The sequence below is a fragment of the Rhizobium sp. PK7-22 genome, from assembly GCF_056530405.1.
Map to the genome: position 1 here is coordinate 790,566 of NZ_CP096513.1, position 54,697 is coordinate 845,262.

General features: G+C 58.1%; 62 protein-coding genes, 6 pseudogenes and 1 other annotated feature (1 of these 69 running past the window's edge). Of the genes and pseudogenes, 29 read left to right on the forward strand and 39 right to left on the reverse strand.

Annotation, left to right across the window (positions count from 1 at the left end; translation table 11 throughout):
- The 7 genes and pseudogenes from M1E10_RS03940 to M1E10_RS03970 all read right to left on the reverse strand — a co-directional run.
- On the reverse strand, positions 1-437 hold the 5' portion of the coding sequence (locus M1E10_RS03940) for a Crp/Fnr family transcriptional regulator (protein WP_499172816.1). 289 nt of this gene lie to the left of the window's left edge; the window shows 437 of its 726 coding nt (coding positions 1-437); its start codon is at positions 435-437; its stop codon lies off the left edge, out of view.
- 129 nt (positions 438-566) lie between these two features.
- Positions 567-839 (reverse strand): DUF6894 family protein, encoded by a 273-nt coding sequence (locus M1E10_RS03945; RefSeq protein WP_499172817.1) that lies wholly within the window; start codon positions 837-839, stop codon positions 567-569.
- Between the two features lie 289 nt (positions 840-1,128).
- Positions 1,129-2,442, reverse strand: a pseudogene (locus tag M1E10_RS03950) (YbhB/YbcL family Raf kinase inhibitor-like protein).
- Between the two features lie 9 nt (positions 2,443-2,451).
- On the reverse strand, positions 2,452-2,898 hold the full coding sequence (locus M1E10_RS03955; protein WP_499172818.1) for a DUF421 domain-containing protein: 447 nt from the start codon (positions 2,896-2,898) through the stop codon (positions 2,452-2,454).
- A gap of 7 nt (positions 2,899-2,905) precedes the next feature.
- A complete protein-coding gene (locus M1E10_RS03960; protein WP_499172819.1) occupies positions 2,906-3,409 on the reverse strand; it encodes a hypothetical protein in 504 nt (167 codons plus the stop codon).
- Between the two features lie 260 nt (positions 3,410-3,669).
- Entirely contained in the window at positions 3,670-3,972 is a 303-nt protein-coding gene (locus M1E10_RS03965; RefSeq protein WP_499172820.1) for a saccharopine dehydrogenase family protein, read from the reverse strand.
- Between the two features lie 20 nt (positions 3,973-3,992).
- Positions 3,993-4,349 (reverse strand): YybH family protein, encoded by a 357-nt coding sequence (locus tag M1E10_RS03970; RefSeq protein WP_499172821.1) that lies wholly within the window; start codon positions 4,347-4,349, stop codon positions 3,993-3,995.
- A gap of 249 nt (positions 4,350-4,598) precedes the next feature.
- On the opposite strand from M1E10_RS03970, the gene M1E10_RS03975 reads away from it, so the two are divergent.
- Positions 4,599-4,922: a saccharopine dehydrogenase family protein gene (locus M1E10_RS03975; RefSeq protein ID WP_499172822.1), complete on the forward strand. Its 324-nt coding sequence runs from the start codon at positions 4,599-4,601 to the stop codon at positions 4,920-4,922.
- A 46-nt stretch (positions 4,923-4,968) separates the two neighbouring features.
- Here the strand turns inward: M1E10_RS03975 and M1E10_RS03980 are convergent, their stop codons facing one another.
- The 4 genes from M1E10_RS03980 to M1E10_RS03995 form a co-directional block, all read right to left on the reverse strand.
- The gene (locus tag M1E10_RS03980; RefSeq protein WP_499173471.1) at positions 4,969-5,355 is read right to left on the reverse strand and encodes a VOC family protein; all 387 of its coding nucleotides are present in this window, start codon (positions 5,353-5,355) and stop codon (positions 4,969-4,971) included.
- 26 nt (positions 5,356-5,381) lie between these two features.
- Positions 5,382-6,128, reverse strand: coding sequence for an SDR family NAD(P)-dependent oxidoreductase (locus M1E10_RS03985; RefSeq protein ID WP_499172823.1), 747 nt, complete (start codon positions 6,126-6,128; stop codon positions 5,382-5,384).
- Positions 6,129-6,215: 87 nt separating this feature from the next.
- Entirely contained in the window at positions 6,216-6,695 is a 480-nt protein-coding gene (locus M1E10_RS03990; RefSeq protein WP_499172825.1) for a nuclear transport factor 2 family protein, read from the reverse strand.
- Between the two features lie 66 nt (positions 6,696-6,761).
- Complete coding sequence (locus tag M1E10_RS03995; protein WP_499172826.1) at positions 6,762-7,502, reverse strand: SDR family NAD(P)-dependent oxidoreductase; 741 nt, start codon at positions 7,500-7,502, stop codon at positions 6,762-6,764.
- 141 nt (positions 7,503-7,643) lie between these two features.
- On the opposite strand from M1E10_RS03995, the gene M1E10_RS04000 reads away from it, so the two are divergent.
- Positions 7,644-8,264 carry a TetR/AcrR family transcriptional regulator gene (locus tag M1E10_RS04000; protein WP_499172827.1) on the forward strand — a complete coding sequence of 207 codons (621 nt, stop codon included), beginning with the start codon at positions 7,644-7,646 and terminating at the stop codon, positions 8,262-8,264.
- A gap of 166 nt (positions 8,265-8,430) precedes the next feature.
- Here M1E10_RS04000 and M1E10_RS04005 read toward each other — a convergent pair.
- A pseudogene (locus M1E10_RS04005) lies at positions 8,431-9,658 on the reverse strand (IS3 family transposase).
- Positions 9,261-9,377 (reverse strand) — a sequence feature (AL1L pseudoknot). It overlaps the preceding pseudogene by 117 nt.
- A gap of 43 nt (positions 9,659-9,701) precedes the next feature.
- On the opposite strand from M1E10_RS04005, the pseudogene M1E10_RS04010 reads away from it, so the two are divergent.
- Positions 9,702-9,992: pseudogene (locus M1E10_RS04010) on the forward strand (transposase); the annotation flags it as partial.
- A 346-nt stretch (positions 9,993-10,338) separates the two neighbouring features.
- On the opposite strand, the gene M1E10_RS04015 reads toward M1E10_RS04010, so the two are convergent.
- Complete coding sequence (locus M1E10_RS04015; RefSeq protein ID WP_499172828.1) at positions 10,339-11,445, reverse strand: Fic family protein; 1,107 nt, start codon at positions 11,443-11,445, stop codon at positions 10,339-10,341.
- Positions 11,446-11,653: 208 nt separating this feature from the next.
- Here M1E10_RS04015 and M1E10_RS04020 point away from each other — a divergent pair, with 208 nt between their 5' ends.
- Complete coding sequence (locus M1E10_RS04020) at positions 11,654-11,785, forward strand: hypothetical protein (protein WP_499172830.1); 132 nt, start codon at positions 11,654-11,656, stop codon at positions 11,783-11,785.
- Positions 11,786-11,988: 203 nt separating this feature from the next.
- Positions 11,989-13,026, forward strand: coding sequence for an IS110 family RNA-guided transposase (locus M1E10_RS04025; RefSeq protein ID WP_499172832.1), 1,038 nt, complete (start codon positions 11,989-11,991; stop codon positions 13,024-13,026).
- 265 nt (positions 13,027-13,291) lie between these two features.
- Here M1E10_RS04025 and M1E10_RS04030 read toward each other — a convergent pair.
- Positions 13,292-14,396 (reverse strand): annotated as a pseudogene (locus tag M1E10_RS04030) (IS256 family transposase); the annotation flags it as partial.
- A gap of 346 nt (positions 14,397-14,742) precedes the next feature.
- Between M1E10_RS04030 and M1E10_RS04035 the strand changes: the two are divergent.
- Positions 14,743-15,018 (forward strand): hypothetical protein, encoded by a 276-nt coding sequence (locus M1E10_RS04035; protein ID WP_499172833.1) that lies wholly within the window; start codon positions 14,743-14,745, stop codon positions 15,016-15,018.
- Between the two features lie 129 nt (positions 15,019-15,147).
- On the opposite strand, the gene M1E10_RS04040 is transcribed toward M1E10_RS04035, so the two are convergent.
- The 3 genes from M1E10_RS04040 to M1E10_RS04050 form a co-directional block, all read right to left on the reverse strand.
- A complete protein-coding gene (locus M1E10_RS04040) occupies positions 15,148-15,864 on the reverse strand; it encodes a Crp/Fnr family transcriptional regulator (protein WP_499172834.1) in 717 nt (238 codons plus the stop codon).
- Between the two features lie 173 nt (positions 15,865-16,037).
- On the reverse strand, positions 16,038-16,271 hold the full coding sequence (locus M1E10_RS04045; protein WP_499172835.1) for a DUF6894 family protein: 234 nt from the start codon (positions 16,269-16,271) through the stop codon (positions 16,038-16,040).
- A gap of 9 nt (positions 16,272-16,280) precedes the next feature.
- Positions 16,281-17,108, reverse strand: a complete 828-nt coding sequence (locus M1E10_RS04050) for a Crp/Fnr family transcriptional regulator (RefSeq protein ID WP_499172836.1) — start codon at positions 17,106-17,108, stop codon at positions 16,281-16,283.
- A 466-nt stretch (positions 17,109-17,574) separates the two neighbouring features.
- Between M1E10_RS04050 and M1E10_RS04055 the strand changes: the two genes are divergently transcribed.
- The 5 genes and pseudogenes from M1E10_RS04055 to M1E10_RS04075 all read left to right on the forward strand — a co-directional run.
- Complete coding sequence (locus tag M1E10_RS04055) at positions 17,575-17,967, forward strand: DUF1236 domain-containing protein (protein WP_499172837.1); 393 nt, start codon at positions 17,575-17,577, stop codon at positions 17,965-17,967.
- Positions 17,968-18,182: 215 nt separating this feature from the next.
- Positions 18,183-18,446: a DUF2188 domain-containing protein gene (locus tag M1E10_RS04060; RefSeq protein WP_499173472.1), complete on the forward strand. Its 264-nt coding sequence runs from the start codon at positions 18,183-18,185 to the stop codon at positions 18,444-18,446.
- A 618-nt stretch (positions 18,447-19,064) separates the two neighbouring features.
- Positions 19,065-19,262, forward strand: a complete 198-nt coding sequence (locus tag M1E10_RS04065) for a hypothetical protein (protein WP_499172838.1) — start codon at positions 19,065-19,067, stop codon at positions 19,260-19,262.
- Positions 19,263-19,652: 390 nt separating this feature from the next.
- Positions 19,653-19,775 (forward strand): annotated as a pseudogene (locus tag M1E10_RS04070) (BA14K family protein); the annotation flags it as partial.
- A gap of 201 nt (positions 19,776-19,976) precedes the next feature.
- Positions 19,977-20,081, forward strand: a pseudogene (locus M1E10_RS04075) (BA14K family protein); the annotation flags it as partial.
- A 570-nt stretch (positions 20,082-20,651) separates the two neighbouring features.
- Here the strand turns inward: M1E10_RS04075 and M1E10_RS04080 are convergent.
- A complete protein-coding gene (locus tag M1E10_RS04080; RefSeq protein WP_499172839.1) occupies positions 20,652-21,275 on the reverse strand; it encodes a hypothetical protein in 624 nt (207 codons plus the stop codon).
- Between the two features lie 136 nt (positions 21,276-21,411).
- Between M1E10_RS04080 and M1E10_RS04085 the strand changes: the two genes are divergently transcribed.
- Complete coding sequence (locus tag M1E10_RS04085; protein ID WP_499172840.1) at positions 21,412-21,690, forward strand: DUF6894 family protein; 279 nt, start codon at positions 21,412-21,414, stop codon at positions 21,688-21,690.
- A 494-nt stretch (positions 21,691-22,184) separates the two neighbouring features.
- Here M1E10_RS04085 and M1E10_RS04090 read toward each other — a convergent pair whose 3' ends face one another.
- Positions 22,185-22,538, reverse strand: coding sequence for a response regulator (locus M1E10_RS04090; RefSeq protein WP_499172841.1), 354 nt, complete (start codon positions 22,536-22,538; stop codon positions 22,185-22,187).
- Positions 22,539-22,583: 45 nt separating this feature from the next.
- The gene (locus M1E10_RS04095; RefSeq protein WP_499172842.1) at positions 22,584-24,026 is read right to left on the reverse strand and encodes an ATPase domain-containing protein; all 1,443 of its coding nucleotides are present in this window, start codon (positions 24,024-24,026) and stop codon (positions 22,584-22,586) included.
- A 35-nt stretch (positions 24,027-24,061) separates the two neighbouring features.
- Here M1E10_RS04095 and M1E10_RS04100 point away from each other — a divergent pair, with 35 nt between their 5' ends.
- Positions 24,062-24,925 (forward strand): PAS domain S-box protein, encoded by an 864-nt coding sequence (locus tag M1E10_RS04100; protein WP_499172843.1) that lies wholly within the window; start codon positions 24,062-24,064, stop codon positions 24,923-24,925.
- 460 nt (positions 24,926-25,385) lie between these two features.
- Here the strand turns inward: M1E10_RS04100 and M1E10_RS04105 are convergent, their stop codons facing one another.
- The 5 genes from M1E10_RS04105 to M1E10_RS04125 form a co-directional block, all read right to left on the reverse strand.
- Complete coding sequence (locus M1E10_RS04105) at positions 25,386-25,832, reverse strand: DUF421 domain-containing protein (RefSeq protein WP_499172844.1); 447 nt, start codon at positions 25,830-25,832, stop codon at positions 25,386-25,388.
- Positions 25,833-25,839: 7 nt separating this feature from the next.
- The gene (locus M1E10_RS04110) at positions 25,840-26,508 is read right to left on the reverse strand and encodes a hypothetical protein (protein WP_499172845.1); all 669 of its coding nucleotides are present in this window, start codon (positions 26,506-26,508) and stop codon (positions 25,840-25,842) included.
- A gap of 204 nt (positions 26,509-26,712) precedes the next feature.
- Positions 26,713-28,713 carry a hybrid sensor histidine kinase/response regulator gene (locus M1E10_RS04115; protein WP_499172847.1) on the reverse strand — a complete coding sequence of 667 codons (2,001 nt, stop codon included), beginning with the start codon at positions 28,711-28,713 and terminating at the stop codon, positions 26,713-26,715.
- 336 nt (positions 28,714-29,049) lie between these two features.
- On the reverse strand, positions 29,050-30,708 hold the full coding sequence (locus M1E10_RS04120; protein ID WP_499172848.1) for a sensor histidine kinase: 1,659 nt from the start codon (positions 30,706-30,708) through the stop codon (positions 29,050-29,052).
- 126 nt (positions 30,709-30,834) lie between these two features.
- The gene (locus tag M1E10_RS04125; RefSeq protein WP_499172849.1) at positions 30,835-31,239 is read right to left on the reverse strand and encodes an MgtC/SapB family protein; all 405 of its coding nucleotides are present in this window, start codon (positions 31,237-31,239) and stop codon (positions 30,835-30,837) included.
- A gap of 215 nt (positions 31,240-31,454) precedes the next feature.
- On the opposite strand from M1E10_RS04125, the gene M1E10_RS04130 reads away from it, so the two are divergent.
- From M1E10_RS04130 to M1E10_RS04165, 8 genes are all read left to right on the forward strand, one after another.
- Positions 31,455-32,423 carry a hypothetical protein gene (locus M1E10_RS04130; RefSeq protein WP_499172850.1) on the forward strand — a complete coding sequence of 323 codons (969 nt, stop codon included), beginning with the start codon at positions 31,455-31,457 and terminating at the stop codon, positions 32,421-32,423.
- 192 nt (positions 32,424-32,615) lie between these two features.
- On the forward strand, positions 32,616-32,927 hold the full coding sequence (locus M1E10_RS04135) for a hypothetical protein (protein ID WP_499172851.1): 312 nt from the start codon (positions 32,616-32,618) through the stop codon (positions 32,925-32,927).
- Between the two features lie 3 nt (positions 32,928-32,930).
- Complete coding sequence (locus M1E10_RS04140; protein WP_499172852.1) at positions 32,931-33,554, forward strand: exopolysaccharide biosynthesis protein; 624 nt, start codon at positions 32,931-32,933, stop codon at positions 33,552-33,554.
- 413 nt (positions 33,555-33,967) lie between these two features.
- Positions 33,968-34,210: a hypothetical protein gene (locus tag M1E10_RS04145; RefSeq protein ID WP_499172853.1), complete on the forward strand. Its 243-nt coding sequence runs from the start codon at positions 33,968-33,970 to the stop codon at positions 34,208-34,210.
- Positions 34,207-34,404, forward strand: coding sequence for a hypothetical protein (locus tag M1E10_RS04150; protein WP_499172855.1), 198 nt, complete (start codon positions 34,207-34,209; stop codon positions 34,402-34,404). Before M1E10_RS04145 ends, M1E10_RS04150 begins: the two co-directional genes overlap by 4 nt.
- Before the next feature lie 379 nt (positions 34,405-34,783).
- Positions 34,784-34,987 (forward strand): hypothetical protein, encoded by a 204-nt coding sequence (locus tag M1E10_RS04155; protein WP_499172856.1) that lies wholly within the window; start codon positions 34,784-34,786, stop codon positions 34,985-34,987.
- A gap of 344 nt (positions 34,988-35,331) precedes the next feature.
- Positions 35,332-35,568 carry a DUF982 domain-containing protein gene (locus M1E10_RS04160; RefSeq protein WP_499172857.1) on the forward strand — a complete coding sequence of 79 codons (237 nt, stop codon included), beginning with the start codon at positions 35,332-35,334 and terminating at the stop codon, positions 35,566-35,568.
- Between the two features lie 188 nt (positions 35,569-35,756).
- Positions 35,757-35,948 carry a CrpP-related protein gene (locus M1E10_RS04165; RefSeq protein WP_499172859.1) on the forward strand — a complete coding sequence of 64 codons (192 nt, stop codon included), beginning with the start codon at positions 35,757-35,759 and terminating at the stop codon, positions 35,946-35,948.
- A gap of 100 nt (positions 35,949-36,048) precedes the next feature.
- On the opposite strand, the gene M1E10_RS04170 is transcribed toward M1E10_RS04165, so the two are convergent.
- Positions 36,049-36,228 (reverse strand): hypothetical protein, encoded by a 180-nt coding sequence (locus M1E10_RS04170; RefSeq protein WP_499172860.1) that lies wholly within the window; start codon positions 36,226-36,228, stop codon positions 36,049-36,051.
- A gap of 341 nt (positions 36,229-36,569) precedes the next feature.
- Here M1E10_RS04170 and M1E10_RS04175 point away from each other — a divergent pair, with 341 nt between their 5' ends.
- The gene (locus M1E10_RS04175; protein WP_499172861.1) at positions 36,570-36,788 is read left to right on the forward strand and encodes a hypothetical protein; all 219 of its coding nucleotides are present in this window, start codon (positions 36,570-36,572) and stop codon (positions 36,786-36,788) included.
- A 510-nt stretch (positions 36,789-37,298) separates the two neighbouring features.
- Here M1E10_RS04175 and M1E10_RS04180 read toward each other — a convergent pair.
- The 11 genes from M1E10_RS04180 to M1E10_RS04230 form a co-directional block, all read right to left on the reverse strand.
- Positions 37,299-37,598, reverse strand: coding sequence for a DUF982 domain-containing protein (locus M1E10_RS04180; protein ID WP_499172862.1), 300 nt, complete (start codon positions 37,596-37,598; stop codon positions 37,299-37,301).
- Positions 37,599-37,653: 55 nt separating this feature from the next.
- Complete coding sequence (locus tag M1E10_RS04185) at positions 37,654-38,130, reverse strand: alpha-crystallin domain-containing protein (RefSeq protein WP_499172863.1); 477 nt, start codon at positions 38,128-38,130, stop codon at positions 37,654-37,656.
- A 724-nt stretch (positions 38,131-38,854) separates the two neighbouring features.
- Positions 38,855-39,178, reverse strand: coding sequence for a chaperone modulator CbpM (locus M1E10_RS04190; protein WP_499172864.1), 324 nt, complete (start codon positions 39,176-39,178; stop codon positions 38,855-38,857).
- Between the two features lie 2 nt (positions 39,179-39,180).
- The gene (locus tag M1E10_RS04195; protein WP_499172865.1) at positions 39,181-40,101 is read right to left on the reverse strand and encodes a J domain-containing protein; all 921 of its coding nucleotides are present in this window, start codon (positions 40,099-40,101) and stop codon (positions 39,181-39,183) included.
- Positions 40,102-40,515: 414 nt separating this feature from the next.
- Positions 40,516-42,330 (reverse strand): ATP-dependent metallopeptidase FtsH/Yme1/Tma family protein, encoded by a 1,815-nt coding sequence (gene ftsH / locus M1E10_RS04200; protein ID WP_499172867.1) that lies wholly within the window; start codon positions 42,328-42,330, stop codon positions 40,516-40,518.
- 20 nt (positions 42,331-42,350) lie between these two features.
- Positions 42,351-43,730, reverse strand: a complete 1,380-nt coding sequence (locus tag M1E10_RS04205; RefSeq protein ID WP_499172868.1) for a DegQ family serine endoprotease — start codon at positions 43,728-43,730, stop codon at positions 42,351-42,353.
- A gap of 88 nt (positions 43,731-43,818) precedes the next feature.
- A complete protein-coding gene (locus M1E10_RS04210; protein WP_499172869.1) occupies positions 43,819-44,184 on the reverse strand; it encodes an SPW repeat protein in 366 nt (121 codons plus the stop codon).
- Positions 44,185-44,216: 32 nt separating this feature from the next.
- Positions 44,217-44,504, reverse strand: coding sequence for a DNA-directed RNA polymerase subunit omega (locus M1E10_RS04215; RefSeq protein WP_499173473.1), 288 nt, complete (start codon positions 44,502-44,504; stop codon positions 44,217-44,219).
- A gap of 42 nt (positions 44,505-44,546) precedes the next feature.
- Positions 44,547-45,308: an ETC complex I subunit gene (locus tag M1E10_RS04220; protein WP_499172870.1), complete on the reverse strand. Its 762-nt coding sequence runs from the start codon at positions 45,306-45,308 to the stop codon at positions 44,547-44,549.
- Positions 45,309-45,381: 73 nt separating this feature from the next.
- Complete coding sequence (locus M1E10_RS04225; protein WP_499172872.1) at positions 45,382-45,891, reverse strand: Hsp20/alpha crystallin family protein; 510 nt, start codon at positions 45,889-45,891, stop codon at positions 45,382-45,384.
- 88 nt (positions 45,892-45,979) lie between these two features.
- Positions 45,980-46,456: an alpha-crystallin domain-containing protein gene (locus M1E10_RS04230; protein ID WP_499172873.1), complete on the reverse strand. Its 477-nt coding sequence runs from the start codon at positions 46,454-46,456 to the stop codon at positions 45,980-45,982.
- 275 nt (positions 46,457-46,731) lie between these two features.
- Here M1E10_RS04230 and M1E10_RS04235 point away from each other — a divergent pair, with 275 nt between their 5' ends.
- Entirely contained in the window at positions 46,732-46,899 is a 168-nt protein-coding gene (locus M1E10_RS04235; protein ID WP_499172874.1) for a hypothetical protein, read from the forward strand.
- A gap of 363 nt (positions 46,900-47,262) precedes the next feature.
- Here M1E10_RS04235 and M1E10_RS04240 read toward each other — a convergent pair whose 3' ends face one another.
- Together M1E10_RS04240 and M1E10_RS04245 are read right to left on the reverse strand one after the other, a co-directional pair.
- Positions 47,263-47,553 (reverse strand): hypothetical protein, encoded by a 291-nt coding sequence (locus M1E10_RS04240; protein ID WP_499172876.1) that lies wholly within the window; start codon positions 47,551-47,553, stop codon positions 47,263-47,265.
- Between the two features lie 94 nt (positions 47,554-47,647).
- A complete protein-coding gene (locus M1E10_RS04245; RefSeq protein WP_499172877.1) occupies positions 47,648-47,920 on the reverse strand; it encodes an usg protein in 273 nt (90 codons plus the stop codon).
- A gap of 279 nt (positions 47,921-48,199) precedes the next feature.
- Between M1E10_RS04245 and M1E10_RS04250 the strand changes: the two genes are divergently transcribed.
- From M1E10_RS04250 to M1E10_RS04275, 6 genes are all read left to right on the forward strand, one after another.
- Entirely contained in the window at positions 48,200-48,514 is a 315-nt protein-coding gene (locus M1E10_RS04250; protein WP_499172879.1) for a co-chaperone GroES, read from the forward strand.
- Positions 48,515-48,567: 53 nt separating this feature from the next.
- Entirely contained in the window at positions 48,568-50,196 is a 1,629-nt protein-coding gene (gene groL / locus M1E10_RS04255; RefSeq protein WP_499172880.1) for a chaperonin GroEL, read from the forward strand.
- Between the two features lie 98 nt (positions 50,197-50,294).
- Positions 50,295-50,708 (forward strand): hypothetical protein, encoded by a 414-nt coding sequence (locus M1E10_RS04260; protein WP_499172881.1) that lies wholly within the window; start codon positions 50,295-50,297, stop codon positions 50,706-50,708.
- A 95-nt stretch (positions 50,709-50,803) separates the two neighbouring features.
- Positions 50,804-51,898 carry a glycosyltransferase family 4 protein gene (locus M1E10_RS04265; RefSeq protein WP_499172882.1) on the forward strand — a complete coding sequence of 365 codons (1,095 nt, stop codon included), beginning with the start codon at positions 50,804-50,806 and terminating at the stop codon, positions 51,896-51,898.
- Positions 51,899-51,916: 18 nt separating this feature from the next.
- A complete protein-coding gene (locus tag M1E10_RS04270) occupies positions 51,917-54,124 on the forward strand; it encodes an amylo-alpha-1,6-glucosidase (protein WP_499172883.1) in 2,208 nt (735 codons plus the stop codon).
- A 178-nt stretch (positions 54,125-54,302) separates the two neighbouring features.
- A complete protein-coding gene (locus tag M1E10_RS04275) occupies positions 54,303-54,674 on the forward strand; it encodes a PRC-barrel domain-containing protein (protein ID WP_499172884.1) in 372 nt (123 codons plus the stop codon).
- Positions 54,675-54,697: the final 23 nt, after the last annotated feature.

Below are 54,697 nucleotides of genomic sequence, written 5' to 3' on the forward strand. Positions count from 1 at the left end.
CGGGCATTGGCAAGAGCAGAATGGGCAAGCTGCAGTTCGCAACAATGGACATACCTCAGAAGGAGGTCATTGGCAGACGGCACCTGTTCTACCATCGACAGAAGCGCTGCCGCTGGCACGGAGATGCCGCTGCCCGCTACCTGCATGAAAGCCTTGTTCGGCGTCTCCTCAACTTTCAGGAGAACGTGGGCACCGGCCATGCCTTCATAGCCGACGTGGCCGACCTCGACGGACTCGTCGTCCGAATTGGTAGCGACCAGAGACGCCAAGCCCCGTTCCAGGAAATAGACCACGTCTGTTGCCACGTCCGGTAGGACGAGATCGAACTTCAGCGGTAGCTCGACCCGCTGCATATCCGGCTGCAACAGAGCGTAGGCTTTGGGTGGAAGTGCCCGCAGAAGAAGATTTGAAACATTAGCTTGAAGAAGGTCAGACATATCCCAGCCTCAGCGGGATTGAGCCCGGTCTCATGCGACGTTTGGCGAGGCGTCCGCAATGGCTAGCTTATGCGCCAAATCGGCTTGATCGGCCAAGAGCCGAAGTTCTTTTGTGCGGTTTTGACATTCCTAGTCGGCGGCTGCCCTTGCCGCAGCAAGCGAGGGCTGGTCAACGATCTGAACGGCGGCCGAAAACGAGAGCACCATGACCGTAAATCCGTGTTCGTCGGTGACATTCATCAGCCAGGACGAGATATCGGCCTCTTTCAGCAGGCTTCCCTTGAGGCGCTCGCCAATTGTCTCGACTGCTTCGCTACGAGCGCTGGCAAGATCAGGATGTTCTGACCCGACTGTGTCCGGGAGAGAAATGCTGTCGTGAAGATTGAAGAAATACCGCTTCATCTGTCGGTTGCTCCTGTGCAGGCAAGAGCAAAGCGGTCTCTCAGCCACCCGCGCCTGTTGATGATGGCGAGTGATTCGGCATTCATCGCACTCAATAACGGCTTAACTAAGACGGGAGCGTCGGCCGCTCTTGAGAGGTCTGCAGGAGGTGCCTCCGAACATTCTCCTACGATGCACCGTGAGAGCCCGCATCGTCATGACCTAACGTTCTTTCCTGATGCTCCACCGACAAGACGGGTTCAAGGTACTGCCTTCTACTTTGCCCCTGCCGCCCGTGCAAATCCGCCGATTAGTTCTCCCTCGGCCAGCACATGCCCCTCCATTGCCTGAAGGACTGCATCGCGTTTGGCACCAGGCTCAAGCCGATACTTTCAATGTCCAGCGCGAAGACCTGGAAATGATAGTTATGAGCCGGGTCGTCGACAGGCGGATTCGGGCCGGTATAGCCGGTCGACCCCATGCTGTTCGTGCCCTGCTTGATGCCTTTCGGTTCGACCAGGACCGGATCAGTCGGGAGACCTTCTCGCAGGCTCATCACATTGCCTGGGATGTCGTAGATGATCCAGTGCACAAAGGGTTTGGGCTAACTGGCATCCGGATCGTCCGCGATCACGACGAATGACTTGGTTTCCTGCGGCGCATCGCTCCAATCGAGCTTCGGCGAGGCGTTGTCGCCATCGGCAACATGCTCGACAGGAATGGAACCGTCGTTCTGGAAATCGGAACGGACGGAGATCGCTTGATCACCCTTTGGCTCAACCAGATCGATAGCGATTTGCGAGTCTGGCTTATCCTTCACGACGTTCGGGATGACAACGGCCTGTCTCCCGTTAGCAGTGTCGTTGGCAGCGGCGTCGCTGCCATCGTAGCTAACCCGATAGATCACGCCGTTGTCGTCGTCCGCGACGTAAAGAGCGCCATCTTGGCCAACGGCGATGCCAGCAAGGCGAGCGAGGTAGCCATAGCCGCCATCCTGCTGCTGAATCAAAAAGCCCTCTAGGAAGTTCTCTGTGCCGACAGGCTTGCCATCTTCGAAATCGATGCGGAGGACCTCGTAGCCGCTCGGGTGGCGACGATTCCAGGAGCCGCGCATCGCTACAAATGCGTCACCCCGGTATTCCTGCGGGAAGACATCGCCGTCATAAAAGGCCATCTGCATTGGTGCACTGTGGGCAGTGTAGCCGAGTTCAGGCTCCGTCGACTGCTTCGCCCATTGTTCCAGCGTCATGCCTTCCGGCGGATTGTCCTGCGGGTTGAACTCGCTCATGCCATAGATATAGGGCCAGCCATACTGTTTGCCCTGCTCGATCCGATTGACCTCTTCGATCTGCTCCTCGTCGCCAAGCCAGTCAATGCCGTGGTCGAAACCATAAAGGGCTCCGCTCGTCGGCTCCCAATCAAAGCCGATCGTATTGCGCAGGCCGCTGGCAAAGATTGTGCGGGAGCTTCCATCCTTTTCCGCCCGTAGCACAGTGGCATTCTCGGGATTGCCTTCGTCGCATGCATTGCACGTGCTTCCGATGGATATGTAGAGTTTGTCGTCGGGGCCAATCGCCAGCGTCCGGTTAGGGTGCTGGCCGGCATCCGGCAGATCGTTGATGATGCGGCATTTCTACGACTCAGTTGGGATGATGCTTATGTTGCCGTCGGCTTCCAGAATGGCAAACTTGATCTGCGTAAGCTGCTCCAATCCGTGCTGCTGCCGGGCAGCAACAAGAATGTCCTCCAGGTTGACCCGCGCCTTGTGCATCGCGCGCCTATCAGGCTCGCCCTTGGAGATCAGGACAGTTGGAGCGCCGTCCAGGAAGAGCGCAAGCCGAGGAAACCAATCCTTCAAGTAGGATAACATGATGTCGAGTGAAAACAGCAGGATGATGAGCAGGAAGGAGTTCGTCAGAGAAAAGTCATCCCCGAGAAAAGCCTGCTGCGTCGTCTCGGCAACAACCAGAAGAAGGACGAAGTCGAAAGGTGTCACCTGCGCCATTGTCCTGCGGCCGGAAAGGCGAGTCACCAACAGCAGGAACAGAAAGACAGCGGTGCCTCGGATCACGGTTTCCATTGCGTCCTCACGGCCAAATCCAGGTCCACAGGGTTTGTTCGGAGCCTGCGATGTCCGCAGCGTACTCCGCCTTTCCAGCATGCTTCGGCTTGATCGTAAACACGACCTTCCTTTCACCGCTGGACGTCGCTCTGAAATGAAACTCCTCTCGTTGATGGTGGGCCACGACCTCAAAAGGCCTCGGCTGGACGTCTTCAATCGAAAAGCTGGAAAGGAAGCCTGAACCAAGGCTCATCACGACCGGGCCCACATAGGAAGGAGGGAAGGTCACCTCCATCTCCGTCGGTCGCTCCCATCGCGCAGTCAATGGATATTGTACCTCCGCTCCGCCAATCGTGGTCGTCGCTGACGAGAACCATCCGCCCGCGCCCGCAAAGCCCATTACGGCAGCTACGATGACGACGGCAAACAGCACCCACGCCACCCGTTCGAGCTTCCAGAACCATTTCTGAAATCCCCGGTGCTCATTTAGCTGTAATCCGTCTTCGCGAACTTCCGTCTCAGTCTCCATTGTCATTCCCATACATTTCGACCAACCGAGGGAAGCCATCTATTGAGACGCTTCTGAATTGACCTACCTCTGCTTATGACGATGATCGGCTGCCTCTGAACAGGTTCCTGTGGAACAGCAGAAACGGCGGTCACAAGGGGATGTTCCAGTTATTGCAGAGTAACGGTTAGTTCCTCATTGGGAGGTATCGGTAACGGCTCGAGCAGGAGGTCAGGCATACAGCCTTCGACGCCATACACGCTAATGGAACACCTAGACTATCAAATGAGGCGATCGTGCGCCCCGCCACCGATCGCGGCAGACATCAGAGGCTCGGCCGTGTTTGCGAAGGGACCAGCGGCGTTCAGCAGCACCGAAATGCCGTCGAGGCCGGTCGCGACGGCATCTGCGTCGTCGAGTGAAAAGAGCCGGATACCTGCGCCGAGGGAGCGCGCCATCGACTCAAGCGTCGCGCGGTCCTTCTCAAGACCTGCAAGAACGAGGTTCAGTCCAGCGGAAGCGGCATGCTCTGCTGCCATGCCACCGGTATAACCGGCGGCTCCATAAATCATAAGCGTGTTCATAGGAGATCTCTTTTCTGTAATTACTCGAGGGCGGCGTCGATGCGCGTGATCAGCCCGTCGTCATTGACCGTGATATCGAGTAGGCCGACCTCGCGGCCGAAGTCTCCGGTGAAATCGACCCGTACGCGGCCTTGTGTTTCGTTGATGGTCTCGATTGAGAGACAGCGGGTGACCGTGTGATATCCGATGAAATACCGCTCGACGTAATCGCGGATGCCCGCGTGACCCTCGAAACAATGACTCGTCGATGGATCGTCGACCACCGCATCGGACGTGAACAAGTTCACGGCGGCGTCAGCATCGAAGGCGTTGGTGGCAGCGATAAGTGCGTCAGACTTCGCACGCAGCGTTTCTGCAGTCATCGCATCAACTCTCATGCTGCCAGCTCTTGAAAACGAATTCGAGCCGATCCTCTCGACATTGTGCCTGCCACATGAAGCGCGATGCTGATCTTTCGGGCGTCCCAGACGCGGGCGACGGCATGACCGGCGAGACTGCCCAACATGGCGACGCTTCCGCCGTCGTTGACGGGGAACTCGTCACGCTCGGCCCGGACGAACTGCGTGATTTCGATTTCGGAAGGGGACCCCGATCATCCTTTCCCGTGACGCTACCATGCAACTGGCGTGTCCGACATCGAAACCTTCGTTCATGTTTCAGCCGGCGCGTTCCCCACGCGAGAGGTCGAGCAGATGCCTGCCGGTCCCAGCTTCGAAGAGCGTGAAGCAAGCCGCTATCATGCAGCCGTCGAAGTCACCGACGCCAACGGCAGGGTGGTTCGCTCGCTACTCGATACGGTGAACGGATACACCTTCACCGCCATGGCCGCGGCGGAAGCGGCCCGACGTGTGCTTGCCGGCGAGGTCCGGCCCGGATTCCAGACACCTGCCGGGCTGTTTGGCAATGGCTTTGCCGAAACGATCGCCGATACGCGGATTATCGATGTCTAGCAGATGGAGATGAGAGGTCTTGATCCATGGCCTGATTGGCGATGCTTCAAGCCCTTTGGCAGACGGCTTCGATATTGTTGCCGTCGGGATCAAGGGCATACGCCGCGTAATAGTTTGCATGATAGCGCTCCCGAATTCCGGGGGCGCCATTGTCCGTTCCACCATTGGCAAGTGCTGCGGCATGAAACGCATCGACTGCCGGCCTGTCACCCGCGGTGAAAGCGATATGGATCGGGAGTTTAGTCCCGCCCTGCTGGTGAATCCACAGGCTCGGATAGCCATTCTTCCCGAAGCCGTGCCGCGCGCCGCCATGGGGCGTGCGAGCCGGATCGATGCTGATGACGAGCGTCAGCCCGAGCGGCCCCAGAACCGCTTCGTAAAACCGGCGCGCGCGCTCCGCCTCTGCGACCGGGAACTCGACGTGATTGATGATATCGGTGGTCATGATCGTTCCTCCTCTCAAGCTTGTGACGCGCCGCCATCGGCGAACAGTTCGACGCCGTTGACGTAGCTGGCGGCATTGCTCGCCAGGAAGACGGCGACCTCTGCGATTTCCTCCGGCTCGCCGATGCGTCCGATCGGGCTCTTGTTCTTGAGGAAAGCCATGCCTTCTTCCGCATGCTCGCCAAAAGCATCCCGCAGCGCTTGCGTGTTCGTCGGGCCTGGGCTGACAATGTTGATACGGATCCCTGTGCCCTTGAGATCGCTGACCCAGCTCCGCACCAGATTACGCACCGCAGCCTTGGTGGCCCCATAGATGCTCATGGTCGGGCCGGGATCGATGGAGGCCGTCGAGCCGACGATGACAATGGACGAACCCGGCTGCATGAGCGGCAATGCGCCTTGCACGGTGAAGACGATGCCTTTGACGTTCGTATCGAATTGCTGGTCATAGGCAGCTTCGGTAATCTTGCCCAATGGGGCGTGGACACCGCCGCCAGCATTGGCGACGAGCGTATCGATCCGCCCGAACTCCGACCGGATCTCGGTAAACAGCCCCTCCAGTCCCGCAGTGCTGGAAACATCGGCAACGATGCTGACCGCGTCGCCGCCAAGTTCCGTGACGGCCCGATCCAGCGCATCCCGGCGACGCCCTATGATGATGACCCGCATGCCCTGCGCCGCCATCTTTCGCGCGATGGCAAAGCCAATCCCGCTGCTGCCGCCGGTCACCACGGCGACTTTTGTTTTGTCTGATGTGCTCACTGTATTGTTCCTTTATAGCTCGTTGCACTCACCACGGCTGCCTCCCTTGGTTGCTGAAGAATTTGACTTTTGGGCCGTCGGTCCCGATCAAAGCTGTCCGGATTGCGGTGCGGCGACATGGAAGCTGACATCACCGAAGAGGCGGGGTTGGACCCAGCGCGAGGCGTATCGCCACTTTCCATCGCGAAGCGCGAACGTGTCCACGTAGCGCCCGGTCACTATCGGCTGCAGCGGCAGGCCGGGCATTTCCTGATGGACGGTGAAGTAGCTCACTGACCTTGCCGTCGTTGCACTCTCGATGTCGATGAGGATGTTCGACAGCGCATGCCAGGTCCGCGGTGTGCCATCCTGGTGATGCTGCACGTTGTCTCTGAAGAACCGGGCGATCTCGTCGCGGCCATTGACGACAGCGTCGCCCACCTGGAACCGGGCGTCGGCCAGCAGTTCGGCATTCTCAGTGATCTTTCCGTCGTCCAGGTTATGGACATAGGTGGTGAGCAGCCGGTTGATCTCACTCTCGATCACGAGAAGGTCGAGAGCGTCAGGGGTGTAGTCATTGGCAGGCATCGAGGTTCCTCTTTCATGGCGGGTTTCACCAAGTTGTCAGTCTGGGATTTGTGGATTGGCGAGCCGTCAGACCTGCGAAGCGCCACCGTCGGCGAACAATTCGGCGCCGTTGATGTAACTGGCGGCATCGCTTCCCAGGAACGCAACGGCGCGGGCAATTTCTTCAGGCTGACCAATGCGGCCGATCGTGCTGCGATCGCTGAGATAGGCGATCGCTCCTTCCGCCTGGTCGCCCAGGAACGAGCGCAGCGATGCCGTGTCGGTCGGTCCCGGACTGAGGATATTGATGCGGATACCCGACCCCTTGATGTCCATGACCCAGCCGCGAACCATAGCGCGCAGCGCGGCCTTGGTGCCGCCATAGACACTGAGGCCCGGTCCGGGCTGGATCGACGATGTCGAGCCGATGATGACGATCGCACTACCCTCGCCCATCAACGGTAGCGCCTTCTGGACGGAAAAGGTCACGCCCTTCACGTTGCCGTCGAACGCCCGATCGAAATGCTCTTCGGTAATCGAAGCGAGCGGGACAATTTCACCGGCGCCGGCACTGGCAACCAAGAGATCAAGCCGACCATGTCTGTCTTTCACATGCGCGTAGAGCCGGTCGAGGTCGCCAAGATCAGATGTCTCCGCCTGGACGCCCTCGGCGTCGTTGCCCAGCGTTTCGACGGCGGCGTTGAGTTTTTGCGCATCGCGACCGGTGATGATGACCTTCGCACCCTGCGATACGAGTTCCTGCGCGATCGCAAGCCCGATCCCCGACGTACCGCCTGTAACGACAACTATCTTCTGCGCGAACGACATGGTGGCTCCTTAGTTGGCGATTTCATGTAGCGACCGCTATAAAGGATCGAGTCACCTCCTGACAAGCATTATATATCGCTCGCTACAATCTCTGGCCTTTGTCGGCTTGAGAGTTGTTGTAGGAGCCGCTATATCTGACACATGGAAAACAACACCGTTTCACCTCCTGCCACCCGACAGAGACGACCGGCATTCGACCGCGAGAAGGGCGTCGAAATTGCCAAGTCCTTGTTCCATGCGCGCGGCTACGATGCAGTGAGCATTGCCGATCTGACGCAGGCGCTTGAAATCAACCCGCCGAGCCTTTATGCGGCCTATGGCAGCAAGCTCGCGCTATTCGAGCGCGCAATGCGGTCGTACCGATCGACGGACTTTTTGCAGATTGAGAAAATCCTTCGTCACGGCAGGCCGCCGGCGGAGGCGCTGACGGACCTTATGGTCGCTGCCGCGCGTCACTATACGAAGAATGCCGACAAGCGTGGATGCATGATTACCGAGGCCCTGCAGGGCGACGACGAGCAGGCGTGCGCGCTGGCAGGCGACCTGGCGAGAGAGCCCAGAGAACGGATTCGAAACTACATCGCCGCGCACGCGCCGAAGTCAGAAGTTGATCGGATCAGCGACTATCTGCTGCTGAACTTGCGCGGGCTGTCGGCCTATGCCCGCCTGGGCTACCCCCAGAAGAAGCTGATCGACTGCGCCCGAACTGCTGGACGGGCGCTTGTTGGCGAGTTTACTTCCGGCCACCATCCTGAAGGATAAGGGCGCGAACGAATCTATAGAGCGCGAACAACGGCGTGTTGAAGAGAGAGCGGTAACTTCTCTGGGGTCAGGCTGCTCGCAGGTGGGCTTGAACATTGGAGGCACGGTCGGCTCAGGCTGTCGGAACTGAACCGCGCCGGGTTTGCCGGAGGCCATTTCGTTTGAGTTATGCGGCCATGGCTGTTTCGTCCAGCATGGCGTAATACCGCTCTTCAGCTTCGGCTGGCGGTATATTCCCGATTGGCTCGAGAAGTCGTCGGTGGTTGAACCAGTCGACCCATTCAAGAGTGGCGAACTCCACCGCTTCGAAGCTCCTCCATGGTCCACGCCGATGGATGACCTCGGCCTTGTAAAGACCGTTGATCGTTTCGGCGAGGGCGTTGTCGTAACTGTCGCCGACGCTTCCGACCGAAGGCTCGATTCCAGCTTCTGCCAGCCGCTCGGAATAGCGAATGGATACGTATTGAACGCCCCTGTCCGAGTGATGCACGAGGCCGCAGCCATGAGCGGGACGCCGATCATGGAGAGCCTGCTCCAGGGCATCGAGGACAAAGCCTGCATGCGCCGTCCGGCTCGCCGCCATCCAACGATGCGACGAGCGAAGACGTCGATGACAAAGGCCACGTAGACAAAACCCTGCCAGGTGGCGACATAGGTGAAGTCCGAAACCCACAGCCTGTTTGGTGCAGGGGCTTTGAACTGACGGTTCACCCGGTCAAGCGGGCTCGGAGCCGTCTTGTCCGAGAATGTCGTGCGGATCGGCTTGCCCCGAATGATGCCCTGCAGGCTCATCGATCTCATAAGCCGAGCGACAGTGCAGCGGGCGACTTCGAAGCCTTCACGCTTCAACTGCCGCCAGACCTTGCGAACGCCATAGACCCGATAGTTCTGCTCGAAGACACGACGTATCTCGATCTTCAGGCTGATATCGCTGCGGGCGCGGATCGACAAGCGATCCACGTCCAGGCGCTTGGCGACATTCTCGTGATAGGTTGAAGGGGCAATCGGCAATAGCCTGCAGATCGGCTCGACCCCGAACACGCCACGGTGTTCGTCAATGAACGAGATCATCGCTTGAAGGGGCGGTCGAGCTCCGCCATCGCGAAATAAGCCGAGGCTTTGCGCAAAATCTCATTCGCCTGACGAAGCTGGCGGTTCTCCCGCTCCAGTGCCTTCATCTTCTCCGCCACGTCATTCGGCAAACCTGCACGCTTGCCGCTGTTGACCTCGGTCTTCTTGACGCACTCGTGCAGGGTGGCTGGCGAGCAGCCAATCTTGGCAGCGATAGATGAAACGGCAGCCCAGCGTGATGGATGCTCGGCTTCGTGGTCCAGTACCATCCGGATGGCACGGTTACGGACTTCAGGTGAAAACTTGTTCGTTGTCTTGCTCATGATGGCTCCACTTTCTCAGAAGTTGGAGCCTCCGGCAAACCCGGCGCGGTTCACCCCCTCCCCATGGCAAAGCGGCAACGTCAATCGCGAACAGGGCGTGTCTAAGGCGGGAAATCCGCGTTTGCGAGCCACCATGGTCGAGCTCGCCTGGCTATGGTTGCGGCATCAACCGAAATCGACATTAACGTTATGGTTCAAAGAGCGCATCGCGCGGAACGCCGGCCGCTTAAAGACGCCGATGATCGTTGCGCTCGCGCGTAAGCTGCTCGTGGCCCTCTGGAAGTATGTGAGCTCCGGCGTCGTCATCGAAGGTGCAATCATGAAAACCGCCTGAAACACAAACTGCTGCGAAACACAGTTTCTAATCCTCAGAGCCTGATCAGCCCTGACGGATCCAGGTGAACGGACCGGGAATCCTTTTGGCTTTCAACGCCGACCTTGAGTTTGGTCCCGTTCTCCTGAGCCCGTGCCCGTCGAAAGCGGGATAATGGTGCAGCCGCGTGAGAGCGGCGACCGGATGTGAGGTTGTATAGGCCCGAGAACCGGGCCGGTAATTGCTATGGGCTCAGACCGTGGATCCGACTACGAAAGAGAAATTCGATGCCACTCGAATGAACAATTGACAACAATCCTGATGTGAAAGGATTCGAACCGTCGTTCGCTGGAATTCTCGGGCGGATCTAGTTCTGCAGCCGTAGCGCGTAACGTGTATGCCGACGTTCACCGGTCCGCGTAAGTGCACCGATCTCTACGAGTTGTTGAAGGTCGCGTGTAGCCGTAGCGCGGGATGTGGCTGTGATCGAAATGTAGTTCTCCGCGCTCAGACCTCCCTTGAAGCCCGCGATGCCCTCCTTGAAAATGCGCGCGACCACCTTTTCTTGCCGTGGGTTTAGGTGGCCTCTGAACCGGTCGTAGAACTTTGCTTTCTGGATGAAGAAATCTATGCGCTCAAGCGTCGCCTGCTGGGCGATAAGGATCGTTTCTGAGAAAAAAAGGAGCCAGCCGGTGATATCGAGCGTCCGCTGGTGGCGTTCCAGCTGGGAATAATAGGCCTTTCGGTTTTTCTCGATGGTGAAGGCAAGTGAGATCAGGCTTGGTTGTCCTATGTTTTGCGCCAGCGACTTCTCAGCAATCGCGCGACCAATGCGGCCATTGCCATCTTCAAAAGGATGTATGCTTTCGATGTAAAGATGGCCGACCGCTGCGCGCGTCAAAGCCTGAAGCGGGTTTTCCCCTCTTGGTCCGGATTGATTGAACCATGCGATGAAGATCTCCATCTCCGCGGCAACTTGGCGAGATGGGGGAGCCTCAAAATGTACTGTCGGCTTGTCCAATCGGCCTGACACGATCTGCATGGCATCGTCATGCTGGCGGTAAGCGCCGACCGTTTCGATGTAACGATTTCCGGCCATCAGCATGGAATGCCAGTGAAATAGCTCTTCATGATGCATCGGCTCATGCCAGTTTCGATAAACGTCCGCCATCATCTCGGCGATTCCCCGCTCCTGGGGTCGAACCTGTCGGTCATCTGTGTTGAGCCCGAACTGTTGGCGGAGTGATAATTGGACGCTCGCGCGATCGAGAAATTCCCCCTCGATTTCCGAGGTCTTGATCGCCTCGTCACTCAGGAGCTCAACCCGAAGCTGGCTACTGTCGTCTTCATTGAAGTGTCGAACAGCACCTATGACTTCGCCGGCGGACTGCAGAAACTTCTGCTCGAATGGAGCTAAGCTTGCGGCGTCGTACCTGAAACTCGGCCAATCGGCGTTCTGCCAGTTCCACTGCATGAGTTATAGCCCACATTTCTATACCTCAAAATTATCCGCATTTATGAGCTATGACAAGCCTATCTATTGCTCAGCTGTACAATCCCGCGTGCTCCACCCGAACAGCGACGAGCTGAGAGAGCCTGCCCCTTGCCGAATATAGTTTATTAAAAGGCACATCCTATTTCCGCTCGCCCTCGGCGCTGGTGCTGAGACACACGGAAGAAGCATGACCAAAAACGACATTTCATCACGCCATTTTCAGCGAAAGATATCCCAATTCTGCGAACTGCGTATCGCGCCGATCACATCCAAGCGGGTGCTGGAGAGCATCCGGATCGTGTCCCACGACGTGGTGTAGCTTCGGCGGTCGCCGTGCCTTCCGGACAGAGCCGGGATCGGATCAGCTTGCGGCTGGCAGGCTGATGAGAGGATCATCGCTCATCGTGGCGATGGTCTCAAGTGTCATGTAGCCGGATCGTTGGACCGCCCATTTGATGGTATGGACCGCTCCCTTTCCCTCAGCGAATATAGCGGTGTCTTTTAGCCAGAAGGAGCGTTTCCATGCCTGTTGTTACCGTTGGTCTCGACCTTGCAAAAACAGTCTTTCAAGCGCACGGCGTTGACGAGGCCGGTCAAACCGTTCTGCGCCGTCGCCTTGGACGAAGTGAATTGGTCGCGTATTTTGCCAAGCTGCCTCCTTGCCTGATCGCGATGGAAGCATGCTCCAGCGCCCATCACTGGGCTCGCGAGCTGGTTATTCTTGGACATGACGTTCGGCTCATTCCGCCGCAATACGTCAAACCCTATGTCAAACGGAATAAGACCGACGCGGCAGACGCAGAGGCGATATGTGAAGCGGCGGGTCGGCCAAGCATGCGTTTTGTTCCAATCAAGACCCGAGATCAGCAGGCGGTGCTTGTTCTGCACCGGTCTCGTTCATTGCTGGTTCGGCAACGAACAGCATCGATAAACGCGGCGCGGGGACTGGTTGGTGAGTTTGGGCTGATCGCATCAAAAGGCCGCTACCGCATATCAGAGTTGCGGCAGCGCATGAACGCAATGACGTCAGACCAAATACCAGCAATCGCCTGCCAAGCGATCAATACCCTATTTGATCATATCGATGTACTCGAAGAACAGATCGCTGCTGTCGAACGACAGATTGTCGAGTGGCATAGGAACAACGAAGATAGCCTTCGGCTGGCGACCGCACCAGGCGTGGGCCCGATCACTGCAAGCGCTATCGTCGCAGCTGTGGGAGACGGCCGTCAGTTCCAATCAGCACGACACTTTGCGGCCTGGCTCGGGCTGACTCCCAGGATGCATGCCAGCGGCAAGAAGGAGCGTATTGGCAGGATCAGCAAGGGAGGGGACAGATATCTGCGGGCGCTTCTTATCCATGGCGCGAGAGCGATTGTCGGAACGCTGTTCCGAAAAAACGTGACGCCTCGTCCATGGTTGCTTGCGCTCGCGGCACGCAGGCCGACCAACGTCACCGCTGTCGCCGTCGCGCACAAAACGGCACGCGCCTTGTGGGCAATGCTGACGCGTGAAGAGAAGTACCGCAAACCAATTGCTGCGGCACCGTCTGCAGCATAACAGCTCCAGCACTGTTCCTATGATCAGTGCTGGCTTGCGAGGGTAAGCGAATGTGATGGCAAACCGGTATGATCCGGGTTCGGCAAAGGCCCATGAAACGATGCGAGCCATATGAGCTCGTCCATTTGTCTGGCCGCCGATCCGCGAATACCATCAAGGCCAGCGGCCTAGCGGCTCGCACAGACAGGCCGGATACACGACCGCAAGCACCGTGTCTGCCGTGACGTTCAAATTACTCCTTGCAAACCGGGAGCGGTCCATACACGTCGTTTTGTTCGAGGAGCAAGGCACCGACCAGTCTGACGATGGCGTCATCGTTGGGAAAGATGCCGACTACCTCCGTTCGCCGTTTGATCTCGCCGTTGAGGCGCTCGATCGGGTTTGTGGAATGTAGCTTGGCCCAGTGCGGCTTGGGAAAGGTCATGTAGGCGAGCACGTCCTGCTCGGCGCTGTCCATGAGCGTGGCGAGTTTCGGCACCTTAGGCCTGATCTGATCGGCGACATTGCGCCATTGACTGCTTGCCGCCTCCGGTGTGTCCTGAGCAAAAGCCGTGGCGATAAAGGCGGAGACAACGCGGCGTCCGCTCTTTCCAGCATGGGCTAAGGCATTGCGCATGAAGTGGACCCTGCAGCGCTGCCAGGTGGCGGCAAGAACCTTGGATACAGCCGCTTTGATGCCTTCATGGGCATCGGAAACAGCCAACTTGACGCCGCGTAGGCCTCTTCTTGTCAGTTTGCGCAGGAATTCCGTCCAGATCGGCTCGGCCTCGGATGTGCCAATCTCCATGCCCAACACCTCCCGGCGTCCGTCGGTGTTGACGCCGACGGCGATGATGACGGCGACGGAGACGATGCGCCCACCGCGCCGGACCTTGAGGTAGGTGGCATCGATCCACAGGTAGGGCCATTCACCCTCTATGGGCCTGTCGAGGAAGGCCTTCACCTTGTCGTCGATCTCCTCGCAAAGCCTCGAGACCTGGCTCTTGGAGATGCCGCTCATGCCCATGGCCTTGACCAGGTCATCGACGGAGCGGGTCGAAACACCCTCGATATAGGCTTCCTGGATCACGGCCGTCAGAGCCTTCTCCGCCATGCGGCGCGGCTCAAGGAAGCTCGGGAAATAGCTGCCGGTGCGCAGCTTCGGAATGCGCAGCTCAACGGTGCCCGCCCGCGTCTCTCAGTCCCGGTCGCGATAGCCCGGTACGCTGGGCCAGTCGAAAGCCATTCTTCTCGCCATAGCCCGCGCCGGTCTTCGTGCCGACCTCCAGAGCCATCAGCTTCTCGGCAGCAAAGCCGATCATATCACGCAGCAAATCGGCGTCGGCGCTCTTCTCAACGAGTGAGCGGAGGTTCATCATGTCGTCGGTCATCGGTGGTGTCCTTCAGGTTGAGCTTCAACAACCCGACCCTATCGGAAAACACCGGTGACCACCGCTACCCTGCTACACCACGCTGCGGGACACGATCGACCGATCCCCCCTGCACTCGCCACACTGGTGCTTGGAAACGCTTCCTTAGCGCCACCGCCCCACGCGTAGGGAAGGCTGAATGCCATGGCGCCGCCGCTCGTGCGATCTTTTCTATGTCCCGACTGACGGGTCTCACGTGTTCGAGGCGGGAGAACGCTCTGCTAACCATGGGGTCAGGCTGCACTTTTGAGGCAGAACCCATCTGCTAAAAGAGCGTTCTGGATCGAATGGCAGATCGGGAGGCTCAATGATTGAGCACGCAGAAGAATGGCTTGCGGAGGCGCTGAGCGCAGCCAGCTATCGAAAAATGTATCGTCTCGCAGATGCGATTGCGAGCCTGGTACAACATCCTCCGTTGAAGAAAGCGGCCCACAACGTAGTGAAGTGCCTTGAGGGCGTAGTTGAACATCCGATTGCGCCTTCACAACGGCTGTTCCGCGCACGTCGGCACTTTCAGCATCTGGTGAAGCAACTGGAAGAAGCGGTCGGTGTGCCGCCGGACCCTGGACCGGGAAAGTCGTAACGGTCTAAGCTGCCGCAAATTAGCACACTTGGTGCTTTGCGGGTACTCCCGATTTCCGAAAGTTAGCTACCTCGTTTTGCTGCGGCTGGCACGGCGCGTAACCAGCCGAAATCGGATTCCGTGAAAAGGCTAATCTGTCCGGTCGAGGATCAGCCTCTCATACTCGCGTTCTGGAACCCCATAAGAGCCGCCGGCTAGCTTCTCTAGCTTTGCCCGATTCAGGATGTGTATATTTCCTCGCGTTGCCTTGATGATCCCAAGTCCTTCGATGACGTGGATCTGCTCGGTCACGCCCGATCGCCTGACCCCGAGCATCAGCGAAAGGAACTCGTGTGTCAGCGGCAAGTCCGGAACACGGATCCTGTCGTGACACATCAGCAGCCAGCGAGCCAGGCGCTGTGGCATCTGGTATCTGGCGTTCGCCAATGCGGAATGCGCGAGCTGCAGCTCGCAAGCCTGAATGTAGCGAAGCAGAAGGTCGGAAGCTTCAGGATGCTGGAGCAAAATTTCTTCCAGGAGATCGGATGGAATGGCCAGACCTGAGCCCGCCACCTGCATGAATGTCTTGTTCGGCGTTCGCTTGGTTTTCAGGAGGAGGTGCACGCCGCTCATACCCTCAAGGCCGAGATGACCGACTTCGATCGTCTCACCATCAAGAGCTCTGGCAACGACAGATCCAAGGCCTCCCTCAATGAAGACAACGCGGGTGGTCGGAACGTCAGGCTCGACAAGAACATGACCTATTGGAAGATCGACCGGTTCAAGCTTGTTCGCAAACACAGAGAGGCACTGCGGCGGCATCGCCTTCAGAAGCCGGTTGTGAACCTGAGATTGGCAGATGGGCATTTCACCGTTCTCCGTCGGGGAAGAGCCCGGTCCCATGCGCGCCGCCAATCGCAGCAAGCAATGCCCAGACAATGAGCCATCAGGTTAGAGCGTGCCATAATCTATCTTAGAATTGTACGGTTCTGACATTGAGGCCGAAGCCGGCGGCACTGGCTTTCTCTGCGCATCGAGGATCAAGACGCGATTGCGACCACCGTGGTCAGCTCCACCGTCAGAACGAGATTGCCAGTCTCTCCCATCACCCGGATCGCAAGACATCGCCCGTTCCAGAGGGTGTCGTCTTCGGCCATCATTGTCGCGGCTGTCTTCACTGCCAGCGGAAGAACCAGATCATCGGATGCGACTTCTGTCCCGACCTCGTCCAGATAGTTGAGGTCATGATGGATATGGAAGAAGTAGCGCGCCATCACACTCGCTCAAAGGTTCTTGAACAGAGACGTTGCTCCATCTACGGCCCGTCCGACAACGCTCCGCTCCGTCTTTGAAACAAGGTCGCCAGCTCGATCTGCGACCTCGCTATCCCGCCTCTCCGTACGGTTGAGGTGCAGATAACCGGACTCGTAATTGGCAGCTTTGCGCAGGCGCTGCGTATCCAAAATGGTGAGGACTTTGTTCTTGAACTCGATCAACCCAGCCGCACGCAGGTCCTGCAATGTCTTGTTCACGTGTGGAGGGGTGAGCCCTGTCGCATCTGCAAGGTCATCCTGCGTAATCGGAAACGAAAAGCTATCGTCCGTGGTTTCACTCACGATCCTGTGGCGGATAAGCATCTCGTAAAACAGGTGCGCGATCTGCTCTCGCGCATCTCTTCGACCGTGATCGATGATCCATTCTCGCAGGATTCCGGAATCGACCATCGTGCCCCACCAGAGTGCCTTGGTGATGTTCGAGGATTCAGTCAGCAGTCCTTTGATCACTTCGGCAGGAATAAGAACGCACGTTGAATCTGTCATGGCGATGATGTCGTGGTCCATGGCTCGCAGGACGAACACCTCGACGTCGCAGAGGTCTCCTGGCACGAGGAAAGCCATGATCTGACGCCGGCCGTCAGGCAGGATCTTTGAGCGGGCGGCCAGCCCAGTTAGCAGCAGATGGATGTTGCGGACTTCCTTGCCCTCTTCAATGATGACCTCACCACGGGAAGACGTCGTGGTCGGGTAGCTGAGAAGCTGGTCGAGGCGCTGTCGGTCGTTCTGATCGAACCGGATGAACTGCTCGAGTTTCATTGTCAGCGAGTTTGCCATGAGCAACTTCCTCCAAAGGAGGGAACGCCACCGACGCCAAGAGTGTTCCAAAATGAGAGCCATGGCTTCGGAAGGTCATAAAACCTTCTTGAAAGCTGCAAGCGCGATGATGCGGTGCAGTTCCTGGTCCACCGGTGCAGCTCGAGATTCTCGACCAATCTCGGCGGGAGACTGCCGGGAGCATCGCCTCAGCTCCAGCACAGTCACCGGAGCCGTTGGGAGGTGAGTGATGAGTAGCATGAGCTCCAGGAGCTACTAAAGATGTTGGCCATCCAGGCGGCACTGCATGGCAGGCTTTGCTACGAGGGTCTACTACCTCGACCAGCTAAAGGCTGCCGTGGCGGTCTCATCCAGTAGCAGTCTGGCGATATGCGCGTCACAGAAGTGTCAGACCTAAGTCCTACGAAGGAACGTGATGGACCCCACCCACGTTCAATGGCCAGCCACAACCAAAAAGGAGATGGCCATGAAGACAATTATCATTGCAGCGGCGTCAGTCGCGATGTTTGCCACCAGTGCTATGGCGCAGGAAGGCACCACGAGTGGTATGGTCGGCGGCGCTGCTACTGGCGCAATCGTGGGCGGCCCAGTCGGTGCGGCCGTCGGCAGCATTGCCGGGGCGGTAATTGGTTCGGCGATCGATCCGCCACCGGAACAGGTTGTCACCTATGTCCGTGAACAGCCCGTGCCGGCCCAGCCTATCGTGGTCGAGCAGGAGATCGCCGTGGGTCAGGCCCTGCCACAGACGGTGGTACTGACGCCTGTTCCTGAGGCCCCCCAGTATGCCTACACCTACGTCAATGAGCGCCGGGTGATCGTGAACCCGCAGGACTATACGGTCGTACAGGTTCTCGACTGATCTAAACACAGTGGAGGAGAGGATTCGAACACCCACTTCCAGGCTGTCAGGAGTACACTTCTCCTCCCGAGCGCCAGATTGGCGGCATCCCTCCTCCTAGTCGTCGATCTCTATCAAGCCCGGTGCACATCCGTACCGGGCTTTTACAGTTCAGCGGCACAGGAACCCCGGTGGATGCCAACCGTTAGCTTTCGACGGAAGGATAACCAGACATGATGGCACGGTACAAGATCGTCGAACATGACGGCGGGTGGGCTTACAAGCTCGGGGACGTTTTCTCTGAAACCTTCCCGACGCACGATGCGGCTTTTGCGGCAGCACGACAAGCAGCAGCGCGACAGCAGATTGGCGGAGACGCCTGCGAGATCAACTATCAAGATCGTTCTGGCCAGTGGCGAGACGAGCATGTTGACGGCGGCGAGAGGCCAGATACTGAGGTCGTTGACGATCCTGAAGCTAGCGGCACGCGATTGCCCTGATTGAAGATGGGAGGCGGCGACACGGACGACACCGCCTCTGTTCCTTGAGGAAACAACCTCCGGGAGGTCCTCCCAATCGAACGATATAAACGTTGGCGTCGAAATCAAGGAATTCTGATGGTCGCAGTAAACCGGCAGGCGTTGAGGGTCTGGCACAATTGCATCGGCCACGAGGTCGGATGAGCTTTCTGCCTTGACAAAAATCCGCTGCTTCCCCCGGCTCTTCTTACTAAGAGTGTCTAAGCGGGGGATCGGCGGAACTTCAACCCAATGTCGCGGTTACAACCGTGAGCGTACGATCTCCTGTATCCTCTTGCGCTCCGGAACGCGCGGCTCTTTTCGCTGACGCGGGTCGTGCGTTCCGACCTATTCCGGCCGCTATCAGACCAAAGTCAGTCGCGCATCGCCGAAACATCGCGCTATAATAGGTTTCACATGATGGACGACAACCACCCGGTCTGGCGGAGATCGCGCTTCAGCTAGCGCAGCTAGCGTCTGCCCTGGTCGATTTGGCCAAGCAACCGCTCGATGGGACTGTCGCGCTGGTCGAGGATCATACGGAGAGCCCGCCAGAATGCCCTTCATCGTAGGTTCATCTGACTTGCGGAGTATAACCCCATGAAGATGCCCGAACGCCGACCCAATCACATCTCGCCCGCCGAGCTCCAGATGCTTCAGCGCGTTTTCGACAGCGCCTGCGATCGCAGAGACATCGCGAAAGCCGGCCGGGACCGAGAAGACATGGCCGCAACGATTGTCAGCCTATTTGAAAACGGCCTTTGCGAAGAGCATCAACTGGTTGCCCGGTTGCTGTAGCGAAACCTTCTCCGTTTATGGGAACCGGCGCTCACAGTAGGCATTGTGCCTGCAGGCCAAATGTGGAGCGCAAAAATGAAGACGGTCCTTGCAGTCTCGGGCGGGCTAAGCCTGTCTGTCGCAGCATTTGGGGGAGGTCTATTGGCGGCAACGGTCTTTCTCTCCGCTGGGGAAGAAAACAAAGGTCTGGCTAGCGCCGATACGACCGATCTTTGGACGAACCACCCGGTAAAGGTCGACCAAGCACGAAAGGACCTCGACCGCCTTCCCAGTCGTGATGCTCCCCCGGAACGGGACGTAGCTGTTAATGACGAAACGTCCCTCGCTCATCTCAGCGAAAATGCTGCCCTGGACATGGCCGACACTACTCCGGCCGAGGTAGACCCTAACATGACGGGCTCCATTGCCCCTGATCAAGAGACCACAGCGGCAGCAGATCGCAACGAGCCGTTGCTGAGCGAAGCGCACCTTGAGTGGTGTTCATCGCGATATCGGTCGTACCGCCCCCGAGACAACAGCTACACGCCCTACAGTGGTGGCCGCAGGCAATGCGAGTCCCCCTTCTCCGCAGGCTCTATGTCTAACGACGTAGCCTCTGCGGACGCAGTCTCACCGCTGCCAGCAGAGTCAGACCGCTTTCCTGAAGAAATCGCCGCTCAAGACGACCGCGAGGTCGAGCAAGCCGCTCTCGAGGGCAGGCCCACCAGCTATGGCACGTCGGAGCATGCGGAATCTTGCTTCGCTCGTTACCGTTCATATCGGCCTGAAGACAACACCTACCAGCCCTACCGCGGCGGTCCTCGCCGTCAGTGTCAGTAGGCCGTCCGTCCGCGCTTCCGGCGTAGACTGCACCGCCGCACCGTCTGATAGCCGGTAGGCGAGACCTTACGGGCTGGCGCGGCTGGGCTACATCAAGCCTGCAGTGGCCTAACGGTCCTCGCAGTGCGGGTAGAAGAAGTTTTCAATCGAGGCTGTCACTGGTTTGGTCCCGCAAGGTTAGACAGGCGCATCCTGATCGATACCTGGAGCTTCGACTGGGGCATGGAGCAGCTGTTGAAGAATGCGCCTCGTGCGGGTTCAACGAGATCTACATCCATAACGTGTCGCGTGACCAGATCGGGTTTCTGAACTTCATGAAGCTGGATGTCTTTCCATCGCTCTCATGAGTAACGTGGCTCTTGCAGGCACGTTTAAGATTGAAAGGAACATCCGGCAGCCATTAGTCAGGGGAGCCGATCTTCATCGTCTAGCTCCCGCTGTGACCTGCCTAGCCGTCCATGGTCACTTGAGCGGTCGGAAATCCTAATCGGCGGTTGGCGCGACGGACTGGTAGCTCCGAGCCGACGTAAATGAGCATGAGGCCCGGGTAGCAAGGCCATCGGCCGATCCTTATTCAAGGTGGGCTAGCATCGAGTAGATGCGCCTTCGCTCGCGAGGCGATCGTATCTGATGCGTGTCCGGCGTCTCGGCCCTGAGTTTCCAGTGACCGTCCAGCCACGTCGCGCGAAATTTACGTCTGGCGCCGATCAACAGGTTTTCAGACGCGTAATCCGCGAGGATTGTGATCTCTACGAAGATTGGACTTGACGATTTCAATGCGTCGACATCGTGCCCTGTGCGCCGGCATACGCTCGCAATGAGATAGTCAAAACTTCCGAGGGACGTATAGTGGGAAGGCGGCAGGGTACCTTGATAGGTCCGCAGTTTCGGATCAGGATTGTCGCTCTCCCCATCGCGGGGTTCAAAGTCGGTGACCGCTGTGGCCAACCGTTTTCCCCCGCATTCCAATTCAACCAGGACGCTTTCCACGTAGATCGCGTCCGAGCTCATGTTGCTAACAAAACAGGCGGCGTCCAGTGATGAACCGGCCGCCCGGTTGATCACGATCTTCGGTAACGTCTGCCGCCGAAAGCTCCTCAGGAAAACCTGCAGGTACACGACCCAAATCAGAACCATCGACCAATTGGCGATAAGGTTCAAAAGGTCGCTGTTCGCGGAGATCAGTTCAAACATGAGATGCAAAGCTCGTTGCGCAGTTGAGGCAAGAACGCTGCAGCGTCCCAATCGTTTCGCAGCAAGCGGCCCGAGGTTCACTTATGGCCGATCAGCGGCCTGAGGATCATTTCATGCCCAGCAGTATCAAGCTGACATGAAATCCTCGCCGGAACGCCTATCCTATTCCGCAAACTTTGGCCGAGCCACGACAGGTCAGCATCGCTGCTGCTTGGAACAGTTGCCATTCGTCGGTACTTGGACGCAGGGCTTCTATGGAGACCGCATTCCTGGGTCCTACTTCCATGTCCGTGGGCACGACGCCATTGAGAAAGACCCGGAGGGAGCTGAATTTCCTTCCCTCGCCGATGCTCATGAAGCTGTCCGAGCCGCTCGGGAGATCCTGGCGGAGAAGGTTCTGCCAACGAGGTGTTAGACGGACAACGCTTCCAGATTATGGACGAGGACGGAACCGTCCTTCGCGAGGTTCCACTCAAGGCGTTTTCCGCTCGAATAGGGTCATCTGCAGAGCCACCGGCGTCATCCCCCGATCGAAAGTGGCGATCAAAGCCACAGCGGAGTTTTTGGCCGGAGGCGGCGCGTGCTGCCCGGCATTGATCCGCGATTGTGAAATCGGCCGAGCATCTGTCAGTCTTCCAGTGGATGACACCAGCCAAGCTATCGTCGCTCGCCTTACCGCGACCCCTTCGTTACAACTCCCTCTCCACGCCAAATTCGGGTGCTTGACAACCTCTTGATCGCCTGACTGGCTGATCTGGAGATAGGTGCCGGCGGCTAGCTTCAAGCTGTCGAGCATCAGCAGTGACCGAAAATGCTAACCTTTAGCCGTGTCCCCAGATCAGTGATAGCGCCTCTCACGAAACTCGTTGGCCTGCAGCACCTCCAGCAGAAACCGTCCGACCGCAGCACTCAAGACTTGCCGACCAAAGCACCTTCCACCGCCTTGAGGAGCCGGGTCTCGTCATACGGCTTATCGAGCACGTCATCGAACATGTCAGGATGGGACCGTCCGATGCTCGCCTGTGCGCCACTCACCAGGATAATGGGGATGGCGGAGAGCTCCTCATCTGCCCGCAAGGCCTGTGCGAGTTCCAGCCCGGTCATGACCGGCATCATGAAATCAGTGATGACGAGGTCCGGCCGTCTCTCCTTCACGAGCGAAAGTGCCGCCTGCCCGTGTGGCGCAGCGGCCACTTCGTGGCCAGCGTCTTCAAGCATGATGCTCAAAACATCAGCTATCAGAAACTCATCTTCCGCAATCACGATTATGGCCATGTCAGATGCTCTCGTTTCCTCGACATGACGCGGTCACGTTGGAAGGGGCGTTGCCAGTCCTGTAGCGGCATTGACAACGGGTGGAAGCGGAACATCGATCCTTAAGCCCGTGTTCCCGAAGCTGACTTCGTGGATCGCAGGATCGAAGGCGCTGTCTCTGACTTTCAGGACCGACAGCGCCTTCTTGTATCGAGACTCCGCCTCGATGTGGCGTAGCATGACAAGATTATCGATCAGGCTGGACAGTTCCGATCCTGGTGCCGTCAGCGTCGGCCCGAAAAGGTCGCGGAGTTCCCAGGTGGCTATGGTCGTGACCCCAAGTCCTCGCAGTTCATTGGTCAGAGCGGAGAAGAATTCGGTCATCCGCGGCTGATAAACGGCCGCGCGTTGAAAGCCGCCCAAGCCATCAAGGAAAAGCCTCTTCACCTTGCGCCGTCTGACCGCCTGAAGAAGCTGGTGCCCCAGCTTGTCCAACAGGTTCTCGGTCATGGGCTCCCAGATGATTTCCAGGTCACCCGCCTCAATAGGACCGTCAATGTCCACTCCCAGCGCCCTAGCCTTTGCCCGGAGGCGGGTGGGGGTCTCATAGAACCCGAAATGAAGTGCCGGTTCATCTCTGCTGGCCTTGGCCAGGAAACCAAGGCCGATGGCGGTCTTGCCTGCGCCTGAAGGTCCGAACACCAAGGTCACAGAACTTGCTGGCAGCCCACCGCCCAGCAGTTCGTCCAGTCCTTCGACGCCTGAAGCTACTGCCGCCAACGAAGGCTCATCCTGGGTAGATGGACTTCGAAGTGCCGCCTCAAGGCGAGGGTAAGCGGTGAAGCCGGATGATGTGATCTCGAACTGGTGGAGCCCTCCCAGCGCGGGGCTCCCTCTAGACTTCTTCACCTGAAGCCGCCTGACCGAACGTACGCCCGGGACTTCCTCGTGGAGTTCGATGACACCATCAACCATAGTGTGTTCCGGGCTGTCGTCCGCAAACCTGGTGCTGGTCAGGAAGAGCACGCTGCATCCTACGAAGGCTGCCTGGCTCTGAATTTCCGCAACAAAAGTCTTAACATCAAGCGGGGAGTCTGCCCGGTCTCTGGCATTCAGCAGTCCGTCGAAGACCAGCAGTGTCGCGCCTTGCCGGGCGATCTCCTTGCGCACCAGCTCGACAACGGCGGACAGACCACTATCACGAAGCGTTTGGAAGACGCTCACATAGGATAACGTCACTCCAAGCTGACTGCGGTCGAAGAAATCGAGTGTCCCCAGCACCTGGAAGAGCCGATCATGGGTCTCCGCCAGGAGCGTTATGTACAGAACCTTGCGTCCTGCCCCGACGTTCGCAAACGCGACTTGGTTGGCCAGAATCGTCTTGCCCGCCCCTGGCTGCCCCTGAACTATGTAGGACGCACCTTCGATGAAGCCGCCGCCCAGTATCTGATCAAGGCCGCTCACGCCGCTGATGATCCTCGGAAGAGATTGTGTCACTTGGATTTCCCGCCTGTTCCCCGCACTACACTAGGGTGGCGAGCCTGTTTTGCAACGGCCTTTGCCTATCTTTCCCCCGGCGCCAAATCTATGTACTGCTTTATTCATGCAATCAGCGACAAGGGCACAAGACTGATGACATCTTCGCCCGGCATCCGGATGTGAGTGCGGCTTCTCCCGAGGCTGGTGAGAGACGCGTCGCCGGCGCAAGCGCGCTGGCTGTCGCACCTTACGATCCCAAAGAGCTACTGGCCTCAATCGTTGAATCTTCGCAAGACGCGATCATCAGTAAGACGATCAACGGTATCATAACGAGCTGGAACCGCGGTGCCGAACAGCTCTTCGGTTATCGGGCCGAAGAGGTCGTTGGAAAGCCGATCACGATCCTTATTCCGGAGGATCGACTGGATGAAGAACCTGCCATTCTTGCAAAGCTCCGCGCTGGTCAGAAGGTTGATCACTTCGATACGATACGTCGGCGAAAGGACGGCTCGCTCCTCGACATTTCGCTGACGATCTCGCCAATAAGAGACAGTGACGGCACCATTGTCGGTGCTTCCAAGGTCGCTCGCGACGTCTCCTCCAGAAAGCGCGAAGAGGAGCGGCAACGCCTGCTTCTGGGAGAAATGCACCACCGGGTGAAGAACCTGTTTGCTCTCACCAGCGGCTTGATCACTATGGCAGCGAAATCGGCGGTATCGCCAGAAGAGTTGGCCGACTCGATGAGGCAGCGGCTTTCAGCACTGGCAGCGGCTCACGATCTGACTTTGCCTAGCCTCGACGGCCGCAAGACCACGACGAGCGCGCGACTCTGCATCAGTTGCTGGAAAAGGTCGTGGCTCCCTACCAGGACGAATCCCAGCAGCGCATTTCTATATCGGGTCCTGATTTTCCTGTAGCCCAGGGCCACACCACCAAAATTGCGCTCCTATTCCACGAACTGGCCACCAACGCCGCCAAATACGGCGCGTTGTCGCTCCGCGACGGTCGGGTAGCCATCACGACCAAGGCCGTTGATGATCAGATCAATCTTGCCTGGAAGGAGACAGGCGCCCCCACAGGCTCGGAGCAGAAGTCCTCGCCAGGGTTCGGGACAAGACTGATCGACTCTATTGCCAGAGGATTTCCCGCCACCGTGAGCAGGGAGTGGGGATCGGATGGATTGTGCGTCACATTTGAGGTCGCCGTTCGTACTCTCCAGCCGGGAAGTTCTATCGATCCAGATTGAGGGCGGGGCGATATGGCAGGTGCGACACCCTTCACCGTCCTGGGTGATCCCCAACACCTCTGCGTTCAACACTTGTCTCCGACCTGCCGGTGCGTCGGGAGAGCAAATTGTCTCTGGTCGATGAAGAGGTTCTACGTCTCGGTTGGGATGATGCTTATGTTGCCGTCGGCTTCCAGAATGGCAAACTTGATCTGCGTAAGCTGCTCCAATCCGTGCTGCTGCCGGGCAGCAACAAGAATGTCCTCCAGGTTGACCCGCGCCTTGTGCATCGCGCGCCTATCAGGCTCGCCCTTGGAGATCAGGACAGTTGGAGCGCCGTCCAGGAAGAGCGCAAGCCGAGGAAACCAATCCTTCAAGTAGGATAACATGATGTCGAGTGAAAACAGCAGGATGATGAGCAGGAAGGAGTTCGTCAGAGAAAAGTCATCCCCGAGAAAAGCCTGCTGCGTCGTCTCGGCAACAACCAGAAGAAGGACGAAGTCGAAAGGTGTCACCTGCGCCATTGTCCTGCGGCCGGAAAGGCGAGTCACCAACAGCAGGAACAGAAAGACAGCGGTGCCTCGGATCACGGTTTCCATTGCATCCTCATGGCCAGATCCAGGTCCACAGCGTTTGTTCGGATCCCGCGATATTTGCGGCGAACTCCGCCTTCCCAGCATGCTTCGGCTTGATCGTGAACATGACTCTCCTTTCTCCGCTGGAAGTTGCTCTGAAATGGAACTCCTCTCGTTGATCATCGGCCACAACTTCGGACGGTCTCGGTTGCACGTCTTCAATTGAGAAGCTGGAAAGGAATCCTGAACCCAGGCTCATCACGACCGGGCCCTTGTAGGAGGGAGGGAAAATCACCTCCATCTCCGTCGGTCGCTCCCACCGCGCCGTCAAAGGATAGTGTACCTCCGCTCCGCCAATCGTGGTCTTCGCTGACGAAAACCATCCTCCCGCGCCCGCAAAGCCCATTGCGGCAGCTACGGTGACGACGCCGAATAACACCCACGCCACCCGTTCGAGCTTCCAGAACCATTGCTGAAAGCCCCGGTGCTCATTTAGCTGTAATCCATCCTCGCGGACGTCCTTGTCGGTCTCCATTGTCATTCCATACATCTTGGTCAGGCGAGGGACGCTACCGATTGAGAGACTTGCGAACCGGCTATATCTGTCCGGGACGATGATCGGCTGCCTCTGAAACAGGCTCCGGTGATATACAGCAGAAACGGCGGTCACAACGGGATGTTCCACTTCATCGAAGAGCAACGGTTACTTCCTCAATGATAGGGAGCCAGTCAGGCTATTAGCAGGAGGTTCGCCCAGGTTGCCAACTCGACGCCATACATCCGAGTGGAACCCAGGTGGCTCTCTATTGCCGTCGTCTGCTGGGCGTATCCTCAGGTACCGGATGCCGTTCAAGGCGGCACTCTTCGGAGGATCTCGTCGGTTCTTCCCGGAGCATCCATCTTCTCATGTGGCCTTCAAGGGTATGACGTTCCTGGAGCTGATAGCAGCCTTTGCTTTTGCGAATGCCTCGGCAAGTTCCTCCGTCTTGAACGGCTTGGCCACGACCGGCCGGCCCAGATCAGATCCGTTCTCCAATTTGTCACTATAGCCTGTCATCAACACCACCGGCAGGCGCCGGTCCGTCTGCGCAACTTTTTCTGCCAGCTCAATTCCCGACATGCCCGGCATCATGATGTCGCTCAGTACTGCTTCTAGTTCAGGGCGCTGCCGCAGCGCTCTGAGGGCCTGATTGCCGTCCGATGCAGTCACGATATCGGGTATCAACGTCTCGAGTGACAGACGGACAGACTCCAGTGACGACGGTGTATCGTCGACGATCAAAATCGAGCGAGGAAGTTTGTTGACCGTCGCGTCGGGCACGTCTTGAGCGGGTCTCTCCTCGCCTGATCTTGGAAGCAGGATTGTAAAGGCACTCCCACGGCCTGGAAGACTTGCCGCTCTTACCGATCCTCCGCTTCCTTTGGCAAAGCTATGAACCTGGGTCAGCCCTAGACCCGCGCTGCCATTTTTCTCGGAATAGAACGGCTCGAATACTCGCCGAAGTGCATCGGCGGTAATTCCTGTCCCGGTGTCCGCCACAGTGATCGCCACGAACTCGCCACGCAGCTCCGGATCCTCCGCCCGGCCATCAGCGACGTTTCTCGTCGATATCCGGAGCTCGCCCCCAGTCGTCATTGCTTCCCTTGCGTTGGTTGCAAGGTTGATGAGCGCGATTTCAAGCGCTGCCGGATCGGCATGAACGGACCAGGTCTCAGGCGCCACGTCTGTCACAATCACGATCGAATCGTTCGCTGCTTGCTGGAGAAGAGGGAGAGCTTCGGCAAGCTTGACATCCAGTTCAATACGTTCGGCGCCTTGGTTCGACCGCCGGGAGAAGGAAAGGAGGCGCTGGGTGATCGTCTTGCCTCTCGCAACTCCGCTCGCCATATGCGCCAAAAGCTGCGTAACTCGCTGCTCGTCGTGCCGCCGCCTCGAAATGCCATCGACGCCGGATTGGAAGACCATCAGGAGATTGTTGAAGTCGTGGGCCGCCTGCCCGGTCAACTTACCGAGTGCGTCCATTCGCTGCCAGTTCGAAATTGTCTCGCGCTCTCGATTCCTGGCGCGGGCTTCACGCAAGAACAGTAGAGCAGCTGATCCAGACAACAGAAGGGTAAAGCAACTAGCGCCAGCAAGGAGCAGCGATGCCTTCTGCGAGAGAGCCTGATATTCAGATACCGGGAGACCGACCCTCACCGTCCAAGGAGTGCCTTGAAGAGCGATCTCTGCGACGCGCAGCTCCAAACCGTCATTGAGCAGACCCGAGCCGAATCCCGATCCCGAAAAAGTAGCAAAGGCTGCGGCCTCACCGCCGGCCAATGCTGGTGCACCTGTTGAGGTGACCAGGCGACCTCGGCCGTCCACGACCCAGGCGGCCCACGATGGCGGCAGGCCGTTTACATAGAGAAGATCGGTGATGATGGTCGGCTGAATGACGGCAGACAGAACCGCCCTCACCCTATCGCCTCTTGTAATTGGCACCCTCACTGCGAAGCCCGCATTTCCGAGCGGGCCAACGGCGATGTCGCCGACGACAGGCGTGCCGTCTCGGACGACGATCTCATGACTTGGTAGGTCGACAATGCGTGCCTCGGTGCCGTCCTTGATCGGTGGCACCGCCAAGAGGACAACGCCTTCTTTATCAGATATGCGAACTTGCTCCCATTCGGGGATCCGTTCTCTCATCCGACGCACGATTTCCGTGAACGGCCTTCTCGATATCGGTGGGTCCAAGCGAGGCGATTCCGCGACGATCGTCAACAGCTTGACTTGAGAGTCCAGTTCCCGCTGAAGCGCTGCGGCCATGATGCCGGCCCGATCGCGCACCTCATCATCTAGATCTCTCTGTTGTTCCTGGATGAAGAAACGTCCAACGACCGCCGCCAGGACGATGACCGGAATCAAGGAAGCGATCAGAAGAAGGAGCGCGGGCCGGGTTCTACTCAATATGCACCTGGAGAGTTCAAACGTCCGATGTAGCACTTATCCTCATATCCTGCAGCTGCAACACCTATCGAAATCACGGCTTCGTGAGGAAGGGCGCGCTCCTCCGGAAGCGGCTCAACGGGAGCTCTTCTGACACGCGTTCGGCGCAGCAGGCGAGCGATTAGCCTGCCGCAGCTCGATCTGCAGAGGCCTGCTGATAATGGGGGCATCAAAACACGATTGCCCGAAACGTATCTTTGGCGAGAGAGAGGCCATCGCGTACCTGTGGACATCCCAATTCGCCACAGAGTGAAGCTAGAGCGTTGCCTTCTCATCGGTAGAGGACGGGTCTTGCACGTTTGCCTGAAGGGATACGAGTGGCGCCCTGACGACGCAGTTCAGTCCCTCCGGGAGGTAGCGGATTTCCACAGAGCCTCCGAACTCGTGGGCCAATAGCTTTTCCAGCATTGTGGAGCCGAAACCCCTTGTTGCCGGTGCTACGACAGTGGGACCGCCCGTCTCATTCCAGGAAAGACTCAACTCAGACGCTTCCGCAGAATCGACCTTCCATGAGATTGCTACCTTCCCGCCCTCGGTCGAAAGGGCTCCGTATTTCGCGGCGTTCGTAGCTAGCTCATGAAGCGCCATTGCAAGGCTCAAGGTCGCCCGTGGCGACAGCGGGATGTCCGGTCCCGCCAGAATAAAGCGATCTCCGGGCGCCCTTTCAAACAGGCCCACTGACGAGGTCACCACTTGCTTCAGGTTGGCCGCGGCTGCTTCCCCGAGAAGTAGCTGCTGAGCATTGGCGACACTGCTGAGTCGGCCGAGAAAAGCCTTGAGCACATCCGGAGGCGTCTCCTTACGCAGTGTCTGCATCGCAATAGCCTGAATGGTCGCCACCATGTTCTTCATTCTGTGGCTGAGTTCCTGCATCAGGAGATGCCGATGCGCCTCTGCCTCGTCCCGCGCCTTGCGGCCCTCGTTCAGCTCGTCCATGTACATGTCGAACTGGGCGCCAAGCGCCTCCAGTTCCCCATGCCCTGAAGTCATGCCTGTTCGGGCGGTGTCGTCCCCTGCTCGTCTGGCGGCCAGCACCCTCTGGATCCGATCTACCGGCCCCTTCAGGAGCGTCGCCCCCAGCAGCCATGCCAGAAGAAGGGCACCCACGGTGCTGCACAGGGCGATCACCGCCGCTCTTGTGGATCCCGCAGTGATTTCCGCGAATGCTTCCTCTACTGAAAGCCCGACGCTCACATAGATGCCGTTCGGCCGAGCGCCGGCGGGAACATAGCCGAGGATTCTTATCGTCCCGTCCTGGCTGGTGACTTCCATGCTCCCGGGCTCCGGTGCGGTGACGAGATGAAGAAATGCTTGCGGTATCCGGGTGCCGACGAACTGCTCCGGTAGCGGCTCGCGCGCGATAATCATCCCATCGCGGTCGGCCAAGGTGAGGGAGCCGTCCCGCGTCAGTTGCCTCTCCCGCAGAGTCCGTCCAAGCCAGTCAAGATCCAGACCAGTTGCGACCACCCCGATCGCACTCCCTTCATCATCCAAGATTGCCGTCGCAAGCGGCAGGCTTTTCTTACCCGAGTAGCGGCTCGTAGCGTATTCGCCGATAATCAGCTGTCCTGGTGAGGCAAGGGCAGCCTTGAAGTAAGACCGGTCGGCCACCGTAGTCGCGCTTGTCAGCTGGTCGGAGCGGCACCTCATGACGCCGGCCCTGTCGAATACGCCGATGGCCGTGAACTGTGGCGTCACGCTCTTCAAGCGGGCAAGATAGGAATAGCACCGTTCCGATTGAAACGAGGCAACCGAGGGCGCCGTCGAGATCGCTTTCAAGGTACCTTCAGCGCCTGATGCCAGCCGTTCCATTTCAAGAGCCGCCTGCTGCGCCGTAGCCAGGGCAAGTTCGTTGATTTCCGCCTTGCGCGCCGCACGGAGGCTGAACTCGTTATACCCCAGCACGCCCAGCATCGGCAGAAGGCCGACAGCAGTAATGGCAAAAATCCGCCGTCCCAGTGTTATGCGCATGCTTTCCCCAGCCAGACTGGCTCCAGCGCAATCCGATCGCCATTACAGTAACCGAAACGTAGCACCAGACTAGCCTGATTTGCGGTCTGTATCGGAGAACTTTGGCAGGATCAAAGGCATGGCTGCGAGAATGATCAAGACGATGGCCGTCGACAGGACCGCGGTTGCTTCCAATCCGAGACCCGCGATCACACCAATCCCGGCTGTCGCCCAGATATTGGCAGCCGTCGTAAGTCCTTCTATCTGGCGCTGAGCAGACCGGACCATGATGGCGCCGGCGCCGAGGAAGCCTATACCCTGGACGATCCCCTGCAATACGCGCGACAAATCTCCGATCTCCATGCCGCTCTGCAGCGGACCTATGACGAACAGCGCGGCACCGACGGCCACCAGCATATGGGTCCGCACGCCGGCGCTTCTCCCCTTGCGCTCGCGCTCGTATCCCAGGATACCCCCGAGCACCGCTGCGATCACGAGGCGCACCGTGATGAGTGTTATGGTAGACAGATCTGGTACGTCTGAAAATTCACTAACGAGCGTCGACCATATTTCCTCTCCCACGGCAGCACCTCTCTTCCCGTTTGTGAAACTAGTAAGCCGAGGGAGTGCCCAAATCTGCGCTGGCAAATTCCCGTCAAAGGCGCGAATCCGTAAAGCCCCGCCGTCTATTCTTGGAAAGTAGTGTTACCATGAAACGAGATCGCCAGCGACTAGAGCGTTACGACGCATCAACATCGACCTACACGATTATGCAGATCACCGACGAGGATCGCCAATCGCGGGTGACGCTGGAAGATGGCGAGACGTATTTTATGGCTCGCCTACGCATCGACCGGGGGCACCGTCATGTCGAGGCTGATGGCAAGGTACGCTACACCTTCGAGCATATTCCAGACGACGCGGGCGGCGAGGTCCATGTCTACTCCAAGTTCGGAGAAGTCGATATCGACACCTTTCGTGGCGGCGAGTTTTCGGAGCTGCTGAAGTGGGACCGTCATATGCTGGTCTTCGACGACCGCACTGGAATCGTCGGGGAGCTGCGCGGAGACAACCATATGATCATCCCGCGACAAATGCTGATGACGGGATCGGGCGACGAGGCTCAAAAGGGCTTCAAGTGCGAGTGGGCCACATTGGTTGGGGACGAGCTCATCGTCGGCTCCCACGGAAAAGTCCGCCAGGAGGAATGGATCAAGCGCATCGGGCCCCAGGGCTACACCGTCACGAGCGAGGACTGGAGCCATGTCTACAGTCGCATGCGTGAGGCTCTGGGCGTCGGAGAGACGGGATACGTTGTTCACGAGGCGGCCGAATGGCATCCTTATCGCGAGCGCTGGTACTTTTTTCCGCGCAAGGTATCGAACGCGGCGTTTCACGAGCCAACGGACGAGCGCGAGATGGGCAACAACCTGCTCATCGAGGCGGACGCATCCTTCGAAAATATACAGGTTCGCGCGGTCGGAACCCGCATCCCCGAACGAGGTCCGTCCTCAATCAAGCTAGTGCCGGGCCACCCCGACGAGTTCATCTACATGAAATCCGTCGAGCTCGGCGGCAAGACCCAGAGCTGGATCGGCGCGGCCGACGTGATGGGCAACCTGCTGGCGGACGAGGAGAAGCTGGGAGACTTCAAGTGCGAGGGCATCGAGTTCGTTTGAACGTTTCTCAAGGGCGCAGGCGACCCAATGGGCGATGCTGGAGGGGCGTCGCCAGGAGTACTCGACCCCTTGAACAAGTGCATCGCGTAGCCAGATGTACCATGACCCGCTGGTCCGGGCCCCTTCGGCAGCTTTCGGCGCTATCGCGATGCGGACCGTTCCGACGTCTGCCGAATCAAAGAGGAGTTCTTCATGATTTCCGACATCGCCGCCTGGCTATTCGCTTTATTCGTGGTCGATCCCATCCATGCGGAGATCCGTCAACGGGTGGAGAGGGCAAACCTGCCCGTGCAGGCGGTCCAGCAGTCCCAGCAGTGCCTTGCCACACACGGGCCTAGGCTTCTCCAGCAGGCGGGAGAGGATCCGGTCTGGGCTGTCGGCACTGCGATCGGTGTCGCAACTGGCTGGACGTCGCCGGTACAGCTTCTGAACATCAACGATCCCGACTGCCAGGTTCTCGCGGGGCTGCTTGCGAACGAGGGCCGAGAGACCGTGGGAGGTTGACATATGGCAGGCGCCGAAAGGCTTGCTGGATGCTCCGGCGGCGTCGCCTCGGCGACGCTCCGCAGACTCGCCGATGAAGCCCATGCGCGTGACGGACTAACCGTCGGCGAGGCGCTTCAAACAATGGGCCAGTCCGGCTTTGGCTTCGTCATGCTGCTCCTGTCGCTGCCGGCGATGATCCCGATACCCGGCCCGTTCGGCTTGGTCTTCGGATCCGCCCTTGCAATTGTCGCCCTGCAGTTCGCTTTCGGCGTCCGGTCTCTCTGGCTCCCGTCGCTCCTTCGAAACCGTCGGATATCCGCCCGCGCTTTCGGATCTCTACAGCGTTATGCTTCTCCCATGCTAAGTAAGATCGAGCGACTTGTCCGGCCAGGCAGGATGAAGGCGCTGACGGGGCGCCGGCTGCCCTATATCCTCGCCCTGCCCGTCTTCGCGCTGGCAGTCGCCGTAGCGCTTCCCATTCCCTTTGGAAACGTCGCACCGGTCGCTGCGATCTGTGTCATGGCGATCGGCCTGGTCGAGAGGGACGGTCTGCTGGTGATGCTGGGATTGCTGTTGACGCTGGTCGCGCTTTCCATAACGGTTGTCCTTCTTCATGGTGCGGCCTCCCTCCTCGCGTTGATCTGATGCGACCGCGCTTTACCCGAGCGTTCGCCCTCCCCCACTTCTGGGGTAGATCCATGTTGATTGTGAATGTGACTATGGCCCCCGTGGCGTATTGTTTCATTAGTTGACGTAGACAGCGCTCCACGTCTCCGACGAGTCTCCTAACAAACGCGCATTTTCCTAGCCTCGGCGCCCAGCCCTGGGCGGGATTGGAGCAGCGAGTTTCGGGCGTAACAAGTGCCTTGGACGAAAACGAAGGCAGATGCGAGTGGCAGAACCCAATCTGCACGGAAAGCAGGCTCCTCGCTGTTCTGTCCGCACTCAGAACACACATCATCACAATCAGGAGAGGAAAACCCGGCGACCGACAAACCTGTGATAATGTTACCTTGCGTTAAAGAAAGGGAAGCGACACCAATGGAGGAGTAAAAGCCATGAGCTACAATGAAAAACGCGACTATCAACCATCCGAGGCTGTGTGGTTCTGGTCTTGCGCCGGTTGCCTCGTAGCGACCTTGATCATCGGGTTCACTTGGGGCGGCTGGGTGACTAGCGGAACAGCTGCCGAGATGGCTGCTGAAGCGGCAGAGGATGCGAGAACTGAGGTCGCAACGGCAGTTTGCGTAAACAAGTTCGTCAACAGCGCCAATGCCAACGCTCATCTTGCCGCGCCATGAACATTGCCGAACGCCGACCCAATCACATCTCGCCCGCCGAGCTCCAGATGCTTCAGCGCGTCTTCGACAGCGCCTGCGATCGCAGAGACATCGCGAAAGCCGGTCGGGACGGAGAAGATATGGCCGCAACGATCGTCAGCCTGTATGAAAACGGCCTTTGCGAAGAGCATCAATTGGTTGCCCGGTTGCTGTAGCGAAACCTTCTCCCGTTTGAGGGAACCGGCGCTCAAAGTAGGCATTGTTCCTGCAAGCCAATGCGGAGCGCAAAAATGAAGACGGGAAGTCGGCAGGGTACGTTCACGTCATTGGGTCAGCGTTCGCAACGTCCCTGCCCGATGACGAACTTGTACGGGCACGAAAGTGGAATCGGAGCAGACGCCGGTGCTGCCTCTCCTGCTCGATGAGGCATGAACACTCCCGACGGAGGATCTATCCGTCTCCCCGCGGGGGTGGCAGGTAGCAAAATACGTTTCCGGTGCCGCTTCCGCATGCCGCCGAAATGATCTACTTACCGGCTGCTTGGTAAAGTGATGGGAACCGCGGATCAGCGCGCCGAGACTAGGGGATAGCAAGTTGACGGGCCAAAACATTGTACGGATGGAAAAGGCTCTTAGCATCGCTCAGGCTGGGTTGCGTGAAGCCAGGAATGCCGGGTTCAGCGGCGCCGATGAAGCGCTCGCCAACGTGAGCAAGGCGCTGCGAGGTGAAGCCGCTACGCCACTTGATAAATCTATCGAGGCCGTGCTCAGCAAACTGGCCAGCCTCGCGTTGCGCTAGCGGTGCTAGTGTGGAAGGCGACCGAAGAGCGACATAGCCGTGTCCCTCGGTATCAGCGGGCGGCCCCTCTCGGACTGTTGGCACCGCCACTTGGCCGCGGCCCATAAGGAGATGGACGACGTGGAGCTGTTGCCGCCTCCCCCGCGCCGGATGATTGGCGGCTTTGCCTCGACCAGCAATACGCGACCGCCAAAACGGCCACGAACCGCCCGCTTCCGGAGATCTTTTACGGGTTTAGGTCTGGTTGCCTCCTCGCCACTGTACGGGATCGGACAGACGATAGTGGTTATAGACTCTTCCTCAGACAGCGCTAGATTAGGCTCGTCACGACTGGGAGGAATGTGATGGGACAAATACCTTGGGAGAAAGCTGTGGTCGTCACCTTGCCAGGGGGCGGCCATCAAGAGGTGAAGAACGCGTTCGAGGCGTTGGCACTCTTAACTGACGGATGGCCTACGATGGCAGGGCGTCATTTTATCGCCGCCAGATCATCGTGCCGAGCGGTGTTAGACAACCGCCTAGCACCCGAGCAGGCCCGTCTGTCATTTGAGGGAGCCGCGCAAGAAGCCAGCCTTTTGTAGCTAGTCCACCGGAACCGGCCTTCACACGAGCACATGTGGCGCCTGGGGAAGCTCTCTGATCAGTTCCTAAGCAAGGCACCCCACCAACATTGACGCTTGGATCATCCAGCTCCGCTCTAGCCTGGTGTTTTAGCCCTGCCTCATGGAAGCAGGCATCGCGGTAATCTGTCGCTGTTTATGAGGGCTTGATGTGCGACATGGAGATCATCCTGGACTGGCAGCAGCGCGGTGTGACCGCTCGCATTCTGGGTCTTTTCCCCACAGAGAACCCGCTACTGAAGCACCGGCCAGCGCGCGGGGACAAGACCTTCGACGACTGGCGACAGAAAGTCGATGCCTGGAGCTTCGGCTGGGACATCGAGGACGCGATGCGGACTTAGCCGGTCGGCTCCCTTCCTGCTTTGGCGATCTACCTACGCTCGTGCTATGCGTTACATGCACCCATCGCCACTCAGGATGACCTCCAACACCATCGAACTATCAGCGGTCCGCAGAAGCAGAGCTCATCGCCAGATCCTGGGCTAGATAGACCCGCGCGGCGGAAGGCTCGGTTTCTACTGTAGCGGCTACAACACTGCCGCCGGCAAGCACGAGCACCATGAATAGAACGACCGTACCGGCGCCGCCCTTGGCCGGGCGGGAATGATGATGATAGGCCATGGTGTGTCTCCATATGTTTTGCATGGAAATGGACGACGACGCTTGGTGGTTCCCTGCAAGCGCTAAACATTATTACCTGGTTAGCAGCTCCTGAGCCGAGGCGCGCCAAGGGCCTGTTTTCGCACGCTGGGCTCAAGTTCCTTGTGGGACTGCCGGGACCAACACCCGATCTCGGACACAGCCTTTGCATTTGCCTCCTCCCGTGATCCGTAGTCTCTCGCAATCCAGGCAGGTAACACAAAGCATAAGCTTGGCTACGTCTTGCTCTTCGTCCTTGTCTTGCTACATGCAGGGTCATACACAGGACGCTGCCGCCGGCGTTGTCCAGGAAGGAAGCTCCAATGACAGCGAACGTGGCTGGACTGGCCGACCACATGCTCGACGGTCGACATCGCACGCTCGTCGACGCGATCATTGACTACGCGATCTACATGGTGACCGGCGGTCACATTAGCAGCTGGAACGCGGGGGCCAACCGCTCCATGGGTGATACCGAAGAAGAAATTCTCGGGGAGCGCTTCTCACCTGCTGCGACGGTGCTCGACGAAAGTCCAGATTAAATGCCAAACGACATCCAGACGCCCGCATTCTTGCGGTAAGTGCCAAACGACACCCAACTTTGTGAGGAATATCCTCGAGGCCGGCTGCGGCGCGCGCGCCGTTGGCGAGAGACTCTAGAACCAGCTTGCGGCGTTCGCTCAGCGTTTTTGACCTTGACCACCGCCAGCAGGCGAGCGTGAGGTCAATTGCTAGCTCGTCCTGCGGGGCACTTGGTAAACCGGTTCCTCAGATATCTTCAAGATCATCGGCATGTCTCCTGTTGGCGCGATCAGGCCGACACCCTCGTCCGCAGTTGGCGCAAAGTTGCCGAAGCCTCCGCCTTGAAGGGAATCGAACCAACGACCCGTGCTTTCATCCTCCCCTGAAGGGGCTCACGCCGGTGAGCAAGAAACCGCGGTTGCCGGGAGGGACGATGCGGGCATGACATCTGATCCCTCCCAGGCCGTTCTGCGAATACGGACAGTCGTCTCCCGTTGGTCCAGAGTCGGCCCTAATCTGATAGCGGCGCATCACTGAACGTGTGGATCCTGGTCGTGCCACAGCCGAGGTGCAGCAGAAACGTCTACGTTCGGTGCCAGCAACTCATGCTTCTGGGCAAACGCAGCAAACAACCCACGAGCTGTCTCAGCTTCGATTTCTCCGCGGAGGGCGGCGCTGCATGCTTTCATCGCTAGTGAATGTGCTGAGTCCCTCTGCGACGCCGGCCATTCACATAGGTGTCGATAGGCGTCCATGACCCCCCGGACTTTAGTCGGGAAACCAAGACCGACAAGAATGGTTACTGGTTGCCTGAACAAATCGAACTTCATCTTTTCCTCCTTCCTCCAGGTCCGAAAAGGCGCCACTGCAGTGGCGCCCTGTCAGTCAAGCAGCCTTCTGCGCTTCGAGCTGCGCAGGCGCGACCGACGGTGCCAGTTTGTCATAGCGCTGGATATTAATCTTGCGCGGTTTCATTGCCTCCGGGATCTCACGGACGAGCTCGATCGATAGCAGACCGTTGTTCAGAACAGCGCCGCTGACGCTGACGTGGTCTGCTAGCTCAAACCGTTGCTCGAACGGCCGGCCAGCAATGCCGCGATACAGATAGCCCTCGCCTAGCTTTTCCTGCTTCTTGCCAGTCACCGTCAAAAGGTTCGACTGGAATGTGATGTCGAGATCGTCTTGGGCGCATCCGGCGACTGCAACTGAGATCCGGCAGGTGTCCTCACCGGTCTTGATAATGTCGTAGGGCGGCCAATCGCCGATTGAACGAGCGCGTTGCGCATTCTTGAGAATGTCGAACATCCGATCGAAGCCGACGCTCGAGCGGAAGAGCGGCGCGTAATCGTTAGATGTTGCCATAGCCATATCCTCCTTGAAGCAACATGGGTACGGAACCGCCGAAAGACGGCGCTTCCAGCAAAGCCAGCCCCGTCTTCAGCGACTGGCGGTAAACGATTTGGTTTTCGAGATTTTCAAGTTCAAGGACTGCGAGCGAAAATCCAATGGGGAGAAATGCACGCTCCGATCAGCGCAGCCGCCTCGGCATCCGCGTCACCTATATCCGGCAACGGCTTATGGAAGATACTGCCTTTCAGTAACGTCTTGAAGGGATCTTGACCGACAACCACGCAGCTTGGCATATTGTCAATGCCGCGTGAATTTTCCCCAGAAGGAAGTGCCGAAGTAAATTCCCCAATTTTGCCGACGTCGACGCCATGGGAGCAAGCCCCGGTGTGCGTGCCTTGGCCGACGCGCTGCGCTCCGCAAGTGCGCGAAGCCTGTGATCAGTGACGTGTTGCAGGATGTTCCGGCTGCAGCACATCCTGGGGGACGCTCTTCTCACTGTCCGGCAACCGGTGCGGCACATGCCGCAGCTGCGCGTTCTGAACGTCGCCGTTCTCGAACTTGGGTCAGCTCTTGCTCATGCGCCCGCGCATTCCGTCGTTTCGGCCGGTCCCGCGCAGACCGATATGGGTATCACGGCTGCGAGAGGGCGTAGCGATGTCGGGCCGTGGCTTGTCAAGGAAACTTACCTCCTGTTTCCGGACAGGAGTGCCCAAGAAACCATCACCGCAAGCGATCGTTAGAGATCGTGAAGCCCGTCTAAGGCCGCTAGCAGACGTCGCTGAACGACTATATCCTCCTGATTGATAGCAGAGACGAGATCCTTGAGGGCGCCACGAACCCCATGCAGCTGATCAATGAGCGTCATGACAATATCGACACCCTCTTCGTTGAGACCCAGGTTTTGGATAAGGTCGATGATTAGCTTCCCGCGGGCGAGATCCGCCTCCCGGAACCGTCTCTGTCCAGCCGTTGGTTGAGGCGCCAGCCAACCGTGCTCCACCCAAAGATCAAGCTCACTTGCCCCAATCTTAAGTTGGATACGGAATTCCAAATCGTCCATGTTCAGTCCTCTAAACTCCTTCTCGGGTTTTGGGTAACCCCGGCAGTCCAACTTTCCGCAAATGCACTGAGTGCTTCGTCGGGTGCGTCAGGCAACACGATCCTCAAGATGACATAGACATCTCCGGGTGGGCCGCCAGGCTTTCGAACACCTCGCCCCTTAAGGCGGAAGATCTTCCCGCTGTTGGAGTACGGTGGCAGTTTGAGGTTCACGGGGCCAGAAGGCGTGGGTACACGCACCTTGCCTCCAAGCACCGCCTCTCGGATTGTAACTGGGAGATCAAGGCGGATGTCGTCACCTTCGCGGGTGTAGAGGGGGTGTGGTCGGACGCGGATTGCGATCAGCGCATCTCCGGCTGGTCCGCCGCCGATGCCTGGCTCGCCTGCGCCGCGCAGCCTCAGTGTCTGTCCGTCGTCAGTTCCAGGTGGTATTTGCACGTCGAGCGTCGAGCCCTGGGGCAGAACAACCTTAGTCTTCGTACCGTTGACCGCATCCAGAAAATCGATGTCCATCGAGAAATGCCGGTCACCTCCAGATGCGCGGAATTGTTGCCCCCGACCGCCGGCGCGACGCGAAAAGAAACTTGCAAAGATATCGTCACTTTCACCAAGATCGGCAAAGCCGGCGCCGTTGTGGTAGGCATCGCCTGGGCGGCTTGTGGAGGCATACTCCCGATAGAAGTGGCGAGGAGCCTGTTCAGTGCCCGTCATATCGATCTCACCACGGTCGAACCGACTGCGCTTTTCCTCGTCGCTCAGGAGTTCGTAGGCTGCGGATATCTCCTTGAATTTTGCCTCAGCCTTCTTGTCACCGGGGTTCAGATCCGGGTGCAGTTTCTTGGCCGCTTTGCGGAAGGCCGTTTGGATTTCCTTTTGCGAGGCCCCTCGCTTGACCCCCAAAAGCTCGTAGGGATCCTGGCTCATCTGTATCTCCTGTTGATCGTAACATTGGAAGATCGAAGCTCAAAACCACCATCTCTCATCAGTGGCGTTGGCGGTTTGGCGGGACCCGCGCCCGTGTCGTTTTTACCGAACTTGGCGGTGCGATTGATGCAAAAGGGATGCGAGACGAGCAATGGCTCTAGACGCTGCCGGGACAACGCAACGCGCGATGAAGCAGCGACCATCAAGGCACCTAAGACAGAAGCCAAAAGCGGGAGCTGGCTCGTGGCGACCCTCATTGCTGCCAAGCAAGTGGGGCAAAAAATGATGATGAACATAATTTTGCGCATCACATCCATCCGTCACAGCTCAAATTAAACGATCTCCCGCCAACTTACCAACCAAGGGTCAGATCCGTCCTCCTGTTCGCAGACCGTCTTCTCAGGCAGGTTGCATCTATGGTTCCACCGCTTCCAAAAGCGAATTCAACTCCCCTTCATCAAGTGTTTCCTCCTCGAGGAGACATCTTGCCGTATGATCCAACACTTTTCGACGCTCGGTGAGCAGGGCGACCGTTCGTTGGAATGCTTCATTAAGAATCCTGCGAACCTCCTCATCGACCGCAGCGGCGGTTTCATTCGAATAGTGACGTTCTTGCGGGCCATACGGAGAGTTGCCTGGCGCGAGGAAAGCGCGCCGATCCTTCTCCAGCGCGACATGGCCAAGCTTCTCCGTCATTCCATATTGGGTAACCATGGCGCGAGCGATATCAGTGACCTTGATCAGATCGTCGGCCGCGCCTGTCGACAGATGTCCGAACACTATTTTTTCTGCTGCCCGGCCGCCGAGCAATACCGCCATCTTGTTCTCTAGTTCCTCCCGCGTCATCAGGAAACGGTCTTCTGTTGGCCGCTGAATCGTGTAGCCCAGCGCGCCTACCCCACGCGGAATAATTGACACCTTGTGGACCGGATCTACGCCGGGCAGAGCCATAGCGACCAGCGCATGTCCCATTTCGTGGTATGCGACTATTTCCCGCTCCCTTGGATTGAGCAGCCGATTACGTTTTTCCAACCCGGCGACAATGCGCTCGATGGCGTCGTTGAAGTTGGACATCGTCACGGCCTCCCCCCGCCTGCGCGTCGCTAGCAGGGCCGCCTCGTTGACCAAGTTGGCGAGGTCGGCGCCTGTGAAGCCCGGAGTGAGCGCCGCGATCTTTTCTGGGGAGACATCCGGCGCCAGTTTTATCTTTTTAAGATGCACGCCAAGGATCTGAACGCGGCCCGCTTTGTCCGGGCGATCCACCAGCACCTGCCGATCGAAACGGCCCGCGCGCAGCAAAGCAGGATCAAGAATTTCAGGTCTATTCGTTGCCGCCAGCAAGACGAGACCCGTGGAGGAATCGAAACCATCGAGCTCGACTAGAAGTTGGTTCAGCGTCTGCTCCTTCTCATCATGCCCGCCGGCCATGGGCCCAATGCCACGAGCGCGGCCGAGGGCGTCAAGCTCGTCGATAAAAATGATGGCAGGTGCCCTGGCTCGCGCTTGCTCGAATAGATCCCGTACGCGCGCCGCACCGACACCAACGAACATCTCGACGAACTCGGAGCCTGAGATCGAGAAAAAGGGCACACCGGCTTCGCCCGCCACAGCGCGCGCCAGCAACGTTTTTCCGGTGCCAGGCGGCCCGACCAGAAGGACGCCCTTTGGCATGCGTCCCCCAAGCCGGCCGTACTCGGCAGGACCTTTCAGAAAGTCGACGATTTCTTTTAGTTCATCCTTGGCTTCGTCTACCCCCGCCACATCCTGAAAGGTCACCCCCGTATCAGTTTGGACATAGACCTTCGCTTTGGATTTGCCTATCTGCATAAGGCCACCGCCGAGCCCACCGCCCATACGCCTGATCATGAACATCCAGATTCCTACGAAGAGAGCCACCGGGATTATCCAGGATAGCAGATCGCGAAGGAATGTACTCTCGAGCTGACCTGTGACCACAACGCCATGTTGCAGGAACTGCTGGGCGAGACCAGGATCGACCCGCGTCGTTATGAAGAAGGGGCGCTCGTTTTGCGGCTCCTTATAGCGGCCTTGTATGAAGTTGTCGGAAACCGCAACCTCTGCGATCTTGCCAGCTTCAAGGTCTGTCTCGAACTGGCTGTAGGGGATCCGGGCAACCTGATAGGCGGCCGCGAAGAAATACTGGAACACCATCAGAATAAAGAACGCGACGATCCAGTACCAGAGGTTGAACTGTGTCTTCTTGTTCATGTCCGTTCACAAATTTATCTTTAGCGCACCACCAGAAGAAGGCCGGCGCCGTCACGAACCAGTTCAAGGGCCAGGAGGGGTGGCTTGGCTGCTATCGCCCGTTGCAGATCCGCGACGGACGCGATGGGCGTTCGGTTGACCGCTAGGATAAGATCGTCCCCTCGAAGGCCGGCCCGCGCAGCGGCGCTACCAGGTGCCACTTTCTCGATGACAACGCCGCCGCCTGTCCGCAGCGCCTCTTCCTCCGAAGCATCCCGAACTGTGGCGCCGTCTAGCGGCGTGCCGGAAAAATCAGCCGATGACCCCACTTTCGCTTCAATGGTGACCGCAATAACCCTCTCATCGTCACCACGCTTTACCGTCAGCTCGATCTCACTGCCCGCCGGTGTGAGGCCGATGCGGTTCCGCAGATCAGTCGCTCCATCGACGGCGCGTCCGTTGATGGCAGTGACGACGTCCCCCGACTTCAATCCGGCTTCGTCAGCGGGAGAACCTCGTTCGATATTGGCGATAAGGGCGCCGCGTATGTCTCCCAGTCTAAGAGCCTCTGCCAGGTCCGGCGTAAGATCCTGAATGCCGATGCCCAGCCTGCCGCGCTCGACTTTGCCATGGGCAGCCAACTGGCCCATCACAGAGGCCGCCATGCTGCTGGGGACGGCAAAGCCGATACCGATATTGGCACCGGCGGGACTTAGGATGGCAGTATTGACCCCAATTAATTTGCCATCGAGGGTCACGAGCGCGCCGCCCGAGTTTCCCGGATTGATCGAGGCATCCGTCTGGATGAAGTCCTCATAGCCTTCGGTATTGAGTCCGCTCCGCCCCAACGCGCTGACGATGCCAGAGGTCACTGTCTGCCCCAGGCCAAATGGGTTGCCAATGGCGACAACGTAGTCGCCGACTTTGAGGGCATTGGAATCGCCAAACTCAATGGCTGTCAGATTCTCCGCGTTGATCTGAAGCAGCGCAATGTCGGTTTCCTTGTCGCTCCCGACGAGCTCTGCCGCGAGCTGCCGGCCATCCTTGAGCGTCACGGAAATTTCGGTACCGCCGTCGATGACGTGGTGGTTGGTGAGCACGTAGCCTTTGGTGGCGTCGACGATAACGCCGGAGCCGGCGCTCATCCGGGTCTGCTGTTGCGGCTCGGGCAGGTTAAAGAAACGTCGGAAATTGGGATCACTATAGAGAGGATTGTCTTGTGAGGGCGCTTGCGAGACAACCGCGATATTGACAACAGCCGGCGTGACTCGCTCAAGCATCGGTGCAAGTGTCGGCAGGCTAGCGGACGTGGCTGCCGATGTTGACATTTGCCCAATACCAGGGCTGACGGTGGCCAGGACGGCTCCAGCGGCAACGACGACCGAGGCGACAATCCGCCGGAATAGCACGATTTCAAACATGGCTTGCTCTCCTTCGAAAAAGAGGTCACCGACCAAGCGCGTCGCCCAACAAAGAAGCGGGCCGGGAGTTCCTGCCCGCTTCTTTGTATTAGGCAGCCGAGAATGGACGGTTATGGGTGCACCAGATGCTGCCGGCGGCAAGGACTGCGACGGTGATACCGGCAATGACATGAACCCAGAGCGCGGTCGTGGCGGCTGAGAAGCCGAGGAGCCATGGGGCGGCCAAGGTCCATAGGCCAAGCACGAGATTGCCCCATTCCTCCACCTCATAGAAGGCATAGAGGGCGGCGGCGGCGAACACGGCGATAACTGGGCCAACGATCCAGGCGTTCCACGCGGCATAGGTGTCGGTGGTAAAGCCGAACAACCATGGCGAAATCAAAATTCCGAGGCCAGCGACAAGATTGACAACATCGAAGGCCTTCCGGTTGTTCGAAGACAGAAACGTCATCATCGTTCATTTCTCCTTATCAGTTGGTGACATCATCAATGAACCGTCTCCCCTGGCGGGGAGCTGGGTGCGGCAACAGCTCCTAGCCCGCCATTACCGCGAAGCCATTTTCTCCGGGCGGACCCGCAAGCTGCAGGAGCCGTCTGCTGGTCGCATAGGAACGGCACCAGCTCGTCTTTACTGAAGGCCTCGCTGGCAATTTCCTGCAGCGCAAGTTCAGTCGCGTTTGCCGCCGGTACATCGGCCCGGGGCTCTGCACCGCGATTGAGGGCACGAGCACGCGCGGCGGCGGCAAGCGTCAGCGCGTATGGGTTCGGCAGGATTCTTTCTCATTCGAAGACGACATGTGGAGCCATGACAACACCTCATGCGGCTTCCTGATCGGCCGTAACGCCGCCCGACGGAAGCTCTTCCTGCCGTTCGAGTGCGATCAACGCCTGCTCGACCTCGTAGAGCCGTGACGGGCGTTGGTTCTCCGGCATGCCCTCATTGGTCGCTTGATCGGCCAAATACTCGGTCCAGGCCCAGTTCATCAGGATCGAGCGCTTCTCATCCAGGGAAAGCGTCTGGTCGCCGACAACGTCCATCGGTGAGCGCCAGCTTGCCGGACCGGCTGGGTCATCGCGCTCCGCTGCGCCGTCAAGTGCCTGGCCATAGCTCTCCTGAAGTTCCGCAAGGCCGAGCCGCTTCAAGGTGGTGTCGGAGAAGGTGTGGGACGACCGCTTAGATCCTTGGCCCGACCGTCGCTTGACCCGGTGGGCCGTCTTGGTCGCCCGCCTCTGCACAACGTAGCGCAAGCCTTGTCGCTCGGCGTAGCGAATGGCGGATTGGAGGGTCGGGAATTCCAGTTCGACCTGTGTGAGCGTGTCACTGCCGCCGGTGTAGCCCATCAAAGGCTCGATGAAGGGTGCATCGTGACGCTCGAAGACGAGTCTCCAGCCGTTCGCTCTCGCGTTACCCGAGGTCGTCGCCGAGCGTGCCGGCTTATAGATCCGGGCCACGGCGTCCTCAGGAAATGGCGAGCGGCCGAAAGAAAGATGCCTGCGCTGGTTGTCGTTCGAAGGCCTTAAGCCAGGAACAGACTGCGTGGTAGTGGTTGCGTAGTTTGCCTCTCTAATATTCTCCATCGTTCATCCCTCCCTATTGGCGAAGGATCCCAACGGCCGCCGTAGGCCGGCCGTTGGGCAAATCAGATCCTAGCTAGCTCTTGATGGCGATCCGCTTGACCTGCGACAGCGCCCTTTCCGTCTTCGGCAGGGTCACAGTCAACACGCCATTCTTGAAGCGGGCATCGATTTGGTCATCCTTGACTTCGGCACCAAGCGGGATACGGCGCTCGAACCAGCCGTAGTAGCGCTCGGAGAACTGGCGGTCCTTGTTCTCCGTTTCCGAGCGCTTTTCCCCTTTCAGGGTCAGCACTCCGTCGTTGAGCAGGACTTCGATGTCCTTTTCCTCCAGGCCTGGCACCTCGGCCGTCACCTTGATCTCCTTTTCGCTATCGGAGATCTCGACACTCGGCCATCCACCGCCAAAGCCGGTGGCGCCATTCAAAGAGGGCACGCCGGAACCGAAGCCCCGGAAAACGTCATCGAACAGCCGGTTTACCTCACGATGTAAAGACAGGAATGGGTCTTGATCGTTATCGCGCGCAAAACCGGGAACCTGGTTGCCATTGTTGCGGCCCCAGGGAATGAGATCACGTACACTCATGGTTTTCCTCCTTGTCTGTTGGTGGGGCAAGATCAACCCGTCGGCGCCCGGTAGCCCGGCGCCTGCGTCTCACGTTCTGACGAGCGGATTAAGCCGCCTGCTTTCCAGCCTCGATCTGTTTCGTATCGACCGTGGCCAGTGCCTGGTCGGTTCGGATCTCGATCTGGCGCGGCTTCATCGCCTCAGGGATCTCGCGCTTGAGATCGATGGTCAGCAAACCGTTCACCAGGTCGGCCCCTACGACTTTGACATGATAGGCGAGCTCGAACCGGCGCTGGAAGCTCCGGCCGGCAATACCGCGGTGCAGATACTGCACGTCTTCCCCATTTGACTTTTGACCCGAGACGACAAGCAGGTTTTGCTCTTGGGTCATCGTCAGTTCGTCATGCGAAAACCCCGCGACGGCCATCGCGATCCGATAGTCGTCTTCGCCGGTTTTAACGATGTCGTAGGGCGGCCAGCTATCGATGGTCTCGATGCGGCTTGCTGCCTGGAGTGCATCCAACATCCGATCGAAGCCGATGCTTGACCGGAACAGGGGAGAGAAATCAGGATTTGTCCTCATAACCATATCCTCCTTTGAAGCAACATGGATACAGGAGACGCCAAAAAGCAGTCAGCGCCTCCTGGACTTTAAGCCGGCCCCCAATGGGCAACCGGCATAGTTGATGTAATTTTGGTGATTACCGTTTCAAGATGTTTTGAAATTGCATTGTTAAAAATGACGTGTCCAGCTCCGTCGGCATGCGGATGGGGACACTTGCAGCGAGCGAGACAAGCGGACATGACTAGATTTCATAAGATGTCGTCTCAGTCCTCAGTCCAGTTGATGAAGCGCTCGTGACCGAAGTCATCGCGACGGGTGCCACACCGGCTGAACTTGCCGAAGCTTGGGCCTGGATCAATAGTGACGAAGCTTTGATCGGCGAAGGGCGGCCCCTTGCAACCGGCCCGGTAGCCACAGTTGTCGATCTGCTATCTGCGGATGAGGAAGAGCAAGGCGCATAGCACAGCCGAATTGGACAGTCGTAAGGCTAACGAACGCTCAGCCGTACATCGCCATTCTCGATGCGGTTAGGACGATCACCCTGAATTTATAACGTCGGCAGCTGTCCGCACGGTAAAGCTATCGTCAATTTAGATTGAAGTCGCCCGCAGGTCTGGGGCAGAACTACGACTTTCGTTTCCTAGCATGCTGCCTGTATCCTTTCGATGTCAGCGACCGCGTGCATCGTCGGATCTCGCCATTACCGATCGCGGCTCTGGTTTTAACACAAATGGCGGGTGAGACAGGCAGGCAGCAGCTAGATTGTCATATGACGGCTTAAATGGTCACCGCATGTCAGCAAGGAAGTCTTGGTGGCAGTTCGTTCAATGGAGAGACATGCTCACCAATGGGTACGGATTCACTGCCTTGATTTGCGCGATCATCGCGGCCGCCTGCTCAAGCACACGCTCCGCGTTGCGTGGGTCGTCACGGGCAAGTTCATCTGCGTTTATACGGATCGCTTCGGCCATGTTGGTCGAAACCATTGCGAAATGCCGATGGCCCTCAACAAATGCGTCACGCGCCGCACTTTCCAGGGCACGGGCCATGTCGACAATGATCTCTTCCCGTTCTTCCACATCAAGGTCTTTCATCGTATTCATCTTCTCTTCCATCATAACCTCACTCTAAACAGACGTGGGGAAGTGACTGAGCTCTCAAAGCCTCAGTCACGAAAGACCTAGGAAGGGAAGATTTTGCTTTCAAGCGCTAATGCAGCTTGAACTCGCCACTGACTTGCCTCCACTCATTCGGGCCAATGAGACGCTGGTGGCTGTAACGCACGGAATGCAGCGGCCCGTCTAGCTTCGATTCCCAAAAATCCAGGAACCTGCGCATTTCCGGAAAATCGGGCGCCAGATCGTAGTCCTGCCAGACGTATGTCTGCAGGACGGACTCAAAGTCTGGAATGCGGTAAAGGATGTGCGCTGTCGTCAGGCCATAGCCGTGAAGCTGGCTCTCAAGATCTGATGAAAATCTCATGCCTCATCTCCAATTTTGTCACGCCTGTCAGGGTCGCCTCACTTAATGCTTTGATCAGTTAAAAACGAACCATCCACGCCATTTAAATGTTCCACATCAGCCGATTAGCACTCGTCGACCGCGACTGCTAATTTTTCTCTCGCACCATCTTGAAATTGGAAAGCAGCTAAATAAAATCATCGCCGCGAGGTGCTCAACGAGGCCTCGCACCCGCTCCGGATTGGTCGTCCGGTCCGGCGAGGGGAACAACGTCACTCTTGTTTGTCCATGGAGGAAAACATGTCGTTCCGACCACTTCATGATCGCATTCTCGTCCGCCGGGTCGAATCTCAGGAAAAGACCAAAGGCGGCATCATCATCCCCGACACCGCCAAGGAAAAACCACAGGAAGGCGAGGTCATCGCCGTCGGACCCGGTGGGCGCAATGAAACAGGCCAGATCCAGGCACTCGATGTGAAAGTGGGAGATCGCATCCTGTTCGGTAAATGGTCCGGCACCGACATCAAGATCAATGGCGAGGACCTTCTTATTATGAAGGAAAGTGATGTCATGGGGATCATTGAGGCCCAGGCTGAGCAGAAACAGGCTGCCTGAGCATCAACATCACGACCATCAGTCAGATAGCTGCCTATTGAGGAGTTAAAGAAATGGCTGCGAAAGAAGTCAAGTTTAGTACCGACGCCCGTGAACGCATGCTGCGTGGGGTCGATGTGCTCGCTGATGCCGTTAAGGTCACACTCGGGCCCAAGGGACGCAATGTCGTCATCAACAAGTCTTTTGGTGCTCCACGCATCACCAAGGACGGCGTATCAGTCGCCAAGGAGATCGAACTTGAAGACAAGTTTGAAAACATGGGCGCCCAAATGGTCCGCGAGGTCGCTTCCAAGACCAATGATCTAGCCGGAGATGGCACAACGACTGCCACCGTGCTCGCTCAGGCGATTGTGAAAGAAGGTGCCAAGGCGGTTGCCGCCGGCATGAACCCGATGGATCTCAAACGGGGCATCGACCTGGCAGTCGACGCTGTCGTCAAGGAGCTCAGATCTAACGCTCGCAAGATCACCAGCAATTCCGAGATCGCCCAGGTTGGTACCATCTCCGCTAACGGAGATGAAGAAATTGGCCGTTACCTCGCCGAAGCGATGGAGAAGGTCGGCAATGAAGGCGTCATCACGGTCGAAGAGGCCAAAACCGCGGACACCGAACTCGAAGTCGTCGAGGGGATGCAGTTTGACCGCGGCTACTTGTCGCCTTACTTCGTCACGAATCAGGACAAGATGCGTGTGGAGCTCGAGGATCCTTTCATCTTGATCCACGAGAAGAAGCTCTCGAACTTGCAGGCCATGCTTCCGGTTCTTGAGGCTGTTGTACAATCGGGCAAGCCGCTCCTGATCATCGCTGAAGACGTCGAAGGCGAAGCGCTTGCCACCCTCGTCGTCAACAAGCTGCGTGGCGGCCTAAAGATTGCTGCCGTCAAGGCACCTGGCTTCGGCGACCGCCGCAAGGCCATGTTGGAAGACATCGCCATCCTCACGGGCGGCACTGTCATCTCCGAAGACCTCGGCATCAAGCTCGAGAATGTCACCCTCGACATGCTCGGCCGCGCCAAGAAGGTTTCGATCGAGAAGGAAAACACCACCATCATAGATGGTGCGGGGTCCAAAGCCGATATCGACGGCCGGACGACACAGATCCGTGCCCAGATCGAGGAAACAACCTCAGACTACGATCGTGAGAAGCTGCAGGAGCGTCTTGCCAAGCTAGCTGGCGGCGTTGCCGTCATCCGCGTCGGCGGCTCGACTGAAGTTGAAGTGAAGGAAAAGAAGGATCGTGTAGACGATGCCCTTCACGCAACCCGCGCTGCTGTCGAAGAAGGCATTCTACCAGGTGGCGGCGTCGCCCTGCTGCGGGCAGTGAAGGCGCTTGACAGCCTTGACGCCCCCAACCCGGACCAGCGGGTTGGAATCGAGATCGTCCGCCGCGCCATCGAGGCTCCCGTGCGTCAGATCGCTACAAATGCTGGCGCCGAAGGATCTCTGATTGTGGGCAAGTTGCGCGAGAAAACCGAATTCTCGTATGGCTGGAACGCTCAGACGGGGGAATATGGTGATCTCTATTCGCAGGGCGTTATCGATCCTGCCAAGGTCGTTCGCACAGCACTTCAGGATGCCGCATCCGTTGCCGGCCTGCTGGTGACGACCGAAGCCATGATCGCCGAGAAGCCGAAGAAGGAAACAGCTCCGGCAATGCCCGCCGGTCCAGGCATGGACTTCTAAGGACCGCTCTGCTGGTGCCCGCCGCACCCTCGATGGCGGGCACCTCCCATCGCAGTGAGTTAGCCAAGTTCCATCGATCCAAATCAATGGAGTGATACATGCGGAAGGAATGTGCTCCACATCTGATGCCAGAAGAAGAGGCGGGAGTGATAAGCGCGGCGCGCTTGCTTCATCCGCCAAGACATTTCGGCCACCCCCGTGACGTCCTTGTCGCCACCGATATCAGCATTGAGGAAAAGCGAGCAATGTTGGCCTCCTGGGCATCGGACATATTTGCCATCGAGTCCAACCCTGTCCTTCGCCTTTACCCCGGCGCCGACAAAGCCGTCCCCTATGACGAGATCATTCAAGCACTGATGACATTGGACGTTGGGGATGAGCGCATCGGAAAGCACGGCTTGTCCAACCTTGTTGATCGTCACAAGCGCTCAAAGCGGGCGAAACGATTCCGCCGGCTAAGTGGCCCTGGCCTGCACAACTCACAGAAGGAGGCGACCTCAACAGCGCTTTGACATCTATAAATTCCGTCTGACCGCTATGCGCCTGCCAAAGACGCTGGCCTGATTTTTACCGACGACGCTTTGCTCAAATTGAGGAGGTTTTGCCGATGAAGATCGCTCAGATCGCACCGCTCGCCGAACGCGTTCCGCCTAAGCTGTATGGGGGAACAGAGCGGATTGTTTCTTATCTCACCGAAGAACTTGTTGGCCAAGGCCACGATGTAACGCTCTTTGCCAGCGGCGATTCCATCACCGACGCCAAACTTGTCGCGTGCTCGGATGTCGCATTACGGCTCAACCCGGCCGTCAAAGATCACTTACCGCACCAAGTCGTGATGCTGGAAGAGATCCGTCGACGGGCGCATGAATTCGATATCCTGCATTTCCATATCGACCTTCTGCATTTCCCGCTGATCCGCGACATCGCTGATCGTACCGTTACGACCCTGCATGGTCGGCTCGACCTGCCGGACCTCATGCCCTGCTACAAAGCGTTCGCAGATGTACCCTTGGTGTCGATTTCCAATGATCAACGCCGCCCAATGCCGCCGGTGAACTGGTCCGGCACTGTCTACCACGGTCTGCCTATCGACCTTCTGCCTTTTAAGGAAAAGCCCGAGGGTGGCTATCTTGCCTTCCTCGGAAGAATTTCCCCTGAAAAGCGCCCAGACCGCGCCATCCAAATTGCCGCCGAGGCCGGGATGCCGCTGAAGATGGCCGCAAAGATCGACGACGCCGACAAAGCCTATTGGGAATGCGTGATTGAGCCGATGCTCAAGAACAATCCGCACGTCGAGTTTATCGGCGAAATCAACGAACATCAGAAGGCTGACTTCCTCGGCAATGCCAGCGCCTTGCTTTTCCCAATCGACTGGCCAGAGCCCTTTGGCCTCGTCATGATTGAAGCCATGGCTTGCGGCACGCCTGTGCTCGCCTTCCGCTGCGGTTCTGCTCCAGAGGTAATCGACGATGGCGTTTCCGGTGTATTGGTGGATAGCGTTCAAGAAGCCGTTGCAACGATTGAACGGGTTCTGCAACTCGATCGGCGAAATGTCAGGGCCACTTTCGAAAGGCGCTTCACAGCCGAGCGCATGGCGCGGGACTATGTCGACATCTACCGGCAACTGCCTGGCACGCGGACGCAGGCCGCACCGCTTCGCCGCGCCAACGGCCAGTCCCTCGATCTCCAAGTGGTAGCATGAGAAACCGGAGCCCGCGTCATGGCAATCGTCTCTTCAAGCAACACCTCGGTCACAGATCCGAAAGGTCACGAGGCTCAAATTGCTCAATTCTTTATTCCCGCTGCGGCGTCGCTGCAGGAGCGACGACCGCGAACCTTGAAACACGGCGATACCTTCGCCGTCTTTGATCACAATGGTGACGCTATTTCCGGGCCCGGTAGCCCGGAAGGCGTCTTCCATCGCGATACCCGCTACCTTTCCCATCTCTACCTTACGATCAACGGCCAGCGTCCGATGCTCTTGTCCTCGACACTTCGCGACGACAACGCGACGCTCACCTGCGATCTCACCAATCCTGATCTCTTCGACAGTAAGGGCAGGCTGCGAGCAAGCCACGATCTCATTCATCTGCGCCGATCCCGCTTCTTGTGGGAAGGTCGCTGCTATGAGCGGCTCGCGATCAGGAATTACGACGACCAAAAGCAGCACATTCACATCGAAGTAGCGTTCGCCGCCGATTTTGCCGACCTCTTCGAAGTTCGTGGAACAGGGAGGGCGCGAAAAGGGCGCCATCTGCCCGCCGTCATCGAGCAGGACTCCGTCCAGCTATCATATGTTGGTTTAGATGGTCGGAAACGTTCGACGCATGTGTCATTCGCACCACAGCCCGATGGGATCCGCAGCGACCTCGTTGCTTATGAACTCCATCTTGAGCCGCATGAGGCACGATCACTCCTTATCGAAATTGCTTGCGACACCGCCGGCGGCCAGCCCAGTTCTCGTTCCTTCTTTATCGGCCTACGTAACGCGCGCCGGGCCTTGCGCTCTTCTTCCTCGCGTGCGGCGTCGATAGTCTCTTCCAACGAGATCTTTAATGAGGTCGCACGTCGCAGCGTCTCAGATCTTTACATGCTGATGACCGACAAGCCGGAGGGTCCCTACCCATATGCTGGCATCCCATGGTTCAGCACGGTCTTCGGGCGGGATGCGTTGATCACGGCTTTCGAAACACTCTGGCTCGATCCACAGATTGCCCGAGGGGTTCTTTGTCACTTGGCAGCCAACCAGGCAAAGGATGTCGATCCGGCTTCCGACGCTGAACCCGGAAAAATCCTTCACGAAGTGCGCTACGGGGAGATGGCCGAACTCGGCGAAGTCCCGTTCCGGCGCTACTACGGAAGCATCGACTCAACGCCGCTCTTCGTGATGTTGGCTGGTCGATACCTTAGCAGGACAGGCGACGTCGATACCATACGAACTATCAAGCCTAATCTTGAGGCTGCTCTAACCTGGATCGACGAATATGGCGATCGCGACGGTGATGGGTTCGTGGAATACGGGCGCCAGACAGAAGAGGGCCTCATCAACCAGGCTTGGAAGGATAGTCACGATTCAGTTTTCCATGATGACGGCACCCTTGCAGTCGGTCCGATAGCTATTGCCGAAGTTCAGGCCTACGTCTACGGCGCCTGGCAGAGTGCTGCGGAGATCTTCAGGTGGTTGAACTTGCCGGCGCAAGCCACGCAATACCTCGCAAAAGCTGAAGGGTTGCGGCGGGCCTTTGACCTGACCTTCTTCGATGACGAGCTTGGCACTTACGTCTTAGCTCTTGATGGCAACAAGCGTCCTTGTCGCGTGCGATCTTCCAACGCCGGACACGCGTTATTCACCGGCGTCGCATACCCAGAACGGGTTTCTTCCATCGCCAGAACACTGATGGGTGCATCATCCTTCTGTGGTTGGGGAATTCGTACAATCCCCTCGACGGAAGCACGATATAATCCCATGAGCTATCACAATGGCTCTATTTGGCCTCACGACAATGCGATAATCGCCAATGGCTTGGCACGATATGGTCACCGGTCCGATGCCACCCGCATCTTCGAAGGACTGTTTGCAGCTTCGACTTATATTGACCTGAGACGGCTTCCTGAATTGTTCTGTGGCTTACCGCGTCAGCGCGCCCATGGTCCGACCTTCTATCCTGTCGCTTGCTCTCCGCAAGCATGGGCGGCAGCGGCCCCATTGTCGCTTCTGCAGTCGTGCCTTGGGTTAGAGTTTGAACCAAGTGCTCTGCAGATCTGCTTCAACGAGCCCCGATTGCCGTCCTTCCTGGACGAGGTAGTCCTTCGCAACCTGTCAGTTGGCAGAGCGTCGGCGGATGTCGCCGTGCGGCGTTCTGGTGCTCATGTTATCGTCGACGTCATAGATCGAAAGGGGGGCGTACGCGTCGTGACGACCTCCTAGATGCCAGACTGCGCTGCGTTACGTCAGATTTCTGCCAAAGCGCACTCACGTCCGCTCCGTAAATAGTGAGCAGTTGTGCGGCGTGACCACGGGCGGAAGGATAGAAAACACATGTTAGCCAACCAGGCGTTCCCGAGCGCCGCCCAGAGCAGCCAAACCGGGCGACGAGATTGATGCCATGATGAGTATTGCAAAATCTCTCAGCATAGCCTTCGCATGCTATTCCATCGGTGCCACAAGCGTAGCGGGCCAAGATGTCGGGCTGGTGGATCTTGATGTTAAAGACGTTGCCAAAGGGTATCGCGCCGAGACCCTGAAGCTGAGGACCGTCACCAATGAGAAGGGCGAAGCGATCGGTAAGATCGAAGATTTCATCTTCAGCCGAGACGGCGGGCAAGTTTTTGTGGTTCTTTCTGTGGGAGATGTCGGAGCGTTGGTCGCTGTTCCGTTTGAAAAGCTCCAACTAGGCGAGACGTCCGGTAAGGTACTTCTTCCGGGTGCAAGTCGTGAAGCGCTGGCAAAGCTCCCCGTGTATTTATATGAGAAGTAGGGTTTGACATGCGGGCGGTCAGT

Excerpts from the sequence above, each read along its gene's own strand:
- M1E10_RS04025 (WP_499172832.1), top strand. The coding sequence starts at position 11,989 with ATGCCTGTTGTTACCGTTGGTCTCGACCTTGCAAAAACAGTCTTTCAA.
- M1E10_RS04060 (WP_499173472.1), top strand. The coding sequence starts at position 18,183 with ATGGCACGGTACAAGATCGTCGAACATGACGGCGGGTGGGCTTACAAG.
- M1E10_RS04195 (WP_499172865.1), bottom strand. The coding sequence starts at position 40,101 with ATGAGCCAGGATCCCTACGAGCTTTTGGGGGTCAAGCGAGGGGCCTCG.
- M1E10_RS04190 (WP_499172864.1), bottom strand. The coding sequence starts at position 39,178 with ATGGACGATTTGGAATTCCGTATCCAACTTAAGATTGGGGCAAGTGAG.
- M1E10_RS04085 (WP_499172840.1), top strand. The coding sequence starts at position 21,412 with ATGAAATCCTCGCCGGAACGCCTATCCTATTCCGCAAACTTTGGCCGA.
- M1E10_RS04045 (WP_499172835.1), bottom strand. The coding sequence starts at position 16,271 with ATGGCGCGCTACTTCTTCCATATCCATCATGACCTCAACTATCTGGAC.
- M1E10_RS04140 (WP_499172852.1), top strand. The coding sequence starts at position 32,931 with ATGGCAGGCGCCGAAAGGCTTGCTGGATGCTCCGGCGGCGTCGCCTCG.
- M1E10_RS04185 (WP_499172863.1), bottom strand. The coding sequence starts at position 38,130 with ATGGCAACATCTAACGATTACGCGCCGCTCTTCCGCTCGAGCGTCGGC.
- M1E10_RS03995 (WP_499172826.1), bottom strand. The coding sequence starts at position 7,502 with ATGTCGTTCGCGCAGAAGATAGTTGTCGTTACAGGCGGTACGTCGGGG.
- M1E10_RS04120 (WP_499172848.1), bottom strand. The coding sequence starts at position 30,708 with ATGCTGGGCGTGCTGGGGTATAACGAGTTCAGCCTCCGTGCGGCGCGC.
- M1E10_RS04040 (WP_499172834.1), bottom strand. The coding sequence starts at position 15,864 with ATGCCCATCTGCCAATCTCAGGTTCACAACCGGCTTCTGAAGGCGATG.
- M1E10_RS04055 (WP_499172837.1), top strand. The coding sequence starts at position 17,575 with ATGAAGACAATTATCATTGCAGCGGCGTCAGTCGCGATGTTTGCCACC.
- M1E10_RS04225 (WP_499172872.1), bottom strand. The coding sequence starts at position 45,891 with ATGAGTGTACGTGATCTCATTCCCTGGGGCCGCAACAATGGCAACCAG.
- M1E10_RS04230 (WP_499172873.1), bottom strand. The coding sequence starts at position 46,456 with ATGAGGACAAATCCTGATTTCTCTCCCCTGTTCCGGTCAAGCATCGGC.
- M1E10_RS03965 (WP_499172820.1), bottom strand. The coding sequence starts at position 3,972 with ATGAACACGCTTATGATTTATGGAGCCGCCGGTTATACCGGTGGCATG.
- M1E10_RS03960 (WP_499172819.1), bottom strand. The coding sequence starts at position 3,409 with ATGGAGACTGAGACGGAAGTTCGCGAAGACGGATTACAGCTAAATGAG.
- M1E10_RS04105 (WP_499172844.1), bottom strand. The coding sequence starts at position 25,832 with ATGGAAACCGTGATCCGAGGCACCGCTGTCTTTCTGTTCCTGCTGTTG.
- M1E10_RS04205 (WP_499172868.1), bottom strand. The coding sequence starts at position 43,730 with ATGTTTGAAATCGTGCTATTCCGGCGGATTGTCGCCTCGGTCGTCGTT.
- M1E10_RS03955 (WP_499172818.1), bottom strand. The coding sequence starts at position 2,898 with ATGGAAACCGTGATCCGAGGCACCGCTGTCTTTCTGTTCCTGCTGTTG.
- M1E10_RS03945 (WP_499172817.1), bottom strand. The coding sequence starts at position 839 with ATGAAGCGGTATTTCTTCAATCTTCACGACAGCATTTCTCTCCCGGAC.
- M1E10_RS04240 (WP_499172876.1), bottom strand. The coding sequence starts at position 47,553 with ATGGAAGAGAAGATGAATACGATGAAAGACCTTGATGTGGAAGAACGG.
- M1E10_RS04130 (WP_499172850.1), top strand. The coding sequence starts at position 31,455 with ATGAAACGAGATCGCCAGCGACTAGAGCGTTACGACGCATCAACATCG.
- M1E10_RS04020 (WP_499172830.1), top strand. The coding sequence starts at position 11,654 with ATGACCAAAAACGACATTTCATCACGCCATTTTCAGCGAAAGATATCC.
- M1E10_RS04150 (WP_499172855.1), top strand. The coding sequence starts at position 34,207 with ATGAACATTGCCGAACGCCGACCCAATCACATCTCGCCCGCCGAGCTC.
- M1E10_RS03970 (WP_499172821.1), bottom strand. The coding sequence starts at position 4,349 with ATGAGAGTTGATGCGATGACTGCAGAAACGCTGCGTGCGAAGTCTGAC.
- M1E10_RS04260 (WP_499172881.1), top strand. The coding sequence starts at position 50,295 with ATGCGGAAGGAATGTGCTCCACATCTGATGCCAGAAGAAGAGGCGGGA.
- M1E10_RS04160 (WP_499172857.1), top strand. The coding sequence starts at position 35,332 with ATGGGACAAATACCTTGGGAGAAAGCTGTGGTCGTCACCTTGCCAGGG.
- M1E10_RS04175 (WP_499172861.1), top strand. The coding sequence starts at position 36,570 with ATGACAGCGAACGTGGCTGGACTGGCCGACCACATGCTCGACGGTCGA.
- M1E10_RS03990 (WP_499172825.1), bottom strand. The coding sequence starts at position 6,695 with ATGCCTGCCAATGACTACACCCCTGACGCTCTCGACCTTCTCGTGATC.
- M1E10_RS04275 (WP_499172884.1), top strand. The coding sequence starts at position 54,303 with ATGATGAGTATTGCAAAATCTCTCAGCATAGCCTTCGCATGCTATTCC.
- M1E10_RS04000 (WP_499172827.1), top strand. The coding sequence starts at position 7,644 with ATGGAAAACAACACCGTTTCACCTCCTGCCACCCGACAGAGACGACCG.
- M1E10_RS04050 (WP_499172836.1), bottom strand. The coding sequence starts at position 17,108 with ATGGCAAACTCGCTGACAATGAAACTCGAGCAGTTCATCCGGTTCGAT.
- M1E10_RS04065 (WP_499172838.1), top strand. The coding sequence starts at position 19,065 with ATGAAGATGCCCGAACGCCGACCCAATCACATCTCGCCCGCCGAGCTC.
- M1E10_RS04265 (WP_499172882.1), top strand. The coding sequence starts at position 50,804 with ATGAAGATCGCTCAGATCGCACCGCTCGCCGAACGCGTTCCGCCTAAG.
- M1E10_RS04270 (WP_499172883.1), top strand. The coding sequence starts at position 51,917 with ATGGCAATCGTCTCTTCAAGCAACACCTCGGTCACAGATCCGAAAGGT.
- M1E10_RS04250 (WP_499172879.1), top strand. The coding sequence starts at position 48,200 with ATGTCGTTCCGACCACTTCATGATCGCATTCTCGTCCGCCGGGTCGAA.
- groL (WP_499172880.1), top strand. The coding sequence starts at position 48,568 with ATGGCTGCGAAAGAAGTCAAGTTTAGTACCGACGCCCGTGAACGCATG.
- M1E10_RS04170 (WP_499172860.1), bottom strand. The coding sequence starts at position 36,228 with ATGGCCTATCATCATCATTCCCGCCCGGCCAAGGGCGGCGCCGGTACG.
- M1E10_RS04245 (WP_499172877.1), bottom strand. The coding sequence starts at position 47,920 with ATGAGATTTTCATCAGATCTTGAGAGCCAGCTTCACGGCTATGGCCTG.
- M1E10_RS04035 (WP_499172833.1), top strand. The coding sequence starts at position 14,743 with ATGATTGAGCACGCAGAAGAATGGCTTGCGGAGGCGCTGAGCGCAGCC.
- M1E10_RS04210 (WP_499172869.1), bottom strand. The coding sequence starts at position 44,184 with ATGATGACGTTTCTGTCTTCGAACAACCGGAAGGCCTTCGATGTTGTC.
- M1E10_RS04220 (WP_499172870.1), bottom strand. The coding sequence starts at position 45,308 with ATGGAGAATATTAGAGAGGCAAACTACGCAACCACTACCACGCAGTCT.
- M1E10_RS04180 (WP_499172862.1), bottom strand. The coding sequence starts at position 37,598 with ATGAAGTTCGATTTGTTCAGGCAACCAGTAACCATTCTTGTCGGTCTT.
- ftsH (WP_499172867.1), bottom strand. The coding sequence starts at position 42,330 with ATGAACAAGAAGACACAGTTCAACCTCTGGTACTGGATCGTCGCGTTC.
- M1E10_RS04145 (WP_499172853.1), top strand. The coding sequence starts at position 33,968 with ATGAGCTACAATGAAAAACGCGACTATCAACCATCCGAGGCTGTGTGG.
- M1E10_RS04135 (WP_499172851.1), top strand. The coding sequence starts at position 32,616 with ATGATTTCCGACATCGCCGCCTGGCTATTCGCTTTATTCGTGGTCGAT.
- M1E10_RS04080 (WP_499172839.1), bottom strand. The coding sequence starts at position 21,275 with ATGTTTGAACTGATCTCCGCGAACAGCGACCTTTTGAACCTTATCGCC.
- M1E10_RS04015 (WP_499172828.1), bottom strand. The coding sequence starts at position 11,445 with ATGCAGTGGAACTGGCAGAACGCCGATTGGCCGAGTTTCAGGTACGAC.
- M1E10_RS04165 (WP_499172859.1), top strand. The coding sequence starts at position 35,757 with ATGTGCGACATGGAGATCATCCTGGACTGGCAGCAGCGCGGTGTGACC.